54 protein-coding genes, 1 tRNA gene and 2 pseudogenes (2 of these 57 only partly in view) are annotated in these 57,671 nt (G+C 45.9%); 43 read left to right on the forward strand and 14 right to left on the reverse strand.

Features of this window, described 5'->3' with window-relative positions; translation table 11 throughout:
• From SBG_RS01280 to fadE, 4 genes are all read right to left on the reverse strand, one after another.
• Positions 1-1,279, reverse strand: the beginning of a protein-coding gene (locus SBG_RS01280) for an autotransporter outer membrane beta-barrel domain-containing protein (protein ID WP_000672232.1). Its footprint begins 1,301 nt before the window's first position; 1,279 of the gene's 2,580 nt are visible here — the first part of the coding sequence; its start codon is at positions 1,277-1,279; the stop codon falls past the left edge of the window.
• A gap of 242 nt (positions 1,280-1,521) precedes the next feature.
• Entirely contained in the window at positions 1,522-1,929 is a 408-nt protein-coding gene (locus tag SBG_RS01285) for a Spy/CpxP family protein refolding chaperone (RefSeq protein ID WP_000788198.1), read from the reverse strand.
• A 171-nt stretch (positions 1,930-2,100) separates the two neighbouring features.
• Positions 2,101-2,868: an amidohydrolase gene (locus tag SBG_RS01290; protein WP_000015773.1), complete on the reverse strand. Its 768-nt coding sequence runs from the start codon at positions 2,866-2,868 to the stop codon at positions 2,101-2,103.
• Between the two features lie 106 nt (positions 2,869-2,974).
• Positions 2,975-5,419: an acyl-CoA dehydrogenase FadE gene (fadE, locus tag SBG_RS01295; RefSeq protein WP_000973057.1), complete on the reverse strand. Its 2,445-nt coding sequence runs from the start codon at positions 5,417-5,419 to the stop codon at positions 2,975-2,977.
• A gap of 240 nt (positions 5,420-5,659) precedes the next feature.
• On the opposite strand from fadE, the gene lpcA reads away from it, so the two are divergent.
• Together lpcA and SBG_RS01305 are read left to right on the forward strand one after the other, a co-directional pair.
• Positions 5,660-6,238, forward strand: a complete 579-nt coding sequence (gene lpcA, locus SBG_RS01300; RefSeq protein WP_000284051.1) for a D-sedoheptulose 7-phosphate isomerase — start codon at positions 5,660-5,662, stop codon at positions 6,236-6,238.
• A 121-nt stretch (positions 6,239-6,359) separates the two neighbouring features.
• Positions 6,360-7,127, forward strand: coding sequence for a class II glutamine amidotransferase (locus tag SBG_RS01305; protein ID WP_000333382.1), 768 nt, complete (start codon positions 6,360-6,362; stop codon positions 7,125-7,127).
• Here the strand turns inward: SBG_RS01305 and dpaA are convergent.
• Positions 7,098-7,838 carry a peptidoglycan meso-diaminopimelic acid protein amidase gene (dpaA, locus tag SBG_RS01310; protein WP_001225653.1) on the reverse strand — a complete coding sequence of 247 codons (741 nt, stop codon included), beginning with the start codon at positions 7,836-7,838 and terminating at the stop codon, positions 7,098-7,100. The genes SBG_RS01305 and dpaA overlap by 30 nt on opposite strands.
• A gap of 248 nt (positions 7,839-8,086) precedes the next feature.
• On the opposite strand from dpaA, the gene dinB reads away from it, so the two are divergent.
• A complete protein-coding gene (gene dinB, locus SBG_RS01315; protein ID WP_001226194.1) occupies positions 8,087-9,142 on the forward strand; it encodes a DNA polymerase IV in 1,056 nt (351 codons plus the stop codon).
• A gap of 183 nt (positions 9,143-9,325) precedes the next feature.
• On the opposite strand, the gene pepD is transcribed toward dinB, so the two are convergent.
• Entirely contained in the window at positions 9,326-10,783 is a 1,458-nt protein-coding gene (gene pepD, locus SBG_RS01320) for a cytosol nonspecific dipeptidase (RefSeq protein WP_001292969.1), read from the reverse strand.
• Between the two features lie 245 nt (positions 10,784-11,028).
• On the opposite strand from pepD, the gene gpt reads away from it, so the two are divergent.
• From gpt to SBG_RS01380, 13 genes are all read left to right on the forward strand, one after another.
• Complete coding sequence (gene gpt / locus SBG_RS01325; protein WP_001292018.1) at positions 11,029-11,487, forward strand: xanthine phosphoribosyltransferase; 459 nt, start codon at positions 11,029-11,031, stop codon at positions 11,485-11,487.
• An 88-nt stretch (positions 11,488-11,575) separates the two neighbouring features.
• Positions 11,576-12,820: an esterase FrsA gene (gene frsA / locus SBG_RS01330; RefSeq protein ID WP_000189581.1), complete on the forward strand. Its 1,245-nt coding sequence runs from the start codon at positions 11,576-11,578 to the stop codon at positions 12,818-12,820.
• Between the two features lie 57 nt (positions 12,821-12,877).
• A complete protein-coding gene (gene crl / locus SBG_RS01335; protein WP_000174691.1) occupies positions 12,878-13,279 on the forward strand; it encodes a sigma factor-binding protein Crl in 402 nt (133 codons plus the stop codon).
• A 438-nt stretch (positions 13,280-13,717) separates the two neighbouring features.
• Positions 13,718-14,821 carry a glutamate 5-kinase gene (proB, locus tag SBG_RS01340; protein WP_001285272.1) on the forward strand — a complete coding sequence of 368 codons (1,104 nt, stop codon included), beginning with the start codon at positions 13,718-13,720 and terminating at the stop codon, positions 14,819-14,821.
• An 11-nt stretch (positions 14,822-14,832) separates the two neighbouring features.
• A complete protein-coding gene (gene proA, locus SBG_RS01345; RefSeq protein WP_000893244.1) occupies positions 14,833-16,083 on the forward strand; it encodes a glutamate-5-semialdehyde dehydrogenase in 1,251 nt (416 codons plus the stop codon).
• Between the two features lie 115 nt (positions 16,084-16,198).
• Positions 16,199-16,274, forward strand: a tRNA-Thr gene (locus SBG_RS01350).
• 580 nt (positions 16,275-16,854) lie between these two features.
• Positions 16,855-17,958 carry a hypothetical protein gene (locus SBG_RS01355; protein ID WP_000371010.1) on the forward strand — a complete coding sequence of 368 codons (1,104 nt, stop codon included), beginning with the start codon at positions 16,855-16,857 and terminating at the stop codon, positions 17,956-17,958.
• Positions 17,959-18,325: 367 nt separating this feature from the next.
• A complete protein-coding gene (locus SBG_RS21250) occupies positions 18,326-18,562 on the forward strand; it encodes a helix-turn-helix transcriptional regulator (protein ID WP_013991366.1) in 237 nt (78 codons plus the stop codon).
• Between the two features lie 136 nt (positions 18,563-18,698).
• Positions 18,699-20,192, forward strand: a complete 1,494-nt coding sequence (locus SBG_RS01360; protein ID WP_000923662.1) for a YfjI family protein — start codon at positions 18,699-18,701, stop codon at positions 20,190-20,192.
• Positions 20,193-20,438: 246 nt separating this feature from the next.
• Positions 20,439-21,059 (forward strand): inovirus Gp2 family protein, encoded by a 621-nt coding sequence (locus SBG_RS01365; protein WP_000861012.1) that lies wholly within the window; start codon positions 20,439-20,441, stop codon positions 21,057-21,059.
• A gap of 564 nt (positions 21,060-21,623) precedes the next feature.
• Complete coding sequence (locus SBG_RS01370) at positions 21,624-23,180, forward strand: type I restriction-modification system subunit M (RefSeq protein ID WP_000202810.1); 1,557 nt, start codon at positions 21,624-21,626, stop codon at positions 23,178-23,180.
• Positions 23,177-24,397 (forward strand): restriction endonuclease subunit S, encoded by a 1,221-nt coding sequence (locus tag SBG_RS01375; RefSeq protein WP_000016245.1) that lies wholly within the window; start codon positions 23,177-23,179, stop codon positions 24,395-24,397. The genes SBG_RS01370 and SBG_RS01375 overlap by 4 nt, the downstream gene beginning before the upstream one ends.
• A 129-nt stretch (positions 24,398-24,526) precedes the next feature.
• Complete coding sequence (locus tag SBG_RS01380; RefSeq protein WP_000194036.1) at positions 24,527-27,634, forward strand: HsdR family type I site-specific deoxyribonuclease; 3,108 nt, start codon at positions 24,527-24,529, stop codon at positions 27,632-27,634.
• Positions 27,635-27,785: 151 nt separating this feature from the next.
• Here SBG_RS01380 and SBG_RS01385 read toward each other — a convergent pair whose 3' ends face one another.
• Both SBG_RS01385 and SBG_RS01390 read right to left on the reverse strand, forming a co-directional pair.
• Positions 27,786-28,073, reverse strand: coding sequence for a hypothetical protein (locus SBG_RS01385; RefSeq protein WP_000788133.1), 288 nt, complete (start codon positions 28,071-28,073; stop codon positions 27,786-27,788).
• 145 nt (positions 28,074-28,218) lie between these two features.
• Positions 28,219-29,337 (reverse strand): hypothetical protein, encoded by a 1,119-nt coding sequence (locus SBG_RS01390; protein ID WP_000833601.1) that lies wholly within the window; start codon positions 29,335-29,337, stop codon positions 28,219-28,221.
• A gap of 367 nt (positions 29,338-29,704) precedes the next feature.
• Here SBG_RS01390 and SBG_RS01395 point away from each other — a divergent pair, with 367 nt between their 5' ends.
• From SBG_RS01395 to darG, 14 genes and pseudogenes are all read left to right on the forward strand, one after another.
• Positions 29,705-30,010, forward strand: a complete 306-nt coding sequence (locus SBG_RS01395) for a hypothetical protein (RefSeq protein WP_000227087.1) — start codon at positions 29,705-29,707, stop codon at positions 30,008-30,010.
• Positions 30,011-30,362: 352 nt separating this feature from the next.
• Positions 30,363-31,077 (forward strand): annotated as a pseudogene (locus tag SBG_RS01400) (helix-turn-helix transcriptional regulator).
• Positions 31,078-31,149: 72 nt separating this feature from the next.
• On the forward strand, positions 31,150-31,296 hold the full coding sequence (locus SBG_RS22890; RefSeq protein ID WP_023892166.1) for a hypothetical protein: 147 nt from the start codon (positions 31,150-31,152) through the stop codon (positions 31,294-31,296).
• Positions 31,297-31,312: 16 nt separating this feature from the next.
• Positions 31,313-31,516, forward strand: coding sequence for a hypothetical protein (locus tag SBG_RS01410; RefSeq protein WP_000508162.1), 204 nt, complete (start codon positions 31,313-31,315; stop codon positions 31,514-31,516).
• Between the two features lie 64 nt (positions 31,517-31,580).
• The gene (locus tag SBG_RS21255) at positions 31,581-32,495 is read left to right on the forward strand and encodes a hypothetical protein (protein ID WP_000797249.1); all 915 of its coding nucleotides are present in this window, start codon (positions 31,581-31,583) and stop codon (positions 32,493-32,495) included.
• 74 nt (positions 32,496-32,569) lie between these two features.
• Positions 32,570-32,815, forward strand: a complete 246-nt coding sequence (locus tag SBG_RS01420) for a DUF905 domain-containing protein (protein ID WP_000082136.1) — start codon at positions 32,570-32,572, stop codon at positions 32,813-32,815.
• Between the two features lie 101 nt (positions 32,816-32,916).
• On the forward strand, positions 32,917-33,735 hold the full coding sequence (locus tag SBG_RS01425; RefSeq protein WP_001234407.1) for a DUF932 domain-containing protein: 819 nt from the start codon (positions 32,917-32,919) through the stop codon (positions 33,733-33,735).
• Between the two features lie 12 nt (positions 33,736-33,747).
• Entirely contained in the window at positions 33,748-34,248 is a 501-nt protein-coding gene (gene radC / locus SBG_RS01430) for a RadC family protein (RefSeq protein ID WP_001090292.1), read from the forward strand.
• On the forward strand, positions 34,245-34,466 hold the full coding sequence (locus SBG_RS01435; RefSeq protein WP_000691988.1) for a DUF987 family protein: 222 nt from the start codon (positions 34,245-34,247) through the stop codon (positions 34,464-34,466). Before radC ends, SBG_RS01435 begins: the two co-directional genes overlap by 4 nt.
• 22 nt (positions 34,467-34,488) lie before the next feature.
• Positions 34,489-34,830: a type IV toxin-antitoxin system YeeU family antitoxin gene (locus SBG_RS01440; RefSeq protein ID WP_000380487.1), complete on the forward strand. Its 342-nt coding sequence runs from the start codon at positions 34,489-34,491 to the stop codon at positions 34,828-34,830.
• Between the two features lie 43 nt (positions 34,831-34,873).
• On the forward strand, positions 34,874-35,215 hold the full coding sequence (locus SBG_RS01445) for a TA system toxin CbtA family protein (protein WP_001194750.1): 342 nt from the start codon (positions 34,874-34,876) through the stop codon (positions 35,213-35,215).
• A gap of 115 nt (positions 35,216-35,330) precedes the next feature.
• Positions 35,331-36,164, forward strand: coding sequence for a DUF4942 domain-containing protein (locus SBG_RS01450; protein ID WP_001192753.1), 834 nt, complete (start codon positions 35,331-35,333; stop codon positions 36,162-36,164).
• Between the two features lie 100 nt (positions 36,165-36,264).
• Positions 36,265-36,912, forward strand: coding sequence for a type II toxin-antitoxin system toxin DNA ADP-ribosyl transferase DarT (gene darT, locus SBG_RS01455; protein ID WP_000026701.1), 648 nt, complete (start codon positions 36,265-36,267; stop codon positions 36,910-36,912).
• 13 nt (positions 36,913-36,925) lie between these two features.
• On the forward strand, positions 36,926-37,978 hold the full coding sequence (darG, locus tag SBG_RS01460) for a type II toxin-antitoxin system antitoxin DNA ADP-ribosyl glycohydrolase DarG (RefSeq protein WP_000575274.1): 1,053 nt from the start codon (positions 36,926-36,928) through the stop codon (positions 37,976-37,978).
• A gap of 37 nt (positions 37,979-38,015) precedes the next feature.
• Here darG and SBG_RS01465 read toward each other — a convergent pair whose 3' ends face one another.
• Together SBG_RS01465 and SBG_RS22995 are read right to left on the reverse strand one after the other, a co-directional pair.
• Entirely contained in the window at positions 38,016-39,335 is a 1,320-nt protein-coding gene (locus tag SBG_RS01465) for a tyrosine-type recombinase/integrase (RefSeq protein WP_001218450.1), read from the reverse strand.
• A gap of 334 nt (positions 39,336-39,669) precedes the next feature.
• Positions 39,670-39,934, reverse strand: a pseudogene (locus SBG_RS22995) (IS3 family transposase); the annotation flags it as partial.
• 363 nt (positions 39,935-40,297) lie between these two features.
• Between SBG_RS22995 and SBG_RS01470 the strand changes: the two are divergent.
• The 12 genes from SBG_RS01470 (at position 40,298) to SBG_RS21260 (ending at position 51,392) form a co-directional block, all read left to right on the forward strand.
• Entirely contained in the window at positions 40,298-41,161 is an 864-nt protein-coding gene (locus SBG_RS01470; protein ID WP_000353269.1) for a hypothetical protein, read from the forward strand.
• 32 nt (positions 41,162-41,193) lie between these two features.
• Complete coding sequence (locus SBG_RS01475) at positions 41,194-41,646, forward strand: transglycosylase SLT domain-containing protein (protein ID WP_043942408.1); 453 nt, start codon at positions 41,194-41,196, stop codon at positions 41,644-41,646.
• 56 nt (positions 41,647-41,702) lie between these two features.
• Positions 41,703-42,449 carry a type IV pilus major pilin gene (locus tag SBG_RS01480; protein WP_000469472.1) on the forward strand — a complete coding sequence of 249 codons (747 nt, stop codon included), beginning with the start codon at positions 41,703-41,705 and terminating at the stop codon, positions 42,447-42,449.
• Between the two features lie 86 nt (positions 42,450-42,535).
• A complete protein-coding gene (locus tag SBG_RS01485) occupies positions 42,536-44,134 on the forward strand; it encodes a hypothetical protein (RefSeq protein ID WP_000680636.1) in 1,599 nt (532 codons plus the stop codon).
• Between the two features lie 79 nt (positions 44,135-44,213).
• On the forward strand, positions 44,214-44,678 hold the full coding sequence (locus SBG_RS23000) for a TcpQ domain-containing protein (RefSeq protein WP_000277015.1): 465 nt from the start codon (positions 44,214-44,216) through the stop codon (positions 44,676-44,678).
• 19 nt (positions 44,679-44,697) lie between these two features.
• Positions 44,698-46,146: a hypothetical protein gene (locus tag SBG_RS01495; RefSeq protein ID WP_000768340.1), complete on the forward strand. Its 1,449-nt coding sequence runs from the start codon at positions 44,698-44,700 to the stop codon at positions 46,144-46,146.
• Position 46,147: 1 nt separating this feature from the next.
• Positions 46,148-46,717 (forward strand): hypothetical protein, encoded by a 570-nt coding sequence (locus tag SBG_RS01500; RefSeq protein WP_000647409.1) that lies wholly within the window; start codon positions 46,148-46,150, stop codon positions 46,715-46,717.
• Positions 46,718-46,722: 5 nt separating this feature from the next.
• Positions 46,723-47,550, forward strand: a complete 828-nt coding sequence (locus SBG_RS01505) for a hypothetical protein (RefSeq protein ID WP_000662269.1) — start codon at positions 46,723-46,725, stop codon at positions 47,548-47,550.
• The gene (locus SBG_RS01510) at positions 47,538-48,020 is read left to right on the forward strand and encodes a hypothetical protein (RefSeq protein ID WP_001169431.1); all 483 of its coding nucleotides are present in this window, start codon (positions 47,538-47,540) and stop codon (positions 48,018-48,020) included. The genes SBG_RS01505 and SBG_RS01510 overlap by 13 nt, the downstream gene beginning before the upstream one ends.
• Complete coding sequence (locus SBG_RS01515; protein WP_000642131.1) at positions 48,017-49,546, forward strand: ATPase, T2SS/T4P/T4SS family; 1,530 nt, start codon at positions 48,017-48,019, stop codon at positions 49,544-49,546. The genes SBG_RS01510 and SBG_RS01515 overlap by 4 nt, the downstream gene beginning before the upstream one ends.
• Positions 49,530-50,558 (forward strand): type II secretion system F family protein, encoded by a 1,029-nt coding sequence (locus tag SBG_RS01520; RefSeq protein ID WP_013991372.1) that lies wholly within the window; start codon positions 49,530-49,532, stop codon positions 50,556-50,558. The genes SBG_RS01515 and SBG_RS01520 overlap by 17 nt, the downstream gene beginning before the upstream one ends.
• A gap of 12 nt (positions 50,559-50,570) precedes the next feature.
• The gene (locus tag SBG_RS21260) at positions 50,571-51,392 is read left to right on the forward strand and encodes a prepilin peptidase (RefSeq protein WP_013991373.1); all 822 of its coding nucleotides are present in this window, start codon (positions 50,571-50,573) and stop codon (positions 51,390-51,392) included.
• A gap of 816 nt (positions 51,393-52,208) precedes the next feature.
• Here SBG_RS21260 and SBG_RS01535 read toward each other — a convergent pair.
• The 4 genes from SBG_RS01535 to SBG_RS01550 all read right to left on the reverse strand — a co-directional run bounded on the left by SBG_RS01535 (position 52,209) and on the right by SBG_RS01550 (position 57,085).
• The gene (locus SBG_RS01535) at positions 52,209-53,165 is read right to left on the reverse strand and encodes a fimbrial protein (RefSeq protein ID WP_000621807.1); all 957 of its coding nucleotides are present in this window, start codon (positions 53,163-53,165) and stop codon (positions 52,209-52,211) included.
• Positions 53,166-53,197: 32 nt separating this feature from the next.
• A complete protein-coding gene (locus SBG_RS01540) occupies positions 53,198-53,908 on the reverse strand; it encodes a fimbria/pilus periplasmic chaperone (RefSeq protein WP_000961304.1) in 711 nt (236 codons plus the stop codon).
• A 36-nt stretch (positions 53,909-53,944) separates the two neighbouring features.
• Positions 53,945-56,410 carry a fimbria/pilus outer membrane usher protein gene (locus SBG_RS01545; RefSeq protein ID WP_024134949.1) on the reverse strand — a complete coding sequence of 822 codons (2,466 nt, stop codon included), beginning with the start codon at positions 56,408-56,410 and terminating at the stop codon, positions 53,945-53,947.
• An 84-nt stretch (positions 56,411-56,494) separates the two neighbouring features.
• On the reverse strand, positions 56,495-57,085 hold the full coding sequence (locus SBG_RS01550; protein ID WP_000646707.1) for a fimbrial protein: 591 nt from the start codon (positions 57,083-57,085) through the stop codon (positions 56,495-56,497).
• Between the two features lie 512 nt (positions 57,086-57,597).
• Between SBG_RS01550 and SBG_RS01555 the strand changes: the two genes are divergently transcribed.
• On the forward strand, positions 57,598-57,671 hold the beginning of the coding sequence (locus tag SBG_RS01555; protein WP_001286315.1) for a hypothetical protein. It continues 361 nt past the right edge of the window; the window shows 74 of its 435 coding nt (coding positions 1-74); its start codon is at positions 57,598-57,600; the stop codon falls past the right edge of the window.

The following is a 57,671-nucleotide window of genomic DNA, read 5'->3' on the forward strand; positions in this document are numbered from 1 at the left end:
CGGTAATTTGCATGGCGCTATCCAGTGATTCACCGCCAATGATTGCGCCATCATTGACATTGATTGTCAGGTTTTCATTAATATCTTTGTCATTTGAATCAATATTACCGCGATACGTTGTGTTGCTCAGATTTAACGTCATATTGGTTCCGGCATCGCTAATATCTGCTTCAGAGTAACTGCTGGCTTCTATATTGCCATTTAATGTTGCATCATCAATGTTCAGAATCATATCGCTGCCGACAAGCCGGACTTTACCATTGACTGTCGTGCCATTGCTCAATGATATTTCTGCATTACCGTCGCCCTGCGACTGAGCCGTAATATTGCCATTGATCTGGCTATTATTGACGGATAATGACGCGGTTCCCTGGCCGATGGTCTTACGGGACGATTGCGCTAGCAGCATATAATTGACATCGTCGGCAGTGGCTTCGGTGCCAATTTGACTATTATTAATCTGAATCTGTGCATCACTACCTTCCGAATAGGCCATAATGCCGTTCTGCACGGTAGAATCGTTAACCATTACATTCGCTTTGCCGCCATTATCGGTATATACCTGAACGTCCTGACTATGAGCTGGTGTGGAATCCGCATTTAAGCCGATAGCGCTGTTATCTATTTCAACGCTTGCGCCGCCGCTGCCGGCGTCGGCATAAACCACGCTGGCGTTCGAATTACTGGTATCCGTAGCGGTAATGGTACTGTTCTTTATGACAATGGTATCTTGTGCGTCTTTTCCCTCGGCCATCGCACGTATGCCCTGGTCAATGTCTGAATGATCCACGGTCGTGGCCGCGTCCAGAGCAGCGTCGACATCCAGCCGACCCGTGAGGACAGAGTCAGAAACGTTAGCTGTAGCGTTGCCATAGTTGGATTTCAGCCATAAGGCGTCGGCTTGCAAGGCGCCTGTTGACCCTAAATGACTACGCGTAACATTTGCCGTGATATCGCCGCTGCCGCTGAGTTCAACTGCGCCGCCTTCGGTAGTCAGGTTAGTGGCGGTAAAATTAACAGTACTTCTGGATGAGTCAGCAATAAGCGTCTGATAATACGATCCGCCCGTATTGATATCACTATCTGTGACGGTCATATCAATACTGCCGTCAGTATAATAAGAGTAGTAATCGTCAGTAATATTTATGCCAGAAATATTAACAACCTGATCACCTTTCGTGCTGATATGATTACTGGCATCGGCATAGGCATTATAACTATAAAGCGAATAGGCTATAGCCAGACTAATGCTGGACAGTTTCGCTGTTCTAAATTTCATGGGTAACTGGCCCGTTATAAGAGGGAATGAAAATAAAATTTATTAATATTAATTTGATGTATTTTAAATGCGCGGTGATATTTGCAGAAATGCTTTTTCTGTCCAAAAAAAGATTTTATAAATAATGCTTTCGTTATCAGTGGGTTATTCGTTGAGGGAAATGCCGTCAGAAAAAATGTAGATAAATTTATACCTGTTCCGGGATAAAGCCCGTTATTCGTAAATAACGGGCACTAAAATACTTACTCAAGCGCCTGGGTGAGATCCTGCTGTACCTGTTGACGCTGCTCTGGAGTCAAGACTTTGCTTAAATCGAAATAATATTTGACCCGATAATAGCGGGCCTGTTGTTCTACGTTGCTGAAAGCCGCAAGCTGCTGTTTCACTGCGGCGTCATCCCATTTTCCAGATTTAATTACCTCAATCAGCGCGCCATCTTTAATTCCCTTCATAGAAATCTGGCTGACGTTGGTTTCCAGTTGTTGGTGAAGTTTTTTGATCTGCGCAATCTGATCGTTGGTCAGTTTCAGGTGCTGTACAATCGGATCCTGAGCGGGTAGGGGCGGGTTAGGAACTGCGGTGGCGAAAGCGCCAAAAGAAATGCCCGCCAGAGTGGCTGCCAGTAAAGATGTGCGTACAAAATTTTTCATGGAGATATCCTGATAAAGGAATGATTAGCCGTCTTTATCACCCGCGAACGGCGAGTGATTATCTGAGTCAGAATACGACGCCAGTCCCATTGCGCCACGCGAATTTGTTTTACGGAGGGTTACGGAGTGAAACAATCCCGCGACAGGAGGCGTCGTCCCACAGCAAGGTTGTTACAAGGTGAATGGATCAGCATCGCGCCACGCTGGAAATTTTTCGCGATAGTCCTGCAATGCGGCAAGAGAAAGATCGGCATCGATGCGTGTCGCCTGGTGCGGATCGGCGGTAGCGATAATATCGCCCTGGGGATTAATCACCCGACTGTCACCGCGATAATGAAATCCGTTGCCATCAGTACCAACCCGGTTACAACCTGCGACATACGCCTGGTTTTCTATAGCGCGAGCCGTCAGTAAGGTTTGCCAGTGTAGCGAGCGCGGCGCGGGCCAGTTCGCTACGTATAGCGCCAGATCGTAATCATTACGGTTGCGTGACCATACCGGAAAGCGCAGATCGTAACAGATCAGTGGCAGGATACGCCAACCACGCCACTGTACGATGACGCGTTCGTCGCCTGCGGTATAATGCTGATGTTCATCCGCCATACGAAATAGATGGCGTTTATCAGAGAAATGGACCTTGCCTTCCGGTTCAACAAGTAAGAAGCGGTTTACGGCCCCGCGCTCGGTCTGTAGCGCCGCGCTGCTGGCAATCAGAGCGTCAGTTTGTCGGGCTTTGGCCTGCATCCACGCAATCACACTCGCTTGTGAAAGCGAGTTATTAGCGGCCTCCATCGCAAAGCCAGTGGTGAACATTTCAGGCAGAACAATCACATCCCGGCCAGACACGAGCTCCAGCTGTCTGTCAAAATGACGCAGATTCGCCGGGCCGTCCATCCAGACTAAAGGGTGTTGCAGCAGAGTAATTTTCAAACCAGACACGATCGGAGCTCCTCATAGAACAGCGTTTCTACACTGTAGCATGAGCAATGATAAAAAAGCGGCAAGAAAAAGCCCCGCAAAAGCGGGGCCGGGAAGGGGGGACTGATTATGCGGCTTCGACTTTACGTACTTTCTCCGGCAACTTTACCGGTGTAGTCGCCAGCGCTTCAGGCTCAAAATCATCAACGTTAATACTACGCAGACGGCTTTCTTCCGCTTTTACCAGAATGGCGGCTTCATCCTTATCGATAAGTCCCTTCGCCAGAGCATTACGCGCCAGTTCATCCAGACGGGTAAATGGCAGATTTTTACCCAACTCTTTGCAGATACGCTGGTGGATAGGATCGGCGGCGATGACGTCACGCAGCGCTTCCTCCAGTAAACCGACCGGATTATGTTCGGTTGGCGTCAGATACTGACCACGCCCAATGCGTGAGCGTGTGGCGTTTGGCATCTGCAGGATTTTCGCAACGGCATGATCCAACTTATCTGATGGGGCCAGATAATGACGGCCAGTCGGGAAGATCATCGCGGTGAGCAACCCGGCGACGACGCGATTCGGGAAGTTTTGCAGTAAATCGTCCATCGCCTGTTCGGCACGGTACAATGCATCCTGTACACCCCAGTGAACCAGCGGCAGATCGGCTTCGTGGCGACCTTCATCGTCGTAACGCTTCAGTACGGCTGAGGCCAGATAAAGCTGACTCAAGACATCGCCCAGACGTGCGGAGATACGTTCGCGACGCTTCAGGCTACCGCCCAGTACCGCCATTGATACATCGGACAGCAGAGCCAGATTCGCGCTCAGCCGGTTCAGATGCTGATAATAACGCTTAGTGGCATCGCCGGTGGGCGTATGGCTCGTTAAACCACGGGTCAGACCAAGCCAGAAGCTGCGAACCGTATTGCTGCCGACATGACCAATATGTTTAAACAGCAGCTTATCGAATGCGTTCACGTCGTTATTCTGCGCTGCGGTCATCTCTTCCAGTACATAAGGATGGCAGCGAATAGCGCCCTGACCAAAGATCATCATGCTGCGGGTCAGAATATTGGCGCCTTCAACGGTAATTGCGATAGGTGCCCCCTGGTAAGCGCGCGCCAGGAAGTTACTCTCGCCCAGCATAATGCCTTTACCGCCTGTGATATCCATCGCGTCAATAATCGATTGCTGACCGCGGTGAGTGCAGTGATACTTGACGATAGCCGACAGTACCGCTGGTTTTTCCCCCAGCATAATGCCGTAGGTGATCAGCGATGCAGCGGCATCCATCACATAAGCGTTGCCCGCAATGCGCGCCAGCGGTTCTTCAATACCTTCCATCTTGCCGATGGAAATTTTGAACTGGCGACGAATGTGAGCATAAGCACCGGTTGCCAGCGCGACGGATTTCACGCTGCCGGTAGAGTTGGACGGCAGGGTAATACCGCGTCCTACTGACAGACATTCCACCAGCATACGCCAGCCCTGTCCGGCCATTTTTGGACCGCCGATAATATAATCAATAGGCACGAAAATATCGTTACCACGGGTGGGACCATTCTGGAATGGAACGTTGAGCGGGAAGTGACGACGGCCAATTTCCACTCCGGGTGTTGATGTGGGGATTAAGGCACAGGTAATACCCAGTTCTTCTTCCCCGCCTAACAATTTATCCGGATCGGAGAGCTTAAACGCCAGCCCTAACACGGTGGCGATGGGGGCCAGCGTAATATAACGCTTGTTCCAGGTTAGACGCATACCCAGTACCTGCTGCCCCTGCCAGTCGCCCATGCAGACGACGCCGGTATCCGGAATCGCTCCCGCATCAGAACCCGCTTCCGGGCTGGTCAACGCGAAACAAGGGATCTCCTGGCCGCGCGCCAGACGCGGCAGATAGTAATTCTTCTGTTCTTCCGTACCATAATGCTGCAACAATTCGCCCGGACCGAGTGAGTTAGGGACGCCGACGGTAATCGCCAGAATCCCGGAGACGCCGGAAAGTTTTTGCAGTACGCGGGATTGCGCATAAGCAGAGAACTCCAGCCCGCCGTACTCTTTTTTAATGATCATCGCGAAGAAACGATGCTCTTTCAGGTAAGCCCACAGTTCCGGCGGCAGATCCGCCAGTTCATGGGTAATCTGAAAGTCGTTCGCCATCCGGCACGCTTCTTCTACCGGGCCGTCGAGAAACGCCTGTTCTTCTGCGGTCAGGCGCGGTTGAGGATAGTTGTGCAATTTTTTCCAGTCAGGTTTGCCCTGGAAAAGATCGCCTTCCCACCAGGTCGTACCGGCATCAATCGCTTCTTTCTCGGTACGCGACATTGGCGGCATGACCTTACGGAAGCCGCGAAACACTGGCGCGGAAATCATCGATTTACGCATCGGCGTGACGTTAAACGGTACGAGGATAATGGCCAGAGGAACCAGCAGCCAGATGGACCACAGGCCAGCGACGCCAAGCGCAGCGGTCCAGGCGAGCAGAATCAGGCTGCTGAGAAATAAGCTCACGCGGTGATAGAACAATGCGCCGAGCAGAATAATAGTCGCGAGAATACTCAAAATCATCATAACGAAAAGCTCCCTTGCTTGTAGGAGGTCTGACCACTTGTGATGATTAAGGTTGTAGTGGATGTAAATTCTTTTAGCAATGTGTTTACAAAATAATTACAACAAAGCTCACATTGTTGCCGTTTTTAGTGGCACGAAAAATCAAAAGCGCGAGGCGTTATTACGGCTTATGCTTCTCGGGTGTACTGCTATCCGGTACACTGCATTCTGTCATTTACATTCATGCTGAAGGATATCCTCATGTACCAGGATCTTATTCGTAACGAACTGAACGAAGCGGCGGAAACGCTGGCTAATTTTTTAAAAGATGATGCCAATATTCACGCCATTCAGCGCGCGGCGGTCCTGCTGGCAGACAGTTTTAAAGCGGGTGGTAAGGTACTTTCTTGTGGTAACGGCGGTTCTCACTGCGATGCGATGCACTTTGCTGAAGAACTGACAGGCCGCTACCGTGAAAATCGTCCGGGTTATCCGGCGATTGCGATTTCTGATGTTAGCCATATTTCCTGCGTCAGTAATGATTTCGGTTATGACTATATTTTCTCCCGTTACGTTGAGGCGGTAGGGCGCGAGGGTGATGTCCTGCTGGGCATCTCTACCTCCGGGAACTCCGGGAATGTGATTAAAGCGATTGCCGCAGCCCGTGAAAAAGGCATGAAAGTGATTACATTGACGGGCAAGGATGGCGGCAAAATGGCGGGTACGGCGGATATTGAAATTCGCGTGCCGCATTTTGGATATGCCGATCGTATTCAGGAAATCCACATCAAAGTAATTCATATCCTGATTCAACTGATCGAAAAAGAGATGGTTAAATAAGCGGATATTTTTTTCCGTACTCTGCCGGATGGTGATGTCGAGCGTCTTATTCGGCCTGGATGCGCGCAGGGCTTAATACTGTGCGCCATCTGACGATGAATCGTTTTAAGGCAGGTGATGTATGTGCGAATTGCTTGGGATGAGCGCTAATGTGCCAACGGATATCTGCTTTAGCTTCACCGGGCTGGTGCAGCGTGGCGGTGGAACCGGACCGCATAAGGATGGCTGGGGAATTACCTTTTACGAAGGAAAGGGCTGTCGCACGTTCAAAGATCCGCAACCCAGCTATCATTCGCCGATTGCTAAACTGGTACAAGATTACCCGATTAAATCTTGCTCGGTTATCGCGCATATCCGCCAGGCCAATCGGGGCGAAGTGGCGCTGGAAAATACGCATCCTTTTACTCGTGAGTTATGGGGACGAAACTGGACTTATGCCCATAACGGCCAACTGACAGGCTATAAAACGCTGGAAACCGGTAACTTTCGCCCGGTGGGCGAAACTGACAGTGAAAAAGCCTTTTGCTGGCTCTTGTATAAATTAACCCAACGTTACCCCCGTACGCCGGGCAACATGACGGCGGTATTTAAATACATTGCGACGTTAGCGACGGCATTACGCGAGAAGGGCGTTTTCAATATGCTGCTGTCAGATGGGCGGTATGTGATGGCGTTTTGCTCGACGCATCTGCACTGGATCACTCGCCGGGCGCCGTTTGGTGTGGCCACGCTGGTGGATCAGGATATGGAAATCGATTTCAGTTCACAAACCACGCCCAATGACGTGGTTACCGTGATTGCTACCCAACCGCTGACGGGGAATGAAACCTGGCAAAAGATTATGCCAGGCGAATGGGCATTATTTTGTCTCGGAGAGCGTGTAATTTGAGGCCAGTTGCGGTTGAACCACTTCGTGACTCAACGGCTTGCTTACGACGTAGCGCCCATCAACAATAGAAACGATCGGCGGCTTATGCGTCTGCTCAAAGTAATCGTAACCGGGTTTTAGCTGCGCCCAGAAGTCTTTGTAATAAGAGTATTTATGGCGCTGCATATTGGCGTCAGTCATCCGGAACGGATAAATACTCACCTGCACGCTCGGTTGGCCAAAGACCAACGCGGCGGTGACAAACTGAAAAATCTCATCAATGCCGCTGTCGGTCATGGCATAGCAGCCGACGGAAACACAGGCGCCATGAATCATCAGGTATTTACCATCGTAGCCATGCGCGCGATCATAGGCATTGGGAAAACCGATGTTAATGGCCTTATAAAAACGGCTGTCTGGCTTGAGCTGGTTGCGCTGAACGTTATAGAACCCTTCCGGGCTTTTAAAATCGCCCTGGCGGCGCTTCGGGCCTAACCCGCCGGAATAGTTACAAATTTTGTAGCTATCCAGTAACTGATATTGCTCGCCCATTTTGACGTAGAGATCAAGGGTACGCTCTTCTTTAAAAATCTGAATATAGACCGGCGAGCCCATTAACTGCTGCTTATACTCTTTACTGACCGGCGTGACGGGGCTGCTGCTGCTCAGCAAACCGGCAAATGAGAAGCACGGTATCAGAAGCATCGCAAGAAAAAATGCGATTTTACGCATACTGCTTGTTCCTTGATAAAACGGTTACACACGCCAGAACGGCAAAAGAGTTCCCAAATCGGAGTAATCTGGATTTGGAGCGCTCACATTAGCACCACAGCAGTTTTTCGCAAGTCCCCGTTTGTACGTTTACAATTTTCTCGTCTTTTCGCGTTATCCTGTTATCGAATTCGCCGTTTTTTAAACCAGTGTCTCTTTGCGCACAATAAAGCATACTGTATACTTAAACAGTGTTGCGAGGGCGAACGATGCGCAAAATCATACATGTGGATATGGATTGTTTTTTTGCGGCGGTTGAAATGCGCGATAACCCGGCGTTACGCGATATTCCCATTGCCATTGGTGGGAGCCGCGAACGTAGAGGTGTTATCAGTACCGCTAACTATCCTGCGCGTCTGTTTGGCGTACGTAGCGCGATGCCGACGGGTATGGCGCTAAAGCTTTGCCCCCATCTCACTTTATTGCCGGGTCGTTTTGACGCGTATAAAGAGGCCTCGCAGCATGTTCGTGACATCTTTTCCCGCTACACATCACTGATTGAACCGCTCTCGCTGGATGAAGCCTGGCTGGATGTCACTGACAGCCCACACTGTTATGGCTCCGCGACGCTAATCGCCAGGGAGATTCGCCAGACCATTTTCAATGAATTACAACTCACCGCTTCCGCTGGTGTTGCGCCGGTAAAATTTCTGGCGAAGATAGCCTCTGATCTGAATAAACCTAACGGGCAATATGTGATTACGCCTGACGATGTTCCCGATTTTCTTAAAACGTTGCCGCTGGTAAAAATTCCAGGCGTGGGGAAAGTTTCCGCCGCCAAACTGGAAAGTATGGGACTAAGAACCTGTGGGGATATTCAACAATGCGACCTGGCGATGCTCCTTAAGCGCTTCGGTAAGTTTGGCCGGATACTATGGGAACGTAGCCAGGGTATTGACGAACGTGATGTTAACAGTGAAAGACTACGTAAATCGGTGGGCGTTGAGCGCACTCTGGCGGAGGATATTCATAAATGGTCAGACTGTGAGTCCATTATTGAACATCTGTATCCGGAGCTGGAACGACGTCTGGCCATGGTGAAGCCCGATTTACTCATTGCGCGACAGGGCGTGAAATTAAAATTTAATGATTTTCAGCAGACCACCCAGGAACATGTCTGGCCGCAATTAAATAAAGACGATTTAATTTCTACTGCCCGTAATACCTGGGACGAGCGTCGTGGCGAGCGCGGCGTGCGGCTGGTAGGGTTACACGTGACGCTGCTTGATCCACAAATAGAAAGGCAACTTTTGTTAGGAATTTAACCCCATTGATTCGCGCCGATCATAACAGTGGCTTTCCCGCACTGGCGGACAACGATATCAGTTGCGCCATGCCCTGTTAACAAACGGATATTTAGGGTGGAAACGTAAAAGCATTGAACCCGGCATATGTTTATAGCCGGGTTCAATTAAACAATTCGCGCCTTTTCTGTGGCGCGGCTATGATTATTTCTGCGGAATCGCTTTTAGCAGTTCGGTCAGCAACGTCCAATAGTGGCCGACGCTTTCGATGTGCACCTGTTCGTCCGGAGAGTGGGGCCCGGTGATGGTTGGCCCAATAGAGACCATGTCCATATCCGGATAGGGTTTCTTAAACAAGCCGCATTCCAGACCCGCATGGATAATCTGGATATTCGGCGTTTTGTTAAACAGACGCTGATAGGTCTCCCGCACCAGATGCATCACCGGTGAGTTTGCATCCGGCTGCCAGCCAGGATAACTGCCTTTCGCTTCGGTTTTCGCGCCTGCCAGTTTGCCCAGTGAATCAAGCATACTCACTACGTAATCTTTACCACTATCGATAAGAGAGCGAATCAGGCAGTGAATTTCGACATTAGCATCAGACATGGTGACCACGCCGACGTTCAACGACGTTTCCACCACGCCTTTCGCCACGTCTGAATTGCGGATTACGCCGTTTGGCGTAGCGTTCAGCAGGCGAATAAAGGTATCGCGTGACTGAGCGGTTAATGCCGCTTTATCATTACCGACGTCACCGAGTTGCAGTGTCAGATTTTTCTCTTTTTCCGCCAGTTCGTTTTTCAGGATCTCCTGATAAGTCTTCACCAGCGCTTTCAGTGTTTCGGTTTTATCTGCCGCCACGGCAACAGTAGCAAAAGCTTCGCGCGGAATTGCGTTACGCAGTGTGCCGCCGTTGAAATCAATCAGACGCAGATCCAGTTCTTCTGCGTGCCCGGCAAGAAAACGCGCCAGTAGTTTGTTGGCGTTACCCAGACCGAGATGGATCTCACCGCCGGAATGGCCGCCTTTCAGGCCTTTCAGGGTCAGCTTAAAGCTCACAAATCCTGCAGGTACGGCTTCACGGGTTAACGCCAGGTTAGAGGTAAAATCGATACCGCCTGCGCAGCCCATATAGATCTCACCTTCTTCTTCAGAGTCGGTGTTGATCAGGATGTCGGCCTGCAACCAGCCGGACTGAAGGCCGAACGCGCCATCCATCCCGGCTTCTTCTGTCATCGTCAGCAGCACTTCCAGCGGGCCGTGTACGACACTGTCGTCAGCCAGTACCGCCAATGCGGAGGCCATCCCAATACCGTTGTCCGCGCCGAGCGTTGTACCTCGTGCTTTAACCCAGTCGCCATCAATATAAGGCTGGATAGGATCTTTAGTGAAGTCGTGAACGGTGTCATTATTTTTCTGCGGCACCATATCCAGATGCGCTTGTAAAACGACGGGTTTGCGGTTTTCCATACCTGCGGTAGCGGGTTTACGGATTAGGATATTACCCACCTGGTCGCGCTCTACATGCAGACCTTTCTCGTTAGCCCAACCCACGATATGTTCAGCGAGTTGTTCTTCATGATAGGAGGGATGAGGAATAGAACAGATTTTGGCAAAAATATCCCACAAAGGTTGTGGTGATAACTGAGACAGTTCAGACACGATAAGTCTCCTTGACGGTGTCCTGAAAAACATTCTTACAGGCCACAGGGTTAGCGGAATTGTTAACTCTTACGAGATGCGGTTGAGAATACCACTTTCTCTGCCTGCGGCTAGTATAAAGCGTGCAAAAAGAGGCGTGGGTTCTGCTAAACACTGGTTTTTAGTGCGTCAGGTCTCTATAATCTCGCGCAATCTGGTTCACCCTCAATTTTTAAGCCGTAGATAAACAGGCTGGGACACTTCACATGAGCGAAAAATACGTCGTCACCTGGGACATGTTGCAGATTCACGCACGCAAACTGGCGAGCCGCCTGATGCCTTCAGAACAATGGAAAGGCATTATTGCCGTAAGTCGTGGTGGCCTTGTACCGGGCGCATTACTGGCGCGTGAATTGGGCATTCGTCATGTCGATACCGTATGCATCTCCAGCTACGATCATGACAATCAGCGCGAGCTGAAAGTGCTGAAACGCGCAGAAGGTGACGGCGAAGGCTTTATCGTCATCGACGATCTGGTCGATACCGGCGGCACCGCAGTGGCGATTCGCGAAATGTATCCTAAAGCGCATTTCGTCACGATTTTCGCTAAACCGGCTGGCCGTCCACTGGTTGATGATTATGTTATTGATATTCCTCAGAACACCTGGATAGAACAGCCCTGGGATATGGGCGTGGTATTTGTACCGCCGATTTCAGGTCGTTAATCAGAACCTTTTCACAGCGCCCGGCAATGCCGGGCGCTGTTTTATTGGTTACAATAAGCCTCAATGAGTATCCAAGGAGGCTGCACGAATGACACAGGCTAACCTCAGCGAAACCCTGTTCAAACCCCGCTTTAAACATACTGAAACGTCCACCATCGTCCGCCGGTTCAATCGTGGGTCGCAGCCGCCCATGCAATCCGCGTTGGACGGTAAAAACGTCCCGCACTGGTATCGTATGATCAACCGCCTGATGTGGATCTGGCGTGGCGTTGACCCGCGAGAAATCCTGGATGTGCAGGCGCGCATTGTGATGAGCGACGCGGAGCGAACGGATGATGATTTATACGATACGGTCATCGGCTACCGGGGGGGGAACTGGATTTATGAATGGGCAAAGCAGGCGATGGACTGGCAGCAGAAAGCCAGCCAGGAACAGGACGCTATGCGCAGCGGACGCTACTGGCTTCATGCCTCAACGCTCTATAACATTGCCGCCTACCCCCATTTGAAGGGCGATGAGCTGGCGGAGCAGGCGCAGGCGCTGGCGAATCGCGCCTATGAAGAGGCCGCGCAGCGGTTGCCTGGCACGTTGCGTGAAATGGAATTTGCCGTTCCTGGCGGTTCGCCTGTCACCGCGTTTTTACATATGCCGAAAGGGGATGGTCCGTTTCCGACGGTGCTCATGTGCGGCGGTCTGGACGCCATGCAAACCGACTATTACACCCTGTATGAACGCTATTTCGCGCCGCGCGGTATCGCGATGTTAACGCTTGATATGCCTTCGGTCGGATTTTCATCAAAATGGAAACTGACCCAGGAGTCCAGTTTGCTCCACCAGCATGTTTTAAAAGCGCTGCCCAATGTCCCCTGGATAGACCATACCCGCGTGGCGGCGTTTGGCTTTCGCTTTGGCGCCAATGTTGCGGTGCGTCTGGCCTATCTGGAAGCGCCGCGTTTGAAAGCGGTGGCTTGCCTGGGACCGGTGGTTCATGCGCTACTTAGCGATCCGCAACGACAGAGCACGGTGCCGGAGATGTATCTGGATGTGCTGGCCAGCCGTCTGGGTATGCATGATGCTTCGGATGAGGCGCTGCGTGTGGAGCTCAATCGCTATTCGTTGAAAGTACAGGGGCTACTGGGCAGACGTTGTCCTACGCCAATGCTTTCCGGCTTCTGGAAAAACGATCCTTTCAGCCCGGAAGAAGAGTCTCGCTTAATTACAACATCATCTTCAGACGGTAAGCTGATAGAGATCCCTTTTAACCCGGTGTACCGCAATTTTGACCACGCGCTGCAAGAAATTACCGACTGGATTAATCATAGATTGTGTTAATAGATTGATAAATTCCATTGATTTGGTAAAACAGTTGCTTCATTAAAGGAGATCGCAATGACGTTACCGAGTGGACACCCGAAAAGTAGATTGATCAAAAAATTTACCGCACTAGGCCCCTATATCCGGGAAGGGCAGTGTGAAGACAATCGTTTTTTTTTCGATTGCCTGGCAGTTTGCGTCAACGTGAAGCCAGCGCCTGAAAAGCGTGAGTTTTGGGGGTGGTGGATGGAGCTGGAAGCTCAGGAGAAGCGCTTTACTTATCGTTATCAATTTGGTCTGTTTGACAAAGAAGGTGACTGGAAGGCAGTGCCGATTAAAGAAACCGAAGTGGTAGAGCGGCTGGAGTATACCCTGCGCGAGTTTCATGAAAAGTTGCGCGACCTGCTGCTTTCTATGGAACTGGCGCTGGAGCCGTCTGAGGATTTTAACGATGAGCCGGTAAAACTGTCGGCATAGTCGTCCTACCTTGCCTGATGGCGTTACGCTTATCAGGCCTACACCAACACATTGTTGATTGGCCGGATAAGGCGTTTACGCCGCCATCCGGCACAACATGGCTAACCCATGCTTCAGTGTTATCGCCGCGTATCGCGGCGTTATAGACTTTATCCCTGAAGGTGAGCGGGAGAGAGATTGGCGGACTGATGACAAAATGGCTGCCGCCAAATTCATTTCCTTTCTGTTTTCAGTGCGTGCGGCCTGCAATAGAATATTAATGACAACATGAAATAGTTTTTAAGGGTTGCAGTCACAACGTTGCCAATGTTCGTTGCTACACTTGCTGATCCCGCGCAACAAAATTTCACGCTATGCACACAGGTTGTTGGCAACCGGAGCCAGTCCTGCTAAAACGTTCATTTGGTATTTATTTCCTCTTTTTAACGGCAGAGAATCATGAGTGACAGCCAGACGCTGGTGGTAAAACTTGGTACCAGCGTGCTAACAGGCGGATCGCGCCGCCTGAACCGTGCCCATATCGTAGAACTTGTCCGCCAGTGCGCGCAGCTACACGCCGCGGGACATCGCATTGTTATTGTTACTTCTGGCGCGATTGCCGCCGGACGTGAACACTTGGGCTACCCGGAACTTCCGGCCACGATCGCCTCTAAACAGCTTCTTGCGGCGGTAGGACAAAGCCGTCTGATTCAACTGTGGGAGCAGTTGTTTTCGATTTACGGTATCCACATTGGGCAGATGCTGCTGACACGTGCGGATATGGAAGACAGAGAACGTTTTCTGAACGCCCGCGATACGCTGCGTGCGTTACTGGATAACCATATTGTGCCGGTTATCAATGAAAATGATGCCGTTGCGACAGCGGAAATTAAAGTGGGCGATAACGATAACCTATCCGCGCTGGCGGCGATCCTGGCAGGAGCAGATAAACTGCTGCTGCTGACCGATCAGCAAGGATTATTTACCGCCGATCCGCGTAGCAATCCGCTGGCGGAGCTTATCAAAGACGTATACGGCGTTGACGATGCGCTGCGCTCTATCGCTGGAGATAGCGTCTCCGGGCTGGGAACCGGCGGCATGGGCACTAAGCTTCAGGCGGCTGACGTCGCCTGCCGCGCGGGTATTGATACGATTATTGCCTCAGGCAGTAAGCCGGGCGTTATCGGTGATGTGATGGAGGGGATCTCCGTTGGCACCCGTTTTCATGCGCAAGCTTCGCCGCTGGAGAACCGCAAACGCTGGATCTTCGGTGCGCCGCCGGCAGGTGAAATTACGGTTGATGAAGGTGCGACTGCAGCAATGCTGGAACGCGGCAGCTCACTTTTGCCAAAAGGGATCAAAAGCGTGACAGGCAACTTCTCGCGTGGTGAAGTGATTCGCATCTGTAATCAGGAAGGGCGAGATATCGCTCACGGCGTCAGCCGCTATAACAGCGACGCTCTGCGGCGGATTGCCGGGCACCATTCTCAACAAATCGATGCGATTCTGGGCTATGAATATGGTCCGGTCGCTGTCCATCGCGATGACATGATTACCCGATAAGGAACAGGCATATGCTGGAACAAATGGGCATTGCTGCTAAAGCGGCGTCTTATAAGCTGGCGCTGCTCTCCAGCCGTGAAAAAAATAGCGTGCTGGAAAAAATCGCTGACGAACTGGAAGCGCAGGCCGAAACCATTCTTAGCGCCAACGCGCACGATGTTGCTCAGGCCCGTGAAAACGGTCTGAGTGAGGCGATGTTAGATCGTCTGGCGCTAACCCCTGCGCGCCTGAAAGCGATCGCCGACGATGTGCGGCAAGTGTGCCAACTGACCGATCCGGTGGGGCAGGTAATTGATGGCGGTCTGCTGGATAGCGGGCTGCGTCTGGAGCGCCGACGCGTTCCGCTGGGCGTGATTGGCGTTATCTATGAGGCGCGTCCTAATGTGACCGTCGATGTGGCCTCTTTGTGCCTGAAAACCGGTAATGCGGTGATTCTGCGCGGTGGGAAAGAGACGCACCGTACCAATGCCGCGACCGTTCGCGTAATTCAGAATGCATTAAAAGCCTGCGGTCTGCCGGAAGCGGCGATCCAGGCGATTGATAATCCGGATCGTTCGCTGGTCAATGAATTGCTGCGTATGGATAAGTACATCGATATGCTGATCCCGCGCGGTGGCGCAGGCCTGCACAAACTGTGTCGTGAGCAGTCGACAATCCCGGTGATCACCGGCGGGATAGGCGTATGCCATATTTTTGTTGATAGTAGCGCAGACATCTCCCCGGCACTGAAGATTATTGTCAACGCGAAAACTCAGCGTCCAGGCACCTGTAACACGGTGGAAACCTTGCTGGTACATCAGGATATCGCAGAACGCTTTTTGCCTGCGCTGAGCCTGCAGATGGCGGAGAGTGGCGTGACGTTGCATGGTGATGAGATTGTCATGCAGGTCATGAAAGGCCCGGCTAAATGCGTGCCGCTGAAGCCAGAAGAACTCGACAACGAATTCCTGTCTTTGGATCTGAACGTGGTCATTGTCATGAATATTGATGACGCCATTAGCCACATCCGCGAACACGGCACTCAGCACTCTGATGCAATTTTGACGCGTGATATGCATAATGCCGCGCGCTTCGTGAACGAAGTGGATTCTGCTGCGGTGTATGTCAATGCTTCTACCCGCTTTACTGATGGTGGGCAGTTTGGTCTGGGCGCAGAGGTGGCAGTCAGTACGCAGAAGTTACATGCCCGTGGCCCTATGGGGCTTGAAGCGCTCACCACCTATAAGTGGATTGGCGTTGGTGATGATACGGTTCGTGCGTAATTAATAGCAGGCGGTGCAAAAATAGCCGGTTGAGTAGCAAGGCTATTGACGCGCCGCCCGGTTAGCTTTAACCTTCTTCCCCGTGATTCACTGACGTGAACATACCCTCCTCAGGGCCGATATAGCTCAGTTGGTAGAGCAGCGCATTCGTAATGCGAAGGTCGTAGGTTCGACTCCTATTATCGGCACCATCTAAATCAATCACTTATGTACAACCTCATTTCTCAAAAACACCATTTTTTGCTCTCGGGTACACTCTCGGGTACACAACTAACAAAACATAAGCAGTATCCCACCTAACCCAAAGATGATTTCTTGTTTACCATGCGTCATGAGTTGGCCTACCATTTGATAGGCTGAATACGTATTGGAAAGATTCTACATTCCATCATGTTAATGATTCCGTCTCAGAGCTATGTACTCACGTATCTTTTGTGAGCTTACGTACATAACGAATCTTGTATGGAGAATAACCATTAACCTACCGGTCCAGCAGTGATGTAGCAGCCGCACTGCTGAGCGTTGTATTACCGTATCCATACCCATCTATATTGTGGCTATTTAGTGAAACTCTCTGAGTCTGTCTCAGCTTAGCACGAATGTTTCCTGTATCTGTCTACTGCGGGATTCAACCGCGTTAGGGCATTACCTTTGGCGATGTTCTTTGATATCTATCATTGAGATCTGTTCCGTAGTTGGTGAAAATGTTGAAGTGAAGATTCTTCATAGGTTAATTAATTGATTGATTTTAACAATCTAATAGGTGAAGTAATGGACAACTGGACTAAACCATTTCCTCTCGTAAAACTATATGAGGAATTTAATATAGATCCTCGTTTGTTGATTAAAGCCTGGGTTGACGGTGATATTTGTCTTTATATTAAACTGGATGGAGAGCCTTGCCGTATTTCTCGTTCTGTGACATCAATAAATTCTGCTGAAGGAAAAAGAAGCTTTGAAGAAACTATAGATAATGGTGAGGATTCTTATCAGAATAACCGTTTACCTGAATTTAGAATAAGGCAATTTTACACAAATAAAGTTAAGAGTCATTATCCTAAAATTTTAATGAAACATCTTGCTGCCAAGAATGTAAATATGTCAAATATTTTAATTGAACTGGAAAATACTTATCGCAAAGTAGGTAATCGTATTAATTATAATGGTGTTGCTCACGGCTATTGGTTGATAAAACCTATTGATGGTTGTTTCCACGAGAAAGAGTACACATTACCTGATATGATCCATATTTTATCATTAGGGGCATCAAGAACAAAGTCGATAACTATTTATGACTATACCATGTCAGATTATTTGATGACGTCACAGGATACATTAATTGATAACCCTGAGTTGTTTGTGAAGCATGAAGATATAGAGAAAATCATGGAGGTTGAAAATGTAAAAGGACGAATTAAACCTTCTCTCAATAAAATTGATTTATCATGCTCAGATAAACATGAGGGGGAAATCAAACCTGAAAAATGTTACCCTATTCTAAAACATAGAATAGCATTGTGTATAATTATCCGTGAGTGGTGGGCAAGAGAAGATAAGGATGACAAAAAAATAGCCCATAATGCAGCATTACATCTTAGAAATTTTCATAAGTATAGTACTGAAGATGGAACAGTTATGGGGTGGATAACTAGACCAGAAGAAACAATACATAAGCCTAGAATCTGTCCTATACAGATAGAAGCATTATCTATCTTTCTTAAGATGGTTTGTAAAGATAAAAATGTTAAAAATAGTACATCCGCGATAGCGAAAATGCTGACAGAATTAGCACACAAGGATGAATATAAATTCGATATTTCCTTTAGTAAAGAGGAGGTGAAGGCGTGGTTGTTAAATAAAAAACAATCTAACTGACTCTGTGAGCCTATCACGTAATTCTGTATAACTACCATCGTGTTAAAGGTGATCGCTCTGAGGGCCGCCAAACTCGATAAGGAAACGACTCATCGCCAGCCGCCAGCCCTGGATTGGCATGTTCCATTCTCTTGATGCCGTCTCATTTATTACTGATTTCTTATCCGTCAGTAACTTCTTTACAGGCTGTTTTGAAACCATTTTAGAATAATGGTTTTATCATCTATTTTTAGTATATTAATCAATTAGTTAATGGATGATTTTTTGGCTAAAAATAGGTCTTACTAAGCTGCTTAGTAAGACCCAACCCTCTTTTCTATTTTTTTCCCTTGATACATGATGCCTCCACCAAAACAAAGGAGGCCGTATGAGCACAACATTTAATCCCCCAACGCCAGAGCGACGCTTGCAGGTCCTTAAGGACAACGGTGAACTCAATGATCGTCTGGTTCGTGAGCGAGAGCGTCAACGTATTACATCCATCTCCCGATCTACAGCCTGGAAGCTAGAGCAGGTGGGGCAGTTCCCACGGCGTAAATCTATCGGTCTGAAGTCCTGTGGTTGGCTGTTAAGCGAATTGCTCTGTTGGATCAATGAGCGTTAAGAGAATGGAAAAAAATTTATCATTTTTTCTTCGTTTTCTTTAACTACCGGGGTCTACATCTTGCTATTTCCGCTATTCATCGCGGAATTGCTTAATAAGTAAAAATTTTTATTCTTAATAACAGAAGGAATTACCTATGTTACTTGAAAAAACATTTCCCGTGGATGTATTGCCATCCATTATTAGAAATGCAATTTACGAGATTGAGCGTAATACTCAAGCGCCATTATCTTTGATCGCGGCATCAGCGCTTGGAGCAATTTCCCTTGCTTGTCAAAACAGTGTCGATGTATGTCGTCTGAATGCATTGCGTAGCCCTGTATCACTTTGCTTAGTAACTCTGGCAGAGTCAGGTGAGCGTAAAAGTACGGTAGATAATCTATTAATGAAACCTTTATACCAACTGGAAGAACAGCTGACAGAGAAATACTCACAGGAACTTGCTGACTGGAGGAACGACGTAGCGATATTTAATGTTGAAAGGAATGGTATTGAGTCAAAACTCAAATCAGACGTTCGTGAGGGTAAAGACTCTACAGCAACAAATGCACGATTGAAGACTTTGTTGAAAACTTATCCGAAGAAGCCTGTTAAATATAAATTCATTCTTAATGATGCGACACCAGCAGCGATAAAAGACTATCTCTGTGGTGACTGGCGCTCTATTGGTATTATGTCAGATGAAGCAGGAACTATATTTAATGGTTACGCATTGAATGAATTGCCTTTCATTAACAAAATGTGGGATGGTGCAACTTTCTCTGTCGTGAGAAAAAATACCCCTGAGCAACTCATCAAAGAGGCTCGGTTAACACTATCCATGATGATACAGCCCGATATATTTAATAAATATCTTGAGCGTAAAGGGGATACGGCAAAAGGTATTGGTTTTTTTGCTCGTTGCCTGATTTGTAAGCCTTCTTCAAAACAGGGATTCCGGCAGATTACTAACCCCGTTGAATCAACGGAGCATTTACCTGTATTCCATCAACGGCTACTGGATATTGTAAATGATGGCATAACCCGAAATGGTAAAGCTGAGCGGCTCTGCTTACGTTTTTCTCCTGAAGCAGAAAAACGATGGATAGATTTTTATAACCAAGTCGAGGAGTCTATGGGAATACCTGGTTATCTTTGGGATTTTAAAGACTATGCATCCAAGATGGCGGAAAATACAGCAAGAGTTGCGGCACTTTTACATTATTTTAGCAATGATGCAGATAGTATTTCAATCAATACCATTAATGCTGCAATAGAGATAATTACATGGTATATGGATCAGCATATCCAACTGTTTTCTAAATCTCAGCCGCTGGTTGTTCTCGAAGTTGATGAGCTTTATAACTGGATAGTGGAGCATTGCAATAAACTTGTACTGGTCTATGTTCGAAAAAACTACATACTACAATATGGTCCTGCTCGGTTTCGGGTGCGGTGTAAATTAAATGAACTATTATCTATCCTTAACTTACAAGGGAGAGTTAAAATTTTGCAACAAGGTAAAACGGTATATGTACAACCAATAGGCTTACTAGCATTACAACCAATGCCGCAACCAACATTGCAATCAGAATTGCAACCCGGATCGCAAACACTCGAACAAATAATGGCAGAATTAAAATTATCCTGATTACGCTATTAATTATTTTTGTAAGCTAATTAGCGAGTAACTTATATACAGTCATCACAGACTGGGGCTACATTTATATTCAATTTCATTGTTGGATAGTTAATATACATCTAATAATGGTAGTGTAATATAACTACCAGCATACCCATGTAGATACATTACCTATACACCAGTGTAAGGTGTTATAGGGTATCTATATACCCAGTACCTGTGATGGCTATATCCCATACCAAAGGAAATATATCAATGAAAACCTATCAAACCATATATGGTGATCACGTTGTGGAATACAAAGAGAGTATCATCAATACTGTCCATAAGGCAGTATTGGATCACCCCAGAACACTGGCTATACGGGTGGATCTCCATGACCCAGCTATTCTGGATAATGGTGATACCATCACCTGTTTTGCTAATACTGAAGATGCAATATCCCGCTTTACTAGGTCTATGAAAGCAAAGGTGGTTGCTGATACTCAGCGTAAGCAACGGGATGGTAAACGGGTATACCGTAATACCCTGCGTTATGCCTGGGTACGGGAGTATTCCCAGACTAATAAGCGTCACTACCACATTTTCTTATTCCTGAATAAAGATGCCTACTACCACTTAGGAGATTACGAACTCGATAATAACACGTTAAGAACGATGATTATTACGGCATGGTGCAGTGCGTTAGGCCTGCACCCCGAAGACCACGCCCACCTGGTCCAGTTCCCTGCGAATGGGATATATTTCATTGATAGGGAGAAGGTTATGAATGGTCATTATCCTGGTGACTTTGTTGAACGGGTTGATTACCTTACCAAAGTAAGAACGAAAGTTTTTGAGGATGGGTATCGCTCGTTTGGGTGCAGCAATAATTAATTCAGCCTGCTATAGCCCTAATAACTCAACACTGCTGAACTATCCTGGTTAGGTAGTGTTGGGTTATTTTTGTTTTCTGCAAAGATCGTCATTTAAATCAATGAATGACGCTCTATTTCACCGTTAATGTACATACCAGCGATAATACCTTGTTAGGCCTCCTGAGAAGCCCGTAGGCGTATTTTTATTATGGATTAGGATTCTATTGACCGTGACTCAAAACCTCTCAGAGCGGCTTGTAGCACCATGTGATGGTTGTATGTGAACCGTACAATTTATTATAAAACATAATGTTGAAATACACCTCTTCTGGAAAACCTTCTGTTTCTGTACTGAAGTAAAAAGCATAAATTATCAGTAGTGATGCCAGTGTTGTCGGATGTGCAATCGCCTTCCACTCTCCAGGCTTGATCCACCCAATTCTGAGGTATAATGCCCCCCAATACGACGTATCAGCGTGGGTACAGTCATGCATCTAAAGCTAAGGAATACCAGGTAAGCATTGCCGTACCAGAGCAACAGGATGCGTAACGAGTATCAAACCTATTTCAATGGGATCAAATAATGACAAGCCTCCAGCAACGTGCAGAACTACACCGTCAAATCTGGGCCATCGCCAACGATGTCAGAGGTTCAGTAGATGGATGGGATTTTAAACAGTATGTTCTCGGTGCACTTTTTTACCGCTTTATCAGTGAAAACTTCTCCAGCTACATCGAAGCCGGTGATGACAACGTCCACTATGCTGCGCTCGACGACAGCATCATTACCGATGATATTAAAGACGATGCCATCAAAACCAAGGGTTACTTCATCTATCCCAGCCAGCTTTTCTGCAATGTTGCTGCTAAAGCCAATACAAATGACAGACTTAATGCTGATTTAAACAGCATCTTTGTCGCCATTGAAAGTTCTGCTTATGGTTATCCATCTGAAGCTGACATCAAAGGTCTGTTTGCAGATTTTGACACGACCAGTAACCGTCTGGGTAACACCGTCAAAGATAAAAATACCCGCCTGGCGGCTGTGCTAAAAGGCGTTGAAGGGTTAAAGCTGGGTGACTTTGGCAACCACCAAATCGACCTGTTTGGTGATGCGTATGAGTTCCTGATTTCTAACTATGCGGCAAATGCAGGTAAGTCAGGCGGGGAGTTTTTTACACCACAGCACGTCTCTAAGCTGATTGCTCAACTGGCAATGCATGGTCAGACCCACGTTAACAAAATCTACGACCCGGCAGCAGGCTCCGGTTCACTGCTGTTGCAGGCCAAAAAACAGTTCGATGATCACATTATTGAAGACGGTTTTTTCGGTCAGGAAATCAACCACACCACTTTCAACCTTGCCCGTATGAACATGTTCTTGCACAACATCAACTACGACAAGTTCAATATCATGCTGGGCAATACCCTGACAGATCCACATTTTGGCGATGAAAAGCCGTTTGATGCGATTGTGTCTAACCCGCCTTATTCGGTGAAATGGGTGGGTAGCGATGATCCGACGCTGATAAATGACGAACGCTTTGCCCCGGCTGGTGTACTCGCGCCAAAATCCAAAGCCGACTTTGCATTTGTGCTGCACGCACTGAACTACCTGTCCGCCAAAGGCCGTGCGGCGATAGTCTGCTTCCCAGGGATTTTTTACCGGGGTGGCGCGGAGCAAAAAATCCGTCAGTATCTGGTCGATAACAACTACGTTGAGACAGTGATTTCACTCGCACCGAATCTGTTCTTTGGCACGACCATTGCGGTAAATATTCTGGTACTGTCGAAGCACAAAACCGATACCAGTGTGCAGTTTATTGATGCCAGCGGTTTGTTCAAAAAAGAAACGAATAACAACATACTGACCGATGCCCATATTGAGCAGATCATGCAGATGTTTAGCAGCAAGGCTGATGTTGACCATCTGGCGACATCAGTGGCTTTTGAGAGGGTGGCTGGGAATGATTACAACCTGTCTGTCAGCAGTTATGTAGAGGCCAAAGACACCCGTGAAATTGTCGATATTACAGAACTGAATGCTGAGCTAAAAACAACCGTCGCCAGAATTGACCAGCTCCGTCAGGATATTGACGCTATTGTTACCGAGATTGAAGGTAGCGAGGTTGAGGCATGAGCGGAATGAGCTATCTGGAGAAGCTGCTGGATGGGGCTGAGGTTGAGTGGAAATTTCTTGGCGATGCTTCATTTTTCGAAATAGCAAACAACGGAAGAAAACCAGTAAAATCCTCTTTGCGCGTTGCTGGTAAAACTCCCTATTATGGTGCAAACAACATTCAGGACTATGTTGATGGATATACCCATGATGGTGAGTATGTATTAATTGCAGAAGATGGCTCGGCCAGCTTAGAATGCTATTCAATACAATATACAACGGGTAAATTTTGGGCAAACAACCACGTCCATGTAGTGCGCGGTAAATCGGGTGTTAGCTCCAGATTTCTGTACCACTATTTGCACATTGTTAATTTCATTCCATTTCTTACTGGTGGAGTAAGGGCCAAATTAACTAAAGGCCAATTAGTAGAAATACCAGTGCCAATCCCCTACCCGAACAACCCGGAAAAGTCCCTTGCCATCCAGTCTGAAATCGTGCGGATTCTGGATACATTTACAGCCCTAACCGCTGAGCTAACCGCTGAGCTAAGCACACGTAAAAAACAGTACAACTACTATCGCGACCAGTTGCTGAGTTTCAATGAAGGTCAGGTTGAATGGAAGACGCTAGGAGATGTAACCAAAAAATGGTACTCAGGTGGAACACCTACAGCAGGCAAAGCTGAGTATTACGATAACGGTGATATTCCTTGGCTAAGAACGCAAGAGGTTAAGTTTTCCGATATCGACAGTACTGAAATAAAAATAACTCAAGCTGCGTTAAAAAATTCTGCAGCAAAATGGATTCCAGAAAATTGCGTAATTATTGCCATTTCAGGAGCAACGGCGGGACGATCTGCCATAAATAAAATCCCTTTAACAACTAACCAGCACTGTGGTTGTTTAGAAATTGACGATACAAAGGCGTTATATCGATATGTCTTCCATTGGGTAAGCTTCAATTATGAAAATATTAAGTCTCTAGGACAAGGGGCCAGAGGCGATCTCAACTCAACCATTATAAAAAATTTCAGACTTCCTATACCTTATGCAACGGATCCTGATAAATCACTTGAAGAACAAGCTCGTATTGTTGAAATTCTGGACAAATTCGACACACTAACTAACTCCATCACCGAAGGCCTCCCTCGCGAAATCGAGCTGCGCCAAAAGCAGTACGAATACTACCGTGATTTGCTGTTCAGCTTCCCAAAAACAGAAGCCGTTACAGACTAAAACTGATGGATGGTCGGAGGCAGTAAAATCTGCCTCCAGGTAGCATAAAGCCCGGTCTCTTATTACTCTCGGGCACCTGTATTTTTTCCTGGAGTCCGCTTACCCCGGGGTTTGTAGTAAGGGAGCAGAATGACACAGCAGACAAAAACGATTGCCGAATCAAACAACTTTATCGTACTGGATCGCTACACCAGAGAGTGGGCAGGCAGTGACAGTTACCAGAGTGAATCAGACCTCGAACGAGAACTTGTGCAGGATCTCCGCAATCAGGGCTACGAGTATCTCCCCAATTTGACCTCTCCGGCCACACTGCTGGAAAACGTCCGTACCCAGTTACAGCAACTGAATAACGTGACGTTCACCGACCTGGAATGGCGGCGCTTTACCGAACAGTATCTGGATAACCCCGGCGATACCGCCCTGGATAAAACCCGCAAAATCCACATCGACTATATCTGTGACTTCACGTTTGATGACGGGCGTCTGGAAAATATTTATCTCGTTGATAAAAAAAATATCGCCCGTAACAAGGTGCAGGTTATTCGCCAGTTTGAGCAGACTGGCTCCCATGCTAACCGCTACGATGTCACGGTGCTGGTCAATGGTCTACCGCTAGTCCAGATTGAGCTGAAAAAGCGCGGGGTTGCCATTCGTGAAGCGTTTAACCAAATCCACCGTTACAGCAAGGAAAGTTTTAACGCTGAGAACTCATTGTTCCGCTATCTCCAGTTGTTCGTGATTTCTAACGGTACGGATACCCGGTACTTTGCTAATACCACCAAACGCGACAAAAACAGCTTTGATTTCACCATGAACTGGGCGAAATCCGATAATACGCTTATCAAAGACCTGAAGGACTTCACCGCCACTTTTTTCCAGAAGCAAACCCTGCTCAATGTGCTGTTCAACTACAGCGTATTTGACAGCAGCCAGACACTGCTGGTTATGCGCCCTTACCAGATTGCAGCTACCGAGCGCATCCTGTGGAAAATCAATAGTTCTTACAAATCCAAAAACTGGAGCGATACGGAAAGCGGTGGTTATATCTGGCATACCACAGGCTCTGGTAAAACCCTGACCAGCTTTAAAGCGGCTCGTCTGGCGACTGAGCTGGATTTCATCGACAAGGTGTTTTTTGTCGTTGATCGAAAAGATCTCGACTACCAGACGATGAAAGAGTATCAGCGCTTCTCACCAGACAGCGTTAACGGCTCCGACAGTACCTCTGGGCTGAAACGAAACCTGGACAAAGACGATAATAAAATCATCGTCACCACTATCCAGAAGCTGAATAACCTGATGAAAAGCGAAGGGAATTTACCTGTTTACAAGAAGCAGGTTGTCTTCATTTTTGACGAGTGTCACCGCAGCCAGTTTGGTGAAGCGCAGAAAAACCTGCAACAAAAGTTCCGCCAGTTTTACCAGTTCGGTTTTACGGGCACGCCGATTTTCCCGCAGAATGCCTCTGGTGCGGAAACTACCGCCAGTGTGTTTGGCCGTGAGCTGCATTCGTATGTCATCACTGATGCCATTCGTGATGAGAAAGTGCTGAAATTCAAGGTTGATTACAACGATGTGCGTCCGCAGTTCAAGAGTATTGAAACCGAGACCGATGAGACAAAACTCAGCGCTGCAGAGAACAAGCAGGCTTTCCTGCATCCACAGCGTATCCGGGAGATTACGCAATACATACTGAGCAATTTTCGCCAGAAAACCCATCGGGCTTTTCCGGGTGCCAAAGGGTTTAATGCGATGCTGGCTGTCAGCAGCGTTGATGCCGCGAAAGCCTACTACGAAACCTTTAACACCCTACAACAAGAAGCGAGTACACATAAGCCGCTGCGTGTGGCGACTATCTTCTCGTTTGCTGCGAATGAAGAACAAAATTCCATCGGTGAAATTTCCGATGAAAGTTTTGAAATTACCGCTATGAACAGCAGTGCAAAAGAGTTTCTGGATGCGGCGATTAACGACTATAACGCGATGTTTAAGACCAACTTCAGTACGGACAGCAACGGCTTCCAGAACTACTATCGCGACTTAGCGCAGCGGGTCAAAAATCAGGATATCGACCTGCTGATTGTGGTGGGGATGTTTTTAACGGGTTTTGATGCCCCAACGCTTAACACACTGTTTGTTGATAAAAATCTGCGTTATCACGGGTTAATGCAGGCGTTTTCGCGTACCAACCGGATTTACGACGCCACCAAGACGTTCGGTAACATTGTCACGTTCCGTAACCTGGAGCAGGCGACGATCGATGCAATCACCTTGTTCGGTGATAAAAACACCAAAAATGTCGTGCTGGAGAAAAGCTATGAAGAATATATGTCAGGTTTTACCGATGCTGTAACGGGGGAAACCAAACGCGGCTTTATGGATATTGTGACGGCATTAGAACAGAATTTCCCACAACCGGATAAGATTCAATCAGAAAAAGAGAAAAAGGCGTTTGTTAAATTGTTCGGGGAATATTTACGTGCTGAGAATATTCTGCAGAACTATGATGAATTTGCCATGCTGAAAGCGCTGCAAAGCGTTGACCTTAGCGACCAGGTAGCAGTGGATGCGTTTAAGGCGAAACATTATCTCGATGATGAAAAGCTGGCTGAACTGCAAACCATTCGCCTTCCCCCCGAACGGAAAATTCAGGACTATCGCTCAACGTATAACGATATTCGTGACTGGCAGCGTCGGGAGAAAGCGGCGGAAGAAAAAGATAAATCCACTGTGGACTGGGATGACATCATCTTCGAAGTGGATCTGCTGAAGTCTCAGGAGATTAACCTGGACTATATCCTCGGATTGATTTTCGAACATAACAAGCAGAACAAAAGCAAAGCCACCCTGATAGAGGAAGTGCGGCGTCTTATTCGTTCAAGTCTGGGGAATCGTGCCAAAGAAAGCCTGATTGTTGATTTTATTGAACAAACCAACCTGGACGAACAATCGGACAAGGCCGGTATTATTGACGCATTCTTCACCTTTGCTCAACGGGAACAGCAGCGGGAAGTGGAAGCACTTATTCGCAGCGAAAACCTGAACGAGGAAGCCGCGAAACGCTACATCAGCGTCTCCCTGAAACGTGAATATGCCAGCGAGAACGGTACTGAACTTAACGAAACGCTACCAAGGCTGAGTCCTCTGAATCCACAGTATAAAACCAAGAAGCAAACCGTTTTTCAGAAAATAGGTGCTTTTATTGAGAAGTTCAAAGGCGTTGGTGGGCAGATCTGACCAGCCAGATCATGAAAGAGTGCAGGGAAATCTGCACTCTCGCTATAAGAATCTTTAGTGTGATTTTGCCTGGCTTTAAAACGCTGCCATCAGGTTATGCTGAACTGTATAGAATAACTTAGATTTATTTGTATTCATCAATTTTTATTTTTCATTCGGTGAAGTTTTCTGAAAAATTAGCGTCGAGTCGCATCAATACCTTTTGAGAATAAGAGATATCATAGCGATATATTGCATCTGACTCATTTGGATGCAGAGAGGATGCGTAAATCTTACGATTATCCTTCATTCGATAAGTGCTTGTACTATCGAATTTCCGCCAGGAGCCATATATAAAAATAATATCACCTTTTTTTAGCTCCCTCGGGTGTACCTCAATTACGACCGATGCTCCGATTTTGGCAGCAGCAGTTAAATCAGTGATTGTGAAGTTTTTCACATTTCCCTCTTGAGTAGATACCGTTTGGATCGTTTGACACTATATTTCCTGTGAAGATTTATTTTAATCTGCATTTTTAATAGTTATGATTTATGTGTAACCTCCTATTTTAAATGGAGTTTTTATAGTTTTCACCTATGGTTTGTTAATCGGTATATTTATGGCTCAGGTTTACCAGACTGTGTAGCGGAAGGCCAAATGCTTTTTCTGTTTGATATAATCCTGATTCATATGCATCCCACATCCTGGCGATTTGTTGTGCAGAGAGTCTAAATTGGTTGACTGCCAACGGAGTAGTATTTAGTTCAGCAAATGCCACTATTTTTAAACGAATTGTGTGGGCATGCTGGAATAGCTCTCTTTTTTCCTTAACCAAGTTCTTCAGCTTAAGCATATCAGGAATGTTTATCCGGCTCATTATTTGCACGTTACTCCACATATTCTGCATTAATTCGTTTTCTTGCGTCGTAAGTTCGTTGATTTTTTGTTCTATGGTAGAATATTCCTCTACTAACTCTGGTATAGGTGATGATTGTTGGAGGGGCTGCTTTTCTGCACATTCTAATTCCCTTAGTAACTCTGTATACAAGGCAATATATGCCTCTCTTTCGCATGTAAACCCAACCATACACAGATACATACCTGCTATTACCTGATAGTTGTCAATTTCCCAAGTTCCAGGTTTAAACTGCGCCGTAACTGCACCGCTAACACCCATTATTTTTTCACACGCATTACGTAGCTCGACTGTGGTTGCTGTTTCAATATTCAACTCATAATCAAGCGGAGTCACGTCCCCATTCCAATGAAATGCATTTGGCAAAGAAGGGGTCGTTGTAACCTCTTCGAGGGCTGATTGTTGTTGATAGGAACAATCTTTTAGATTTCCCAATTTTCTTGGTGAAAGGCTCAATGCTTCCTCTGCCTCTGACATATCTCGTTCGAAATTGTCCCAGTCAGCAAGGATTACCTGGGGCAGTGTCCGGGCCTTTTTAGCTGCAACCATGTCAGGCAACCACTCTGCATAACTGGCAACACGAGCGGCAGCTAACCAGGATGCACGATGGCACCGACGCATGTTCTCTGCAAAATGTGACATAGTTTCAACTGCGGTTTGTATGCGTGCTGGAGGGGCATCTTCATTACTAGCCTTTACAAGCTGGGCATAGGCAGTTCTTGCATGTTCGTGTGCTACCTCAGATGCGGCTATGGCACGTGTCAGAATCTGATTTAACTTTGCCAGTATTTTAGGTGCACTTTTCATTGAATACCTTTCTTATTGGGGGATTGTACAGCGATTAGCGCCTTAATGATTTTATGGGCATAGTAGTCGATTTTTTCACTTGGGTGCATTTCTTGCTAAATTGCGCCACATCTCGTAACCGTCTTATAAATCAGACAGAATATGCCGAGCCCTCAGCTATACGCTAGCCAGGCTAGAACCGTCTTGACAACTAGTGCGACGATGTACCATTAGAGAAGATGATGAGACCTTAATCTAAGTGCGGGTATAAGCCATCCGGTAGCATTTAAAATATTTTCAGACAGATATTATCTTCATGACAACACTCAACAACCCGACGCGAATCACCTTCCGGCGGGTTTTCTTTTAACTGTCGAAGGAGATAAAAATGGTTTGTCCTCATTGTGGTTCTACGAATACGCAGAAGCGAAATATTGGCCGAAAAGTCGGTGGCGGGATTGGTGCCATCGCAGGCGGCGTTGCCGGAGCGTCAGGCGGTGCGGAAGGAGCCGCGATCGGCGCAGCGGCAGGTTCCATTATTCCCGGCATTGGAACCATCGCCGGAGGCGTGATCGGCTTCCTGGTCGGGATGGGAAGTGGCGTTGCGCTGGGGGCAACGGCTGGCGGGAGCCTGGATGGTGAGGTGCTTGATGAGTATCTTTGCCATGACTGTCTGCTGACATTCGATGAGTAAAAATTTGCCGGTCCTGGACTAGGCATCATTCCGCGTTGTACGGCTTAACCTCGCTTTTCCTGCTGTCGCCCTGTCGCTTCCCGCGACAGGGCCGGGCTTTATTTTCATGCTTTCACTCTGGTTCGTCGCGGAGCGCCGGATTCCTGCCCATCACGTCTGGGCGTCATGGGGACACACCCTGTCCGTTTTGCCTTCCTGAAAGTGATGTAAAAACCATCAATTTTGCCCACCAGCGCCCGTGGTGACAGGTGTCGGGCTACCGGGAAAAATATTTTTCGCCGTGTCCATACCCTGTCCGCGCCCCTCTTTATCATAACCATATGTTTTTCATGGCATTAAAACGGAGTCTTTTATGCCTCAGACTGAACGCCGTCATGAACGGCTTGCCGACAGGCTGACGCAAATTATCCGCCGCCTGTTTGCAGGAGAAAATCTCAATATGCGCCATCTTGCAGAAGAGTTTGGTGTTTCTGTTCGTACCCTGCGCCGGGATCTCCCGCGAGCGCCTGACCGGGCTGGATCTGGAATATAACGACGGTCATTGCCGCCTGATGACTGCCGACAGTGCAGGCCAACGCGAAAGAAGCGGACTGACACTTGCCCGGCAAAGCGATATGGAAGCGCTGTTTCCGGGGCTGGATCTTCGTCTGGCAGGTGCGCTGCTGGATGAAACTGAACATAGCCCCTGCTGCATCTGGCCCCCGGTGGCACTGACTGCGGGTTCATTTACCGGGATTTTCAGCCATCTCGTTACCGCGATTAACCGGCGCAACCGTATCTCCCTGCTGGCGAAAGGGCAGCGCTGCGAGTGCCTCGCGCCTTACCGTCTTATCTGTCTGGAACGTAACTGGTATCTGACGGGCGAGTTATGGAATGACATTGCCGTGTTCCCACTGGCCGAGATCCAGAATGTGGCGGTGCTGGCGGACACCTATACACGTAATGAAACCATCAGCCGTCTTACCCGTCATCCCAACTTTATTAATGCCTTACCGCATTACCGGTTTATCCGGGATCTGCTCGCCACCTTTAAATCCGGCCCGTTCCCGAACGGTGCCGACGAATAAATGCTGATGATTCAGCACAACACCACCGGATGGAGTTCATTGCCGGTTTATCTGAACGAAAAGGAGTACATCATGAAAATCCAGAAAATCACGCTTCGCCTCTGTCATGCCGGGCGTCGCTGCCCGGACTGCGGTTCATCGGACGATATCATTCCGTGGGGCGACGGCTGGATGTGCCGCGACTGCGGCTGTGAGTGGGGAAAAAATAACGGTTACTGATTCAGGGAGCGATGTCATGGGATTCTGGGATACAGCGGGTCGGCTCGCGCTCAGCGCGGCAAAAGAGGGGCTGAACACCGTCAGGGATATGAAAGAAACGCACGATCAACTGGAAGGGAAAAGCAGCTCGCAACTGGAGCAGATCGCCGATAGCCGAAAGGTGGGAGAGATGGAAAGGCGGCTTGCCCGCAAGATCCTGCGCGATCGCGGTGAAAGATAATTGTCTGCGTTGTCCGGGGCCTTTTACGGCCCCGTTTTTATTGAAGGAAATAAACAAAGTGAAGATGAAAAACAGAATCACACAAGGGTTATTGGTCGCATCGCTGATGACTGCAAGCGCCGGGGCATGGGCTGCGGGTGCGGCAAAAACCGCCGTAGATGCACTGAACTGCACGGACGACAGTTGCCCATATCCGAGCGATCTCTATAAATCCGATCCGGTCTACACCCACGATATCGAGAGCAATTTAAGCGCGGCGGGAATGGCAAACCTGATTGGTCCCTCGGGCAAGCTGGCCGGGCCGGAAGATCCGTTGTCACCCGTACAGATTGGGGGCAAGACCTGGCTGAAGAGTATGGTGTGCGAGGCGGGTAATTGTGGTTATCACTATTTCAACTTTCTGTATCAGCCTGATAGTCATCAGTTACTGGGGTACTATTTCGATGGTAAAGGGGGCTGGGTAGGTAAACCTGATAACGAAGAGGCCAGTATCCTGACGGACGGTGAGATAAAAACCGGCCCCGGTGAAGCCGGTACTGCACCGGTTGCCGCTGCACCCGCTTCCGTGCCTGCATCACCGGATGCGCCGCCAGCCAATACCATCTGGACGTTCAGCAATAACGGCACGACGCTCTGGCAGGCCTGTGGCGGCCAGAACAGCGCCTGTGCGATTGTGGGAAATTCAAAATGGTACGTTGCGGTGCTGAACCGTCGTTCGGCGACCGGCTGCGCTTTTGGTGACTTTTATGTCGCTGACCGGAGTTCAGCGTCGTGGCACCGGTACGACACCGGCACCTGTAGCGCCGGTGCCTACATCCAGGAGGGCAGTATCAGCCACGGCCAGTATTCATCGGTCGATATTCTTATCAACGGCTCGCTGGTGAAGCAGTTCCCTATTGGTTACTGGTCAGCACAGAAATCGTTCTCCGGTGGCAACCGGCCTTCCTGGTCGAAAACGAAACAAAAAAATCAGCACTAACCCCTTCAGCCATCATCATCCCCGGCCCCTGTTGCGTCAGCAGCAGGGGCCTTTTTGCTTTTAAGGAGCCGGATATGTCTCAACCTTTACGCTTGCCCGACGGGCCATTTACCCGCGCTGAGGCCAGCGCGGTTTCCGCCTGCTATCAGAATGTCGCTATCGAAGATGACCAGCAGACCCACTTTCGTCTGGTCGTTCGTGATACTGACGGAAGCCTTATCTGGCGGGACTGGAATTTTGCCGCCGGAGCCGGTCAGGGGCTGAACCGCTTTATTGCCGACTACGGCATCCCGGTCCCTGAAGCCCCGGACAACGCCTGACCACAGTCGGTATTACCTACCCATAACCACACCATCAGACCATATTCCCGCCAGGAGCATGGTCTTTTTTACACCGTTACCCCACGACTAAGGAACAAACCATGCGATTAGCCAGCCGCTTCGGGCGGATAAACCAGATACGCCGTGACCGTCCATTAACCCATGAGGAACTGATGCAGGTGGTTCCCAGCGTGTTCAGTGAAGACCGCCACGAATCCCGCAGTGACCGATACGCTTACATCCCCACCATCACGCTACTGGAGAATCTGCAACGCGAAGGGTTTCAGCCCTTCTTTGCCTGCCAGTCCAGAGTCCGGGACCCCGGCAAACGTGAACACACCAAACATCTGCTGCGCCTGCGTCGTGCCGGGCAAATCACCGGGGCGCAGGTGCCGGAGATTATTTTGCTCAACAGCCACGATGGTTCCAGTTCGTACCAGATGCTACCGGGGTACTTCAGAAGCGTCTGTACCAATTCGCTCGTCTGCGGTCAGTCATTCGGTGAAATCCGCGTGCCGCACCGGGGGGACGTGGTGGAGAAGGTTATCGAAGGGGCTTACGAGGTCCTCGGCGTGTTCGACCGCGTGGAGGAAAAGCGCGAGGCCATGCAGTCGCTGCAACTCCCGGCCCTGGCGCAGCAGGCTTTTGCGAAAGCCGCGCTGACTTACCGCTTTGGTGAAGCCCACCAGCCGGTGACTGAAGCGCAAATTCTGGCACCCCGCCGCTGGCAGGACGAGTCCGGCGACCTGTGGACGGTCTATAACCGCATCCAGGAGTCACTGATAAAAGGCGGTCTGTCCGGCCATTCCGCACAGGGCAAACGCAGTCGTACCCGCGCCGTTCAGGGCATTGATGGCGACCTGAAGCTCAACCGGGCGTTATGGGTAATGGCCGAAGAACTCCAGCAGGTACTGAGTTGAAGAGGAGGACAAATGAATACTGCAATATCACTGATACCGGCATCCGCGCCCGATGCGCCACCTGCCTTAACGCCGTATGCACAGCGCACTATCAGAAGGGCCGTGAATCTGCTGGATAAACACCTGCGCCAGCCCGGCGTGATTTTTACTTCCGCAGCATCCGTTCGCGACTGGCTGCGTCTGCAACTTTCGCCGCTGGAGCGGGAGGTATTTATGGTGCTGTTTCTGAATAATCAACACCAGTTACTGGCGCATGAGACGCTGTTCACCGGTGGTGTCCGCCATACGGAAGTCCATCCACGAGAAGTCCTGTGCGCCGCCATGCGCCATAACGCTGCGGCAGTGGTGCTGGCTCATAATCACCCGTCCGGGGATGCCGAACCCAGTCAGGCCGATCGGCTAATTACCACACGGCTGGTAAACACGCTGGCGCTGGTCGATATCCGTGTTCTCGACCATTTCGTTGTCGGCCACCGGGATATCCTGTCCTTTGCCGAACGGGGCTGGCTGTGAAAATCATCAGCAAGCGCCAGGCGATGACGCTTTACCGGCAGACACCCGGCTCACGACTGGCCTCTTACTGCACCGGTCATTACCGCTGGACCGGCAGTGTTTGCCATTACGCAGGTCGTTACGTACCCGATATCAGCGGCGTGCTGGCTGTATTTGCCGAACGCCGTCAGGAGCGGCATGGCCCGTATGTACTCCTGCGCTGCGTGACCCTGAATTAATCATATTTAAGGAAAATCCAAAATGGACACAAATGAAACACAATCCACGCCAGTATGGGGACTACGGAACGATGTCTTCCCGTCATTTGGCGCCCGGTTAGTTCAGGAAGGTAATCACCTGCACTATCTGGCTGACCGGGCGGGTATTTACGGTGAATTTACCCCGGCGCAACTAAAGACTCTGAATATCGTATTTCCAATGTTTATTAAACGCATGGAGGTCGCTTTACGCACTGGCGCACTCAATCCGCGCGAAGCCAGACGCTTTACGACTGCACTCCGGGGCATAATCTGCGAAGCCGACACTCGCGGATCGTTCGGTTACGTTTATCTTTCGCTTTACCCAACCGTCGTTAAAAACTGACCGGCATCCCCCCTCAATATCTTTTTACTAACGGAATTTCATTATGCAAACCCAATACAACCACCCACACCGGGCGACCCCGTCACAGCCGTCGCCTGTCGAAATCTGGCAAAAACTGCTGACCCATTTACTGGCTAAACATTATGGGCTCGAACTCAGTGACACGCCGTTTAGCGTAGAGAAGGTGATTCAGGAACACATTGACGCCGGTATCACGCTGGCTAATGCCGTGAACTTTATTGTAGAGAAATACGAGCTGGTTCGTATCGATCGCAAGGGATTTAGCTGGCAGGAACAATCACCCTATCTTCGGGCTGTAGACATTCTGCGGGCGCGACAGGCTACGGGTCTGTTGCGACGTCAACGCTATCTCGCGGCACACTGAATCTTGCGAGCAGCCTTCCCGTATTACATTCCCGATCTTTCTTCCCTGTTAACTCCCTGCATAATGCGCCTGCCATTCCCGGCAGGCGTGTTTGCTTTTATACGGACGAAAAATTATGCAAACAGAAGCTGAAGTGTTAACTAACCATAACGAACTTATCTGCTCGACAAATATTGAACGGATCGTCACCGGGCGGAATGCTGCGCTGCAACAAATTGAAGCCGTCATCCACCAGCTTAATGAGATTTCCCGTCTGGCATCCAGTATTGGCGGCAACACGGCGGAGCACTGGGCGATGTGGCAGGGGCGAGCTTTTGACTGCTGGCTGATGCAACCGGTGGATAAAGCCTTGCCGGTAATCGCCCGCAATATCGATCGCAGCATCTGGCGCGATCTGATGCTGAAATCGGGGATGCTGACTTTGATGGACGCTGAAGCCCGCAGCCAGTGGGCGAAGAACCTGGAGGAGGGGGAGCTCCCAGCTATTAGCGAAGCCAATATCCTGAGTACCTTTGAACAACTCCACCGCAATAAGCAGGAGGTTTTCGAACGTGGGATTATCAATATATTTAAAGGGTTAAGCTGGAACTACAAAACCAATAATCCCTGTTATTTCGGTAAGAAGATTATCGTCAATAATCTGGTGAAGCATGACAGATGGGGCTTCAGTCTGAACTGGGGCTGGCGGCGCGATCAGCTCGCCGATCTGGAGCGGATGCTGTACCTGCTTGACGGGAAGACCATTCCCGATAACCGGCATGATGTCTCCATCCGGTTTATGGACTTCGTGCGTGACAATCCGCATCAGCAGGTTTTCGAAGACGAACTTTTCACTATTCGTTACTTTCAGAAGGGGAGCGGGCACATTACGTTCAAACGGTTGGATCTGGTAGAGAAGATGAATGATATCATTGCTAAACATTATCCAGGAATGCTGACGGTCATGTAGTCCTCAATCCAGTAAGCATGGTGTTCATCCTATTTCTGTTCCCAAAATTTGTTATTATTGCGGCTAATTGGCATTGGATTGCTGAAAGGAGCTGGTTTACATGTCGATCCCTGAACGCCCTAAGATTTATCATATTCTTCATCTTGATCGACTCAGGTCTGTCATTGCCGAAGGATTGTTGTCTGATGCGCTCATCTCGGCTCGTAGTGAAACCGGTACAATGATCGGCATGAGCAGTATTAAACAGCGTCGGCTCCATGAGCTGACGCTAACCAGTTATCCTGACCTGCATGTGGGGCAATGTGTGCCTTTTTATTTTTGCCCGCGCTCGGTAATGCTATACCTGATACATAAGGCTAACCATCCAGAGCTGGCTTATCATGGAGGTCAGGAGCCGATTTTGCATCTTGAGGCTGACCTCTATACTGTCATGGCGTGGGCGGAACAACATCACCAACGCTGGGCATTCACATTGTCTAATGCCGGGTCGCTTTACTTTGAGGATCGCTGCCAACCAGATCAACTCGGAGAGCTGAATTGGCCTGCGATACAAACTCATCAGTGGAGCGGTGGTAATGGTGTTAAAGAGGCGAAACAATCGGAGTTCCTGATTGAGCATAGTTTTCCCTGGCATTTGGTTGAATGCATCGGAGTTCATTCACCTTTGATTTATCAGCAGGTTGCTAACATGCTTCCACCAGATGGACACCGTCCTCCTGTTGAGGTGAAACGAGAATGGTACTACTGATGAGGATTTCAAAATGATTGAATACAGACATGGTGACATTCTCCAGTCAGAGACCGAAGCTATCATCAACACGGTTAATTGTGTTGGGGTTATGGGGCGGGGCATTGCCTTGCAGTTTAAAAATGCTTACCCGGATAACTTCAAAGCTTATGCAGCGGCTTGTAAAGCTGGGCAGGTTATTCCTGGCAAAATGTTTGTGTTTGAGACCGGAAGGCTAACCGGACCTCGCTATATCATCAATTTCCCGACCAAGCGCCACTGGAAAGGGAAAAGCCGCATTGAAGATATCGTAGCGGGCCTGGACGATCTGGTATCAGTTATCAGGCACTATGATATTCACTCAATTGCGATCCCCCCACTGGGCAGTGGCTTAGGGGGGTTGGATTGGCTGGATGTCAAACCCTTGATAGAGTCAGCGGTTCGACCGCTGGAGGGCGTGCAGGTAGAGATTTACGATCCCAAAGGTGCGCCATCATCAGAGCGTATGGCCCATAAAACTGAAGTGCCAAAGATGACACCGGGTCGGGCTGCGTTGGTTGAATTGATGCAGCGTTATCTCAATGGGTTACTCGATCCGTTTATCTCATTGCTTGAATTACATAAATTGATGTATTTCATGCAAGAATCTGGTGAGCCATTACGCCTTAAGTATCAGAAAGCACATTACGGACCCTATGCTGAAAACTTACGACATGTGCTGAATGCAATTGAAGGGCATATGATCTCCGGTTATTCCGATGGCGGTGATATACCTGACAAGCAGCTAATGTTGGTTCCTGGGGCGGCAGAAGAGGCAAAAAGGTATCTTGAACGGCAGGAAGATACCCGGATGCGCTTTCAGAAGGTTTCGGAGTTGGTTGACGGATTTGAGTCACCTTTCGGTCTGGAACTACTGTCAACGGTTCACTGGGCTATGAGACACGAGTCCCTGACCTCGCCCGAGGACGTCACAGAATACATTTATGCCTGGAATGAGAGAAAACGGCAATTTACGCCCCGGCAGATCTCTTTAGCAGTAGATACTTTACATCGTAAAGGCTGGATACCTAACCACGTTGCTCAATGACATACATGGCCTATGGAATATAGGCCATGTATCTATTCTATCGACTACCAAACAGCACCTGGACCACGTTATCTGGCATCGCTGTAGGTGTATTAATCACTTCCTGCTGGATAAAATCACCCCAATTTAGAAATAACTTTCTCAGCTTTTCAGCCTGCTGCCCAACCTGATATGTTCGAATTAACCGATCTTTAGGTACATGGTTAAGCAAGAGCTCGATTAAACGCTCAGGCGCATCCAGATACTCGGCACAGCCGGTAGCAACGCTTCGGCGTAAATCATGAGGGGAAAAGGGATCAATCTCTCCCATATATTTAACTCGTACTCGTTCCAGAGCGCGGGTAAGGGCGTCGCCGGTTATGGGAAATCCCGGTTTGCTGGTGGAGCCAAAGACATATGCCCCTTCAGTAATGAGACGCTGTTCTTTTAGTAAAGAAAGGGCTGATGGGTGCAGCGTAACTACATGGTTTTTACCGTTCTTCGTTGCCGGGATGGTCCAGCGATCGCCATTGATTTGATCCCAACGCATTTCTGCTGCTTCAGAGCGGCGAACCCCAGTGAAAATAATTAGACGTAGTGCATTTGCCACCGATCGAGATAACACGACGCTGGAGGCTAATCCACGGCCACCTGAGACGACAGAGCCGCCACCTATAGTTGCTTCATCCAGCACCTTCCAGAGCATCTGTAGCTCCTCTTGCGGCAGCCAACGCTCGCGAGGTTTACTCATGGATGCACCAAACATTGCCGGTTTGAGCAAGCGGGCAGGGTTATGCTCAATTAGACCTTGTAAACTTGCATGGTCAAGTGTCATGTTGAGGATGATTAATCCCTTACGGACGGCTTCTGCGCTACTTTTTCTGACATTGCTGAGGTGCTCGAAAAGAACCGCGCGGCTGAGATCGTCGACACGTCTGTTACCTAATGCTTTTTCAAGGTGGCGGCGATAAGCGCCTTCATAGTCTGCAAGAGTTCGAGCGCTTATAGGTTTACTTTCTTTTCTGAATGCCAGCCAATTTTTCCATAAGTCGGCAAATATTGGCATTTTCTCGTTCTGCTGTTTCTCGATTTTTTTTGCGTAGCGAGGATCAATTCCCTTTTTTACGAAGTCAGCAGCTTCAGCGTGAGCCTGGCGAGCCTGAGCTAATCCCATTGCGGGATAACTACCCAATGTTAGCTTGATCTGTTTTTGTGCAATCCGGTAGCGATAAATCCAGCTTTTGCTTTCGCTACCGTGGCGAACACGAACATAGAGGCCTCCACCCGCTTTTGATTTAACAGAGACAACGATTTCTTTCTCTTCTTCAGTGGCGGATAGAGATGCTAATTGCCTGTCTTGAGTGATGCTGAGCGCCATATTCAGGTCCTTTTTGGGGTACACTCTCGGGTACACAATTAGCATGATATCAGGAGAAACAGAGAGAAACGATAACAAACAGGTTTTTTATTTATAGTATTGATTTTATTTAATAAAATTGAATTTTAAAGACGGTATAAAACATACTGAAACAGTGGTTTAGTCAGTTCGTAATGCGAAGGTCGTAGGTTCGACTCCTATTATCGGCACCATTCCAACGTCCCCCAATGTGCGTATCTATCTATAATTACTGTGATTTATAACGGCTTTACGGCTTTATCGTCTATGTTTGTCCGTACCATTCGGTACCACGTGTGTACGAACTGACGCCAGGCAGATTCGGAAGACTTGTATGCTTCTTACGCGCATTTTTGTATTGAGGTTCTCCGGCTGGCAACTGCTCTGGTTCAGGTATTTTATCAGATGCCCGGCACGACAGGACGCCGTTGTGGGCCAGTATGTCAGTCAAAGAACGCGCCAGTTGAACTCCAGATCGGGTTCCATATCCGGCGTATTTTGCTGTCTAACCTGACTCGCGCCGGATTAACAATATCACGTCGCTTTCGCCAGTACCGATAACGGCTACGGCGTATTTTCAGCTATATTCCTTCCGGTTCTACTGCTCCGATTTTCTTCCTGCCTGTCACGAATATGTGCTTAGCCTGTTTTTTCAGCAGAAAGTGGAATGATTTCAGAAAATCTGGTCTCAGTAGTATCTCTCTATTTAATTTATAAATCGTATTGATTGATTTTATTTGCTTTAAACATTGTGTAAGAAATGCTTACGATTTTACTCAAATGATGCACGGTTATTTAATTTAAATTCCTTCGCAAGATGAAATAAGGTGGTCACGTATATAAAATAAATTTTGATATGTCTGAATGTTATTTTTATTTCAAACAAACTTTTTGAACTTTCTGCTTTTTACTAATCAGGTAAGCGGAAGGAACAGGAGGCGTATATGGATATTTTGAAAATTTTTACCCTGTTTGTGATGATGACTACGGGAATTTCGGTGTCACAGGCGACCACTTCTGTTGTGCGAAATGATTCATTGTCTGTACATGGTTTTGATTTTACAAACGAGAACACGCTAAAAGCTGCTAAAGATATATATGGTGCGTGTTACAGACTGGAGGAACCTCTTTTTATTGATTTAAGTGCTGAAGGTCATGGTGTCGCCGGAAAATTAAGCTGGGTTTCGAAAGTAAGATTCACGCTTGCTCAAAGTAAGGTTATTTCTCCACAAAGACTCAGAGCAAAGAACACCACTGATGGTGTTACCTGGATTAACGATGGGTTATATTCTTTTGGAAACCGGAAAACATGGAGTACGTTATTACCAAGTAATTCTACTGACCCTCACACTCTGACATTTCAGGATGGTTGGGAAGTTTCAACAAAAGGGGTAAATAATAATACCGTTTACACTCGTGTTAATATCCCAACCAGGAATTTACAGACTCTTGAGTTCATTTTCACATCTCAGGCAAATGACAATGATGTACATATAATGTTTGAGCGTCAACCGGGCACCAACTATATGAAGAATACCGGTATCTGGCGTCCGAATAACGGCGATGTGGTGCCTGAGCTTGACGCGGATCCGGCAAACAAAATAGGGGTAGGAGATTTTCTTACATCATCTGCGCCTTATGCGGGTTTTAATTTGGTAAGAACGGAACGTATTAGATTCCATGGTCGTCAGTATAACGCTTCACCTTCAGTTATAACGATGGGTGCGTATGAAGTGGATTTCACAGTCGAACCCGATACTGCAAAGTATGGTTTTACAGCAGAACAATTTGATGCCGCTTGTAAATGATACAAAAAGTAATTTACATCGTTTTTTGTTTAATGATATGGAGCTGGGGAGTTCAGGCAGCAGAAACAGTAAACAATAAATATGACTGTTTTGAACTTGCTGGACGAGATGCAAATATTGACCCGATGTTACTTAGAGCAGTGGCATGGCAGGAGTCGGGGCTCAATTACAGAATAACTGGCAGTAATGCTCTTGCTGGCTTTGGTAAAGGCTATGGCTATGGTTTGATGCAAATAGATAGCCAGCACCTGCTATTTTTAAAAAAGTACGGTATAACAAAAGAAAATTTAATTAATGATATATGTCTGAACATTTATGTTGGTGCATATATTATGGCGGTAGCATTCAATAAATTCGGTGAAAACTGGAAAGCTGTAGGTGCATACAATGCCGGATTTAAAGAAAATAGTAAGCAACAAGAAAGGAGAACCCTGTATGCAAGGAAAGTGCATGCAACATACCAGTATTTGAAAAAACTTAAGTAGTTTCAACGATTCTTTATTAATACTTTAAAATTGCAGCGTAAATACGGAGTGACTGTATGTTTATCGAAATGAACTCGATCCTGGAAAATTATAAGGGATATTTTCTTAAAAAGGCAGATAAGTATAAAGAGATCAAACAACAGCGTGGTATGACTCTACTGGAAATTATCATTGTACTAGGTATTATTGGTACTATTGCTGCCGGGGTTGTAATCCTTGCTCAGCGGGCATTTGATAGTCGTGCTATTTCTGATTTAGTGAGTAATACGAATACTGTACGTATTGCAGTTAAGGATGCTTACCAGCGGGAAGGGAATTATCCGGCTGCTAATACTGCACAGGTCATTGCTTATGATGCGGACAGCATTAAGGATAGTACAGCCAGTACGACAATCATTGCCAGACTGGTTCAGCTGGGAAAAATCTCTGTAGATGAAGCCCGCAATGGTATTTCAAATGATTATCTTAATATTGGTGGCGCTATAACCAGTACTGGTGCGACGACAGATAAAGGTTTTGTTATTGAAATTAATGGCCTTGATCAGAGTCAGTGCCGTAGCGTTATTTCTCAGGTCGGTAATAACTGGGATTATGTTGCCACAGTGACTGCACCAGCAGGAAGCTATACCGTAAATGGTAGTAATTTCGATATGACAACAGCAGCGGTAGCTGCTCCAACTTCCGCCCAGGCGGTTCTGCGTTCACTTGATACTACAACAGGTAGTCAGACTATCACAGCTGCAATGACAGCGGCGGTGTGCTCTGATGACAGCAGTAATGGTGTAATTCTGGGAAGCCGTTAATCATCCGGGGAGTTTCATTCAAAAAATGAAACTCCCATGCGAGATAACATAATTAATATCTATCATATTTTGTCAGGGTGTTTAACTTGAAACATATATCAAATCGTGGATCAATCCTGATTGAGGTTATTATAGCTATTGCTATCATTGGTATGGTTATGCTAGCTGCAGCTGAATATGCCAGAAAAGAAATAGATAAAGTACACCGACAAAATATATCTGACATCATTGTTAAGGAAATTTCCTCTTTTCTGGCGTTTATAAATCACTATGAGCTTGAAGTATATAAAGCAGATGGAACAACAGAAAAGAGGATAAATCCACTTTATGATATTCCCTCTCCAGGTACATCAGACTCACGGCCTGATTATTATAAAAATCGACTTCTGACAAAAATGGAGGATGATTTAAGTAACAATTTATCAAATTTTATCAACTGGGGAAGTTATAAAGCAGGAGGGACGAGCGCTGAGAGAAATTTTTTTCTTGACAGTGCTTGTGGTGGTACAGGTGCTGATTCAATTCCTGTAAACAAAACATCTGGAATGAAGTTTGTTAATCAATTTCTAAGTTGTGAACGGAAATGGGAAAATAGTGAGTTTGACATTGAACGTGTAGATTTAATTGGCGACCAACGCACCGGTAGTATTGATCGAGTTGATTTTTTTCTTTCTTTCAATGAAATAACAGAAAATAACGGTTTTGAGCTTTTTAATTATGTAACAAGTCTTGAGAGAGCCTTTGACAAGGCTGGCTATTTTGTTGCAGGCGCATACTTAATCAGCAGGAATAAAGGTGGGGCAGCGCAAAACTGGGAGCTTGTAAAGAATGGCACAGGTACACCACCTCCAAGAGTGGATGTGATGAAACCAGACGGTTATGATTTTCTTGGCAGACTTCCCCGTAATCTTCAATATGGCATCAGATTGAGTATGAAGGCGGACGGAATGAACCTGAAAGCAGATGGTTCGGTGAATGCAGAAAAATTATGCTGGGATCCTGTCAGCGATGCTCCGGTGATTTGCATTGCATCAAATAAATACAGTACTCATGATGATCCCATGCTTAGTGCTACTGTTTCTCCGGGGCAGGATCCAGCATCACTTTCTGTTAAGGACCTTATTTTTAATAATGGGGTAGGAACTAAACCTGATGGAACGACGTATAATAAATACAGTACTGTTCCTGTGATTGATTACGTAAGTTTTACTGGTGAAAACAAGGCAAATATTAAAGTATCGGATAATTACTCTGCAAATGTTAACGATGAAGAAGGATTCATTAGACGTGATATACAAATATGTCCTTTAAATCCTGAAGGCGATGAAAGCAATCCCGGTAAGCCAAAGCGGTTGTACCCGAGAATGGCTGTGGCGTTATCATCATTTGTTGGGGAGTCTCTTGATAATAACAGTAAAACAATGTTGGATTCCGATCTTAGCAAGCTTAAATCTAATCGTAATAAGTTATCTTTGCTAAAAGGGCAGGAAATTGATCAGATAAAGGGTATTGTTATTCAGGTTAACCAGTCGACAATAAATAAGCCATCAGGTGAATGGTTAATTTCAGCAAGTACAGGGCTTAAAAATGATGGGACGGGTGCTTACAATATCATTAACCCAAAATCATTATCTTTGCTTGTGACAACCTGGTGCAGTACGGAAGAACAGGACTCATTGCCATAAAAGAGGTCTGTATATCGTTATTTTTCATCTGAGAATGAAACGTTTTGAAACCAGTATAAGGATAAATAAAGTGAATCTTATGTACAAGAAAATCACTGCCCCCGTTGTGGCGTTACTTTCATTTATTACCATTACTGGTGCACTGGCATCACGAGATATGGAAATGAAACCGTTGGCGACTACACCAATGACAGAGTCTGTCGCAGGTAATGACTACAGACCGAACAGCCCGTTTAGTGTTGACCGTCAAAAGAAATCTGACAGCAATACTGATGCTATAAGTATGACGTCTGAAAGCAAATCTCTGTTACTCAGAAAAGATGGCCTTTTGAGTAAAGAACTGGAGTTATGGGTAAATAAGAATGGATATACTCTCCTGTGGAACAGTAACCGGGATTATATTATCTACAATACCATTACACTTCACGCTGACAGTTTTGATAATGTCCTGAATGAACTCGGCAAATTGTTTGATTCCGAGAACTACGGACTGGTGATTAAACAGTACGAAGTGAATAAAGTCATAATTATTGATGCGCAATAAGTGAAAGGTTAAGGATAATATGAAACTCAAAATTTTATTTGTTGCCTGTATTTTAGCATTACAGGGATGTGCAGGATCATTCGATAAGAAATTTTCTGATAATGATTTTCTGAAAGAGAATAATATTCATGACACCAGTGATTACAAACAGAAGCCTTACATAAAATACAACAAAGCTTTTCTTGGTAAGAAAACAGTTTACAGCGAGAAACAAAAAAAATTACTGAATAAAAGAGTCAGCATCAGTACTTATGAGCAGACTCCGCTACGTACATTGCTGGAGGCAGTCAGTCAGCAGGTGGGTAGTAGTTATAAAATTGATGAGGTGGTGCCTGGCGCGAAGAATGAATCTGTAGCGAATGAGTCAATGAATATAAATTTTGACGGTACGTTGGCAGAATTTATTCGATATGTTTCAGCGCTTTATGACATGGATGTTGAACTGACTGATGAAAATATTATCCGGGCTTCGGCTTATAGTACTTATGCTATAAACCTGGATTTTTACGGACAGGATAATAAATTTGAAACTGCGATGGATTTGTCCGGCAATGAAGCAACTTCATCCGGTGGATTGACTGGTAAGTCAGAAATTAAATTCCAGTCGACTTTCTGGACTGATGTGGAGGATATGGTTAAAAAATATGTGTCTTCCGGCACGTATAATATTTTCAAGGATGCTTCAGTACTGACATTTTCAGCCAGGCCTTCGGAGTATCGTTCGTTACTTAAAGTTTTGAATGAATACCAGAAGCTCAATAGCAGGCAATATATTGTTTCTTATATGATTTTTGTTTTAGATAAGAACAAGGTTAACGCACTGAAAGGGGGCGCAAGTCTTAGCTATAAAAACGGTGGAACCACTATAGGGATTAATACCTCTCTCCTGCAGACAATTGCTGGTGGGGTGACGATAGGACGTGACTTTTACAGTGGAACGGACCCTAAATTAAATATTGGGGCCCAGCTCGAAGCTACTTACCAACTGACAGGCAGCAAAATTCTGCAGAAAGGGACCTTTGTGACCCGTAATAATACTCCAATTCCATTAAACCTGACGAATTCACAGTATTTTATTTCAGGCAGAACAACTACAATGAATGATAATTTTGCAAACACGGACGTGGAAACATCGCAGATTATTACCGGAACCAGTTTTTTCCTGACACCCCGGGCATTATCGGATGGGCGGATTGAGGTGGCCAGTGGTTTCACTAAAAAAGTCCTGAACTCAATCGATGTTCTGGATAATGTTCAGTTACCAAATGTCAGCACTTCAGAAATGTTTAATACCTCGGTTGTTTCTCCGGGAAGCCTGGTTGTTGTCGCTCGCTATGATTCTGGGCAGGAAACCGATCAGCGTAGCGCCATGCTGCTTGGTGGTGGGCTGGATAAAGAAAACTCAGACAGTACCATTCTGATGGTTGTGGGTATTGATAACTATAAGGTACCTTTCGTTGAGCAGTAAGATGAAAGCACAGTACCTGCTCCCCGGTTTTATCTGGCTGCCTGACAAAGATTCAGGTCGTAAAGCTTATATGCTGAAACTGGATAAGGAGTTTAAAAACCATTTCAGTTATGTCGAGAGTAAGCAGAACAAACAAAGGGGTTACCACCAAGGGGAATTCAGCAAGGGCAGCGCGCTGGCGCTATATATCAGTCGATATCTTGGTGACGGTATTTATACTTCAGATGCCCCAGATATTTTAGATATGTTTTTCGAAGCCTCAGAAGCTCACGGTAGACGTTCTGATATTGTTTATTTATTGATTGTGACTGACGGCAAAATTGTTGCGGGTACAGATATTATTGTAAAACGTGAACTGTTTGATTTTTTTATCCAACAGATTGCGGATACGAAATATTCGCATTTAAATATACGGGCATTTACGACAGAAGATTTATTTGAGCTGAACAGGAAATATATCAGTGATATGGTATCTGAAAATAAACACTCAAATATTATGTTAGGCCTCATACTAATGATTTTCCTTATCTTATGCGGAGGAGGGCTGGCCTGGTTTATCCTGATGCCTTAAAAAATATGAAAGAAAACCTGATATTCTGGAAAAAAAAACTGAAGAAGAGCGGCTCAAGAAAAAACGGAGTTGTTATTCTGGCTGGTTTTCTCGTCACTGCTATCTGCATAGCGGGGGGCGGGCTTTATATAAAGAAAGTTAATGATAAGAAAGCAGCTGCTGAAGTAGAACGGCAGAAGATCAAAAGAACTCAGGAGAGTATAACAACTTTTTATCGTAACGCCTTTACCGGTGTTGACCTTAATCAGTTGCCTGGCGTGATAAGAGAGATTGAGCGTAGTCGTCTCCCTTTTAGTTTGATTGGATTTACAGAAACTGACTACTCCTGTTCAAATTATTCATGCCGTTTTATTTATGAACTGAATGATACGTTCGTTTTTTCCGTAACTGACAAAAATTTTTTTAACACCAGTTATGAGGGCAGCTTCACTGAAAATACGCTTAACTTTGAGAATGTCATGATTAAATCAGGTGACCCGAGACTTCTAAAGAATATGAACAAAGGAGTCCAGTTAGACGTAGTGAAATGTAGCAACCTATTGAATTATCTCTACGGATATAATTCAGTTATGGAGCAGTCTGACAGGGTAAAGGTATCAAAACTTCCTTATTCTTCAGTCGCGAATGCTGAGCAGCAATTTCCTGCATACAGGGACAGTTATGGCCTGTTGACCGGAGAATTTGAGGTACATGTACCGGATGGATTTTCTGATGTGCATCTCTTTTCTGAAAGAAATCCTTACAAGGATTTATTTATTGTCCAGCACATAGAAAAATCGGTAAAAACCGGTGCCGATATTATTTTGAAAGGAGTCTTTGTATGCAAAAAATAATTCTGACCTCTTTGTTGGTATTCTTTATTGGGGGACAGATTGCGTCTGCAGAAGTGTCTCCGGCAACACCGGAAATAAAAGATGCTTCTGTCGATGGAGATAACTCTAATGTGCAACAGGATGAATTTATCAAAATTATGGAGGATAATCTTTACTTTGAAAAACAGAAACGTCAACTGGTAAATGAAGTTGCTCTGGAAAAGCTGAGAAGTGAACTCAAAAAATTGAGGGGAACTGCAACTTCTCCTGTTATGCCAGCAATGACGGAGACCAGCGCTCCCCGTGAGGTAGTCAGCAAACCTAATGTTATTCTCGTGTCAAAAATAGGAGGATTAACGAAGGTGCTGGTATCAGCGGGTGGCAATAAACATTATCTTTCAAGGGGAGAGCATTTTTCATCCGGTGGTAAAAACTATATCCTGATAATGGACAGTGCAGGTAGATATCAGGTTAAAGAGCATCAGCAATGATTTATTATGACTTTCTTCACCTTGATAATGGAGACTTATTATCAGACTGGCAATTCAGCCTTAAAGAGGAGGAACTGCTGGTCGGTGAGCATAATGGCATATTCAGTCTGATGGTTCACCAGTTGAATATGAACGATCTCGCTGAAATTCAGCAAAGTATCCTATATCTGAATCTCTGCTGTGATATTGATATTAGTCGCATAGTATTAATAAAGGACAACCTTTATTATAGTATCTTTGAAAGACTCGTTAAAAAGAATCTTTCTGTCAGAGAAGGTGTCGTCAGTACGGTACAAGCAGATCTCGAGAGATTGTTACAGATGGCTGTGGATGCCGGGGCCAGTGATCTTCATATTACCCGAAACGATCAGCTTGCCAGTGTAGAGTTCAGGGTAAATGGCGTCCTGGTCCCGCATTCAAAGATTCTGTCTTCAAAATGTGATGAACTTTGTTTTGTGCTTTACAACGTACAGGCTTCGACAAAAGAGACAACCTGGAACCGTTCTGTTCCCCAGAGTGCCAATATTTTATATTCTCTGGGAGGAAAAAGCTTTCGTTTCCGGTATGCACATTTTCCGATCTTTGGTGAGACGACATCATGTTATCACTGTGTACTTCGTATTATTCCCGCTGGCGTCAGTAACTCGACGATCCCTTCTCTGGAAAAGTTGGGGGTTTCTGGTGACGAGGTTGAAGATATTAAGAGAGTTCTGAGTAACCCGTATGGTGTTTACGTGGTTGCAGGTACGACAGGATCAGGGAAATCAACTACGCTGAAAAACCTGATGGAGTGGCTACAGAAAAACCGTTATTCAGGTAAAGGTTGCTTTCTGACAATTGAAGATCCGGTGGAATATCAGATTTGGGGGGCTAAACAAAGTTCTGTACTGGATGTGGATGGTGGGGGATTCCATTCAGCAATTAAGTCTGCGCTCCGTCGCGATCCTGATGTATTGATGGTTGGGGAGATTAGGGATAATATTTCTGCTAATGCCCTGGCGGGGGCTGTGGAAAGCGGTCATTACTGTTTTACTACTGTTCATGCCGGGAATATTGTTACGCTATTACAGCGTCTCGTTGCGCTGGGTGTTTCATCAGATAAGTTATCCACCCCTGGATTTATTGCCGGATTGCAATGCCAAAAATTGTTACCGGTACTCTGCCATCATTGTAAAAAAGAAAATAATCATACTGTGCTGGGAAGACATTTTCCTGTCTTTATACTGAATGAAGAAGGATGCGAACATTGTTTTTATACCGGTCTGAAGAGCAGGCAACTGGTAATCGAATATATGCGCCCCACGTACGATGAGCTGAAAGCAATTGCTGAAAGTCACTGGCTGGAAGCATATACGATCTGGAGGAAAAAACGTTTTACAACCAGCGGAATTGCTGAAGGGTTTGATCTGAAAGAAAAGGCTTTTCATCATGTTCTCAAGGGAAATGTCTGTGCTTCCTGGTTCAGTATGGAGTTTGGTAAAGTTGAGGAAAAAGATCTGGAGGTACTAATTGAGAAAGCTTACTAAAAAGCAGAGATTATACCTGTATCAGTTCTGTGCGGATATGATCGACTCGGGTATTCCATTATATGATTCTATTCAGAAATTACGTGATGAAGGAAAAGGACTTCTTGGAAAAGGGTTTATTGGAAAGTTAGATCTTATCAGTAACCGGATGGCTGAAAGCGAATCAGTCAATGCTGTGTTTGCTGGTCTTGTACCTAAAGACGAACTCAGCGTAATCTTTTCTTCTGAGAAAAGTGGTTCGTTGTCAAGCGGATTTCGGGGCATTGCGGAAATGATTAATTATCGCAAAGAGCTGACCTCCAGTATAGCTAAAGCAGTATCTTTCCCATTGATTATGCTGGTTCTCGCGCTGGTTGTGATTTCAGGCTATGCAGTTAAAGTATTTCCTGCATTTGAACGGGTGGTACCTACGCAGCGATGGCCGACTGTTACGCAAGTATTATATAGTTTTGGTTCATCGCTATATAACGGGTTATGGATTTATTTTCTGATATTTTTTATAGCTGCGTATATAATAATCGTTTTACTCTTAAATAACCTTACAGGTAATTTACGCAATAATGTTCTGGATCGTATCATACCTTTCTCAATTTATAAAAAAATGGTCTGCTCTGTGTTTATTAGTAATCTTTCATCAATGCTCAAAAACAAAGTGCCGATTAACGATAGTTTAACTGTACTGAGTCAGAATGCTAACCGATGGCTTTATGCGCATATCAACACAATGTTAGATAATATGGCTCGTGGGGATACCTATAAAGATGCGCTTAATACAGGATTACTCGGAAAAGAAGAAATTCTGAATGTCAGTATTTATTCTGGTCTACCATCATTTTCAGATGTTCTGGCTGCAGTGGCTCTCAAGGCTCGAAAAGATTTGGCTCAGGCAATATCGCGGTTATCAGGGCTACTGAAATCATTGTCAACACTGGTTCTGGGCGGATGTGTAGTATGGGTGTTCGTCGCATTATTTGCGTTGTCTGATACATTATCAAAAATGACCAGTTTCTGACAGGCGGTAAAGATGACAGATGTAATAGTACATTTTTATTTTTGGTTTGATCTGATCCTGGTTTCTGTTATCGGATTGTGTGTAGGATCATTTCTTAATGTAGTGATATACCGAATTCCGTTGTCATATACATGCCATGGTGGTGTAATGTCGGTTGCTTTTCCACCCTCACATTGCCCTGTCTGTAAACACAGTATTCCAGCCAGGGACAATATTCCATTGGTTTCTTATATTCTGCTTAAAGGACGTTGCCGTTTTTGTCATGAAAGAATTAACGTCCTTTATCCTGTGACAGAAGGTGCCACGTTTATTGCTTTTATCTGTTTTTATATGCTCTTCTTTAATACAGATATAGTGTTGTTTTTACTGTCAGTTTTTTTATTTTGTTTATTGTATGTTATTAGTATCATAGACTTCAGATATTATATCATACCAGATAGATTGTTGTTGGTTTTGTTTGGTGGTGGGGTTGTTTACAGTTATTTATATGGCAATATAATCTATGATGCTTTAGGACTTGTCATCTATTTCCTGATTTTTGCTATTATTGTTTTTGCCTGCGAGTCCTTTTCTGATAAACAAATACTGGGAATGGGGGATATTAAGCTCTATCTTTCTGTTGTCCCCTGGGCTGGAGGCCTCAATTTCCCTTTTGTTATGCTAATATCCTCAATTGCTGGATTATTTCTGGCAGGGATATGGAAATTGTATGTCAAAAAAATATATGTATCGAATGAATTAACGAAGGATATAGATGAAAATAGATTCATTCCATTCGGGCCAGCGATTGCGGTTGCTTTGTTGATTGTCTATCTCGCTGTGCTTCTAAGATAACATCTTTTATAAATACCCAGATCTGGAATGATGTGAATAAAATAACGTATTTAATTCTTTAATTCGAGGTATGCATAATAATCCAGTTATATTGATGCACCTTTAGTCACACACAGTGTACTGAAAAATAAGGTCGAAAGATAGCTCTTCGCAAGAGAAGAGCATGTTACCAACGTAGAGAAAATGAATCAATGGATAATATTATGGCGAAAATAATCTATATAAATCGTAATTCAGTTTACATGAGGATGGCGGCAAATAATAACAGAGAACACTTTCTAAGAAAGATTAAATTCACAAATCGAGAACTGTTAGTAATAGCATCATTCATGCTGGTAGGAGGTACAGCTGGAACTATTGCATTTGTGCTGTATTTGATGATTTTATAAATTGTACCTCATGGTATTTACAGGTGTGTACAGTAAAACTGTTAACTGTTTTAGTCTTTGTTTGCATATGATTAGTTAAGAATTTATAGGGATATTTCATAAAATATTCGTTATAAAATTATTCGTTCAATAACCTGGATTGTGGAAATGTCTGCTATGGACTGAAATCCTCTTTCCTTTCCAACAATCTCGTAATTCCATTTATCTGTTTAAGTCACAGGGACTGCTTTTTGTTCATTCCCAACTTATTCATCGGTTTATCCGAGGCGGACCACTGACGATATCTGATATCATGTTGTTTGATGTTTGGCCCCGGATGCGATGAAGCATGAGATTCGAAGCGATTTTTTCAGGATTGATATAAGTAACGGGAAGCCAGGTTTTAAGACAGTTTCTGGCTGTCCAGAATACAGTTCAAACTTGAATCTTAATAATAATTTATTCTAACAACCACGTCAGCACTGAAAGGCCCGGTTTTAACATCCTGACCAGAAATTTTTTTCAGATGTGCGGTAAAATTGCTTTTTATCACAGAGTCAACCCTCACGTCATTTAACTTCCAGGCCGTATTATAGGGTACATATTTTCCGGATATGTCTGAAATAGACAATCCCAGCCCATTATTAAGATTTAATGAACCATCAGCATTGAGGATTGAAGCCGTTGGCTCAAAATACATGTTAATGCTAAATGGAGTATTAACGGTAGATGTGCATCCTTTATTCTTTTGAATTAAAGTGGTAAATTTACGTTGAATGTCAATACCTTTATTTAAATCACTGGCTTTGACTGCCCCAAAATCAATGGTATCAGGGTTCAATGATATCGCTATCATGCAGGGAATATAGGTTATATTGGGTGTTGAAAGTGAAATAACCCCCCTGGGTAGTCCGTAATTAGCACCTTGTATAAGGTATACACTTTCGAATCCACCAGATAAATATGTCCCTGAAGTTGGAATATTCCCTTTACTGGTATCCACTTTAATATCAAACCAAATAGATACGTCTTTGCTGAAAGCCTGCCAGAAACCAGCAGATAAACTACCTATAGATTGGGTCATCTGCTTATCATACGGCACACCGTCAATATAGAGCGTAAATTTCACACCATTATTCTGACTAGTAAATTTATTGAAATCAGCTGTTGTCACGAAGTTGATACTGGTTGGCTTAGGACTATAGGAAAGATCGCATGTTACTTTCTTGGTAATTTTCGGCGAAGTATATAGCACAGTTCCATTGGGGGTATCTGCAGGAATTGACATTTCAGGAACACCAAGAGATACATTTCCACCAGCAAAGTAACAGCCATCAGCTCTGGCTGGAAAAAGAGTAAAATACCCCCCGCCAATAACAATAAACAATGTAAGAACTCTTATCATGTATCTCTCCCGGGATTAATAATGTAGTTGCACTACTTTTTTCCTTTCAGACTGCATAATGATCCAGCACAATGATACTGATTTATATGAAGTCCACCAAAATCATCAATGTAGCCCACTTGTAATGTATCACCGTGCCATTTTGCATGAAAATCCTGAGACGAAAAAGGTGCGATCATCAGGCTGTCAAATCCAGGAAAGCTACCTTTATTATCATCTCCCAGATAACCCAGCGTAATATAATATGGTGTAGGGTTGTTTATGACTAATTTATCATTATGACGTGTTACTGTTACCTTTTCTTCCGAACGTTCACTGGCATTTTTCTTTATACCATCAGGTCGGTAAAACAATTTTAATCGACTCTGTAAGGCGATTTGCAGTATATTTTCTTTGTCGCTTTTCGGCGGAATTTCCCTGACATTAAAGTAGAAAAGTGTCTCACGGTCTTTGGCTAAGGACGCGGTTCCGGGTAATGCCACAATCCTCACCTGGGCCTTTTTACCGGCATCAATACGCTGTAATGGCGGTAGCACCAGTAAGTAGGATTCGGAGCGCTTTTCACTGGCGTCATCAATCCACGACTGTGCGAGATAAGGCTGAGACTTGCTCTGATTAGTTAATGTGACAGCGAGTGATTTATCTTCTCCTCCCATTACTATCCGAGTACGATCAACATTTATAGCTGCATTTACAATATTGCTGTTCAGTAGTGTGAAACCGACAGCGAATGACACTAACATTTTGTAATAACATGTAGATAACACTCATGATCTCCATTAATGGCAAGGCAATAGCAATACGCCTGACGCTAAATCTGCGGTTTCAGGCAGCTGTAATGTACACTGTCCCTGCGACCAGACGACTTTAGCATCATGACGATCTGTTTCACTGATACCAGAAAGATAGGTGAACCCTTGATCCCCTATAATTCCCAGAATTTTATTTTTATCACCTTTCACCTGTGTGCCGAGTGGTGGAAATGAACCATCTGCCAGACGGATGCTTCCTATTAACTGGCCTCCCTTTATTGCCAAAATTTTCTTATATCCGATAGCCCCTTCGGTCAACACTTTACTGATAACATTCCCTGAAACACTGATATCCGAAGGCAAAGCAGTAATATCAACTGCAATATCTGAGCGTTCATAGCTTGAGCCTGCTGGTACCACCGCAATACCAAAACGGTTGGTAATACTTTTATCATTATCAACCGGCACCCCCGCTACATTCCCGGTATCAACCATCAGTCTGGGATCATTCTCCGCCATACTCTGATGGAAGGCGGCGCCATAACGCGTGGCCGTGAATGAGCCATACCAGCTGAGCCCAAGATTTTTATAGTCCTGACTCTGTATGCTGAGGTTTGCATTACCCTGACCGTACGGCGTAGTTGTCTGAATATTGCCGTTCAGCAACGTTCCCTTCTGACCATCATTGCGCTGCTGACCCACTGCCAGACTCCAGGCGGTTTTATCTGATGGCCGGTTATACAGAGTCGCAGTCTGGTTCATGCGCCCATTACTGTCATGTTGCACGCTGTAGCTGATCTGGCGTTGCAGACCCCACGGCAGGGTTAACGAGAGATAAATTTGATTGTCCTGTTCGTTGAGTAAGGTACGATTCCGTCCCAGAGACAGGGAGGCGGTTGCCCCCTGGAAAGGCCCTGGATTAAAAATTTTATTTAATGAGACGGTATAGTTTTCACTGGCAGCGCTGTTCCAGTAGTTCTGATGACTCATGGAGAACAACACGTTCAGCCCCAGTGAGCTAATGGGTTGATTGAACGTAAAGATATAATTCTGTTTTTCTGCCAGTGAGTCACTATAGCCACTTGAACGGTCTATATATTGGCTCATTGACATAAAGCTCTTTTCTGAAAAACGGTAGCCCGCAAACGCAATGGTGCTACCGGTTTTATCAAAGGTTTTGGCATAATTAAAACGGTAACTATAACCCGTCTGTTGAGGCTGGTTGCTCACCTGTGCCACAGATTGCGTAACATCAAATGATGCAGCGCCGAGTACCCCCAGATTTTCGCCGATACCCAACGCCAGTGCGCGATAACTACCATTACTGGCAATAAAGCCGCCATACAGGGAGGTATCATTGAATGCTCCCCATGTCATCTCGCCAGTAGTAAACAGTGGCTCGACGGTATGGCTGTTATTTTCCCATGTTAACGGTTTTCCGACCGCAGCTTTAAAACGCACGTTTCCCTTACGGGCAAGAAACGGGACACTGGAGGTATTGACCTGCCAGGTACGAATCTGTCCATTATCTTCGCGGACGGTAACATCAAGGTTTCCCCGAACCGTTTCACTTAGTCCAGGGACAATAAACGGACCTGCTGGCACCTGTGACTGCCAGAGAATTCGCCCGTTTTGCGATACGGTGACCTGAGCATGAGTTTGTGCGATACCGGTTATCTGTGGAGCGTAACCCCGTAACGACGGTGGTAACATGCGTTCATCGCTATTAAGCGATGCCCCGGCGAAACGGAACGAATCAAAGATATCAGAGTTCAGATACGTTTGCCCCATTACCAGTCTGGCCTGTAGTGAAGGAAGAGGGCGAAAGAGATAGGTCTGTGGCAAGGTTAATGAAGACTCATTGTTACTATTTCCCCTTGTCGTATTGTACTGATAGTCAGAACGTAAACGCCAGGCACCAAGGTTTAACCCTGACGTACCATATAAGCTGTAATTACTGCTTACGTTACCCTGATGTGGCATGTAACGACTGGCAAGCAGATTATAGTCAAAAATAAAACCATTTATCCCATTATCCCACTGAGCTGGCGGAGACCATTCATCATCCTGGTAAAGAAGATCGGCTTGCGGAACAGTAATAGATAATGTCTGGCTGTCAGGCGAATACACAACATGTCTTTCGGCGTTGGATAGATGAACACATTGCGTTCCAGGATAAAAAGAAAGATTGTTTTTGACGTCATCTTTAAGCGCTATCAAATCAACCAATGGTTGTGTAAGACAAGCGTAACTGTTACTTTTATCATTATTGAGATAAAAGTTTACTAATTGCTGTTCTTTGATTTCCTTGCCATTGACAACAACATCGAGCAGATATTCTCCAGGCGCCACATATCCTTCCCTGGAATAAGCGGATAAATCTACATTAGCTCTGTTATCTGTTTCTAAAAGATGAGTATTAAACTCAACACTCTGTGCATTCACCACAGGAAAATAAATTACCAACAGCAATGCGAGATATGAAGGTTTAATACTCATGTATAAATATGTCTTATTTATATTATTCGGAACAAATATCTTATTTTGACGTATTTAGAATTAATAATTACAGAAATATTATTTGTAATTCAGCGCATAAGTAACATCGGCGGCAACAGTCCCTGTCGCAACAGCATTACCATTTTTCTCAATACGGGCACCAAATTTCAGCATATTGTCACCTGGCGTCAGACCATGATCCGCAGAGGCATCATTTGCTTTCAGTGCTACATTACCCGCCATGGTATCCATCAGACGAATACCTACGCCTTGTGCAGTACCGGTATTTGCATACAATTCAGATTGAGTGGCGTCTGCTGTTCCGCCAAACTGAACAGTAACTTTAGAGAATGCAGGATAGTCAACTGTTCCTGTTCCACTGGTTACTCCAGAATGCGCAGTTAAGTCACAATTTTGCAGATGAATTGTTATTGGCTGTGTGAGAGAATAGCCAGCGCCAGCTTCTAAGACCTTGTTAGCAACCTGGCCTAACGAAACGTTAATATCTTCATCACCCGGAGCTACACTACATGGAGAGTTAATCACGCTACCAGTAAAGTGCAAGGTTCCATGGCCAAAATCAGATCCTGTAGGTGCCGCCGCCAATGCCGTACTGCCTGTAAGAACGCCAGTAATAAATGCTGACAGGATTATGTTATTTGCTTTCATATATAGCTATTCCGTTCAAGAGAAGAACAAATATGTTGTAAACATTTATTCTGTAGACGAAAAGTCGTCGACTTGAGAAAAATCCTAAGCATTTTTTATATAATATTTAAAGCAAGAAAATTATATCGTAACGATCGAAAATACTGAGTAAAAGGCTAATCATCACCCCCTGAATCATTCGCGGAAATCAAAAATATCCTTTATAAACATATTGATAAGTATGGAGATGATGTTGTCCTGGATAACATCATTGCCTGTAGTTATGATAAATCTGGTAATTTACCATGATGTTCTGCAATAACTGGCGTAGCAGTTCAGACTATACAGAAGCCTTTTATATCAGGGGATTTTGACGTTAAGAGGTGTATTAGCAGTCACAAAATTTTCTATGCTTGTTATTGATGCATATTGGCTATCATTCCGATAGATATTTTTTGCTTTAAATATTATCCCTGACGTCAATAGGATATTTCCTAAGGGAGCTTTATTGTCTTGTGAGTAAATGGTGTTTGATGAGCGATGTCAGACAGAAAGAATTAGAGGCATTTTGGCTTGAGGTAATTCATCGCGCAAAAATGCTACTAAG

The organism is Salmonella bongori NCTC 12419 (genome assembly GCF_000252995.1).
Taxonomy (GTDB): Bacteria; Pseudomonadota; Gammaproteobacteria; order Enterobacterales; family Enterobacteriaceae; genus Salmonella; species Salmonella bongori.

Excerpts from the sequence above, each read along its gene's own strand:
- proB (WP_001285272.1), top strand. The coding sequence starts at position 13,718 with ATGAGTGACAGCCAGACGCTGGTGGTAAAACTTGGTACCAGCGTGCTA.
- SBG_RS01395 (WP_000227087.1), top strand. The coding sequence starts at position 29,705 with ATGGTTTGTCCTCATTGTGGTTCTACGAATACGCAGAAGCGAAATATT.
- SBG_RS01515 (WP_000642131.1), top strand. The coding sequence starts at position 48,017 with ATGATTTATTATGACTTTCTTCACCTTGATAATGGAGACTTATTATCA.
- SBG_RS01360 (WP_000923662.1), top strand. The coding sequence starts at position 18,699 with ATGTTACTTGAAAAAACATTTCCCGTGGATGTATTGCCATCCATTATT.
- SBG_RS01500 (WP_000647409.1), top strand. The coding sequence starts at position 46,148 with ATGAAAGCACAGTACCTGCTCCCCGGTTTTATCTGGCTGCCTGACAAA.
- SBG_RS01285 (WP_000788198.1), bottom strand. The coding sequence starts at position 1,929 with ATGAAAAATTTTGTACGCACATCTTTACTGGCAGCCACTCTGGCGGGC.
- radC (WP_001090292.1), top strand. The coding sequence starts at position 33,748 with ATGAATACTGCAATATCACTGATACCGGCATCCGCGCCCGATGCGCCA.
- SBG_RS21260 (WP_013991373.1), top strand. The coding sequence starts at position 50,571 with ATGACAGATGTAATAGTACATTTTTATTTTTGGTTTGATCTGATCCTG.
- dinB (WP_001226194.1), top strand. The coding sequence starts at position 8,087 with ATGCGCAAAATCATACATGTGGATATGGATTGTTTTTTTGCGGCGGTT.
- dpaA (WP_001225653.1), bottom strand. The coding sequence starts at position 7,838 with ATGCGTAAAATCGCATTTTTTCTTGCGATGCTTCTGATACCGTGCTTC.
- SBG_RS01465 (WP_001218450.1), bottom strand. The coding sequence starts at position 39,335 with ATGGCGCTCAGCATCACTCAAGACAGGCAATTAGCATCTCTATCCGCC.
- SBG_RS01450 (WP_001192753.1), top strand. The coding sequence starts at position 35,331 with ATGCAAACAGAAGCTGAAGTGTTAACTAACCATAACGAACTTATCTGC.
- SBG_RS01375 (WP_000016245.1), top strand. The coding sequence starts at position 23,177 with ATGAGCGGAATGAGCTATCTGGAGAAGCTGCTGGATGGGGCTGAGGTT.
- SBG_RS23000 (WP_000277015.1), top strand. The coding sequence starts at position 44,214 with ATGTACAAGAAAATCACTGCCCCCGTTGTGGCGTTACTTTCATTTATT.
- darT (WP_000026701.1), top strand. The coding sequence starts at position 36,265 with ATGTCGATCCCTGAACGCCCTAAGATTTATCATATTCTTCATCTTGAT.
- SBG_RS01365 (WP_000861012.1), top strand. The coding sequence starts at position 20,439 with ATGAAAACCTATCAAACCATATATGGTGATCACGTTGTGGAATACAAA.
- SBG_RS01390 (WP_000833601.1), bottom strand. The coding sequence starts at position 29,337 with ATGAAAAGTGCACCTAAAATACTGGCAAAGTTAAATCAGATTCTGACA.
- proA (WP_000893244.1), top strand. The coding sequence starts at position 14,833 with ATGCTGGAACAAATGGGCATTGCTGCTAAAGCGGCGTCTTATAAGCTG.
- SBG_RS01410 (WP_000508162.1), top strand. The coding sequence starts at position 31,313 with ATGGGATTCTGGGATACAGCGGGTCGGCTCGCGCTCAGCGCGGCAAAA.
- lpcA (WP_000284051.1), top strand. The coding sequence starts at position 5,660 with ATGTACCAGGATCTTATTCGTAACGAACTGAACGAAGCGGCGGAAACG.
- SBG_RS01355 (WP_000371010.1), top strand. The coding sequence starts at position 16,855 with ATGGACAACTGGACTAAACCATTTCCTCTCGTAAAACTATATGAGGAA.
- SBG_RS01305 (WP_000333382.1), top strand. The coding sequence starts at position 6,360 with ATGTGCGAATTGCTTGGGATGAGCGCTAATGTGCCAACGGATATCTGC.
- SBG_RS01470 (WP_000353269.1), top strand. The coding sequence starts at position 40,298 with ATGGATATTTTGAAAATTTTTACCCTGTTTGTGATGATGACTACGGGA.
- SBG_RS21250 (WP_013991366.1), top strand. The coding sequence starts at position 18,326 with ATGAGCACAACATTTAATCCCCCAACGCCAGAGCGACGCTTGCAGGTC.
- SBG_RS01425 (WP_001234407.1), top strand. The coding sequence starts at position 32,917 with ATGCGATTAGCCAGCCGCTTCGGGCGGATAAACCAGATACGCCGTGAC.
- crl (WP_000174691.1), top strand. The coding sequence starts at position 12,878 with ATGACGTTACCGAGTGGACACCCGAAAAGTAGATTGATCAAAAAATTT.
- SBG_RS01475 (WP_043942408.1), top strand. The coding sequence starts at position 41,194 with ATGATATGGAGCTGGGGAGTTCAGGCAGCAGAAACAGTAAACAATAAA.
- fadE (WP_000973057.1), bottom strand. The coding sequence starts at position 5,419 with ATGATGATTTTGAGTATTCTCGCGACTATTATTCTGCTCGGCGCATTG.
- gpt (WP_001292018.1), top strand. The coding sequence starts at position 11,029 with ATGAGCGAAAAATACGTCGTCACCTGGGACATGTTGCAGATTCACGCA.
- SBG_RS01505 (WP_000662269.1), top strand. The coding sequence starts at position 46,723 with ATGAAAGAAAACCTGATATTCTGGAAAAAAAAACTGAAGAAGAGCGGC.
- SBG_RS01540 (WP_000961304.1), bottom strand. The coding sequence starts at position 53,908 with ATGTTAGTGTCATTCGCTGTCGGTTTCACACTACTGAACAGCAATATT.
- SBG_RS01495 (WP_000768340.1), top strand. The coding sequence starts at position 44,698 with ATGAAACTCAAAATTTTATTTGTTGCCTGTATTTTAGCATTACAGGGA.
- darG (WP_000575274.1), top strand. The coding sequence starts at position 36,926 with ATGATTGAATACAGACATGGTGACATTCTCCAGTCAGAGACCGAAGCT.
- SBG_RS21255 (WP_000797249.1), top strand. The coding sequence starts at position 31,581 with ATGAAAAACAGAATCACACAAGGGTTATTGGTCGCATCGCTGATGACT.
- SBG_RS22890 (WP_023892166.1), top strand. The coding sequence starts at position 31,150 with ATGAAAATCCAGAAAATCACGCTTCGCCTCTGTCATGCCGGGCGTCGC.
- SBG_RS01420 (WP_000082136.1), top strand. The coding sequence starts at position 32,570 with ATGTCTCAACCTTTACGCTTGCCCGACGGGCCATTTACCCGCGCTGAG.
- SBG_RS01550 (WP_000646707.1), bottom strand. The coding sequence starts at position 57,085 with ATGAAAGCAAATAACATAATCCTGTCAGCATTTATTACTGGCGTTCTT.
- SBG_RS01445 (WP_001194750.1), top strand. The coding sequence starts at position 34,874 with ATGCAAACCCAATACAACCACCCACACCGGGCGACCCCGTCACAGCCG.
- SBG_RS01535 (WP_000621807.1), bottom strand. The coding sequence starts at position 53,165 with ATGATAAGAGTTCTTACATTGTTTATTGTTATTGGCGGGGGGTATTTT.
- SBG_RS01480 (WP_000469472.1), top strand. The coding sequence starts at position 41,703 with ATGTTTATCGAAATGAACTCGATCCTGGAAAATTATAAGGGATATTTT.
- SBG_RS01440 (WP_000380487.1), top strand. The coding sequence starts at position 34,489 with ATGGACACAAATGAAACACAATCCACGCCAGTATGGGGACTACGGAAC.
- SBG_RS01370 (WP_000202810.1), top strand. The coding sequence starts at position 21,624 with ATGACAAGCCTCCAGCAACGTGCAGAACTACACCGTCAAATCTGGGCC.
- SBG_RS01380 (WP_000194036.1), top strand. The coding sequence starts at position 24,527 with ATGACACAGCAGACAAAAACGATTGCCGAATCAAACAACTTTATCGTA.
- SBG_RS01510 (WP_001169431.1), top strand. The coding sequence starts at position 47,538 with ATGCAAAAAATAATTCTGACCTCTTTGTTGGTATTCTTTATTGGGGGA.
- frsA (WP_000189581.1), top strand. The coding sequence starts at position 11,576 with ATGACACAGGCTAACCTCAGCGAAACCCTGTTCAAACCCCGCTTTAAA.